54 protein-coding genes and 1 other RNA gene (2 of these 55 running past the window's edge) are annotated in these 56,218 nt (G+C 60.1%); 36 read left to right on the forward strand and 19 right to left on the reverse strand.

All coding sequences use genetic code 11. From position 1 onward, the window contains the following. From hemC to rsd, 6 genes are all read left to right on the forward strand, one after another. Nucleotides 1-480: the 3' portion of a hydroxymethylbilane synthase gene (gene hemC, locus F2S13_RS12175; RefSeq protein WP_166361012.1), read on the forward strand. 462 nt of this gene lie to the left of the window's left edge; only the last 480 of its 942 coding nucleotides appear in the window; its start codon lies beyond the left edge, outside the window; the stop codon is at nt 478-480. Continuing rightward, entirely contained in the window at nt 477-1,244 is a 768-nt protein-coding gene (locus tag F2S13_RS12180; RefSeq protein WP_166361014.1) for a uroporphyrinogen-III synthase, read from the forward strand. Before hemC ends, F2S13_RS12180 begins: the two co-directional genes overlap by 4 nt. Nucleotides 1,245-1,281: 37 nt before the next feature. Beyond that, nucleotides 1,282-2,409, forward strand: coding sequence for a uroporphyrinogen-III C-methyltransferase (locus tag F2S13_RS12185; RefSeq protein ID WP_166361016.1), 1,128 nt, complete (start codon nt 1,282-1,284; stop codon nt 2,407-2,409). Continuing rightward, nucleotides 2,406-3,644, forward strand: a complete 1,239-nt coding sequence (locus F2S13_RS12190; protein ID WP_166361018.1) for a heme biosynthesis protein HemY — start codon at nt 2,406-2,408, stop codon at nt 3,642-3,644. Before F2S13_RS12185 ends, F2S13_RS12190 begins: the two co-directional genes overlap by 4 nt. 204 nt (nt 3,645-3,848) lie before the next feature. Then, nucleotides 3,849-4,352, forward strand: a complete 504-nt coding sequence (locus tag F2S13_RS12195) for a disulfide bond formation protein B (RefSeq protein WP_166361020.1) — start codon at nt 3,849-3,851, stop codon at nt 4,350-4,352. Between the two features lie 229 nt (nt 4,353-4,581). Then, nucleotides 4,582-5,061 (forward strand): sigma D regulator, encoded by a 480-nt coding sequence (gene rsd / locus F2S13_RS12200; protein WP_166361022.1) that lies wholly within the window; start codon nt 4,582-4,584, stop codon nt 5,059-5,061. 51 nt (nt 5,062-5,112) lie between these two features. On the opposite strand, the gene F2S13_RS12205 is transcribed toward rsd, so the two are convergent. After that, the gene (locus F2S13_RS12205; protein WP_166361024.1) at nt 5,113-5,778 is read right to left on the reverse strand and encodes an FKBP-type peptidyl-prolyl cis-trans isomerase; all 666 of its coding nucleotides are present in this window, start codon (nt 5,776-5,778) and stop codon (nt 5,113-5,115) included. A 239-nt stretch (nt 5,779-6,017) separates the two neighbouring features. Here F2S13_RS12205 and F2S13_RS12210 point away from each other — a divergent pair, with 239 nt between their 5' ends. Continuing rightward, a complete protein-coding gene (locus F2S13_RS12210; RefSeq protein ID WP_166361026.1) occupies nt 6,018-7,208 on the forward strand; it encodes an AlgP family protein in 1,191 nt (396 codons plus the stop codon). Here F2S13_RS12210 and F2S13_RS12215 read toward each other — a convergent pair. Further along, a complete protein-coding gene (locus F2S13_RS12215) occupies nt 7,205-7,669 on the reverse strand; it encodes a TIGR02444 family protein (protein ID WP_166361028.1) in 465 nt (154 codons plus the stop codon). The genes F2S13_RS12210 and F2S13_RS12215 overlap by 4 nt on opposite strands. A 50-nt stretch (nt 7,670-7,719) precedes the next feature. Here F2S13_RS12215 and F2S13_RS12220 point away from each other — a divergent pair, with 50 nt between their 5' ends. From F2S13_RS12220 to F2S13_RS12240, 5 genes are all read left to right on the forward strand, one after another. Beyond that, nucleotides 7,720-9,630: an ATP-binding cassette domain-containing protein gene (locus F2S13_RS12220; RefSeq protein WP_166361030.1), complete on the forward strand. Its 1,911-nt coding sequence runs from the start codon at nt 7,720-7,722 to the stop codon at nt 9,628-9,630. Beyond that, nucleotides 9,630-10,217, forward strand: a complete 588-nt coding sequence (locus F2S13_RS12225) for a mechanosensitive ion channel family protein (RefSeq protein ID WP_166361032.1) — start codon at nt 9,630-9,632, stop codon at nt 10,215-10,217. Before F2S13_RS12220 ends, F2S13_RS12225 begins: the two co-directional genes overlap by 1 nt. A 99-nt stretch (nt 10,218-10,316) precedes the next feature. Further along, nucleotides 10,317-10,949: a LysE family transporter gene (locus tag F2S13_RS12230; protein ID WP_166361034.1), complete on the forward strand. Its 633-nt coding sequence runs from the start codon at nt 10,317-10,319 to the stop codon at nt 10,947-10,949. A gap of 190 nt (nt 10,950-11,139) precedes the next feature. Then, nucleotides 11,140-13,050, forward strand: a complete 1,911-nt coding sequence (locus F2S13_RS12235; protein WP_166361036.1) for a cytochrome c/FTR1 family iron permease — start codon at nt 11,140-11,142, stop codon at nt 13,048-13,050. A gap of 72 nt (nt 13,051-13,122) precedes the next feature. Further along, on the forward strand, nt 13,123-13,584 hold the full coding sequence (locus F2S13_RS12240) for a YaiI/YqxD family protein (protein WP_166361038.1): 462 nt from the start codon (nt 13,123-13,125) through the stop codon (nt 13,582-13,584). On the opposite strand, the gene elbB is transcribed toward F2S13_RS12240, so the two are convergent. After that, nucleotides 13,585-14,244 carry an isoprenoid biosynthesis glyoxalase ElbB gene (elbB, locus tag F2S13_RS12245; protein WP_166361040.1) on the reverse strand — a complete coding sequence of 220 codons (660 nt, stop codon included), beginning with the start codon at nt 14,242-14,244 and terminating at the stop codon, nt 13,585-13,587. It lies immediately after the preceding gene. A 115-nt stretch (nt 14,245-14,359) separates the two neighbouring features. Here elbB and F2S13_RS12250 point away from each other — a divergent pair, with 115 nt between their 5' ends. After that, entirely contained in the window at nt 14,360-15,598 is a 1,239-nt protein-coding gene (locus F2S13_RS12250; RefSeq protein WP_166361042.1) for a sterol desaturase family protein, read from the forward strand. Here F2S13_RS12250 and F2S13_RS12255 read toward each other — a convergent pair. Continuing rightward, the gene (locus F2S13_RS12255; protein WP_166361044.1) at nt 15,584-16,183 is read right to left on the reverse strand and encodes a DedA family protein; all 600 of its coding nucleotides are present in this window, start codon (nt 16,181-16,183) and stop codon (nt 15,584-15,586) included. The genes F2S13_RS12250 and F2S13_RS12255 overlap by 15 nt on opposite strands. 207 nt (nt 16,184-16,390) lie before the next feature. Between F2S13_RS12255 and hemB the strand changes: the two genes are divergently transcribed. Continuing rightward, nucleotides 16,391-17,401 (forward strand): porphobilinogen synthase, encoded by a 1,011-nt coding sequence (gene hemB, locus F2S13_RS12260; RefSeq protein ID WP_166361046.1) that lies wholly within the window; start codon nt 16,391-16,393, stop codon nt 17,399-17,401. Nucleotides 17,402-17,438: 37 nt separating this feature from the next. Next, nucleotides 17,439-19,652: a polyphosphate kinase 1 gene (ppk1, locus tag F2S13_RS12265; RefSeq protein ID WP_425500228.1), complete on the forward strand. Its 2,214-nt coding sequence runs from the start codon at nt 17,439-17,441 to the stop codon at nt 19,650-19,652. Here the strand turns inward: ppk1 and ppx are convergent. After that, nucleotides 19,639-21,141: an exopolyphosphatase gene (ppx, locus tag F2S13_RS12270; protein ID WP_166361050.1), complete on the reverse strand. Its 1,503-nt coding sequence runs from the start codon at nt 21,139-21,141 to the stop codon at nt 19,639-19,641. The genes ppk1 and ppx overlap by 14 nt on opposite strands. 276 nt (nt 21,142-21,417) lie before the next feature. Between ppx and trxA the strand changes: the two genes are divergently transcribed. From trxA to F2S13_RS12295, 5 genes are all read left to right on the forward strand, one after another. Beyond that, nucleotides 21,418-21,747 carry a thioredoxin TrxA gene (gene trxA / locus F2S13_RS12275; protein ID WP_003206727.1) on the forward strand — a complete coding sequence of 110 codons (330 nt, stop codon included), beginning with the start codon at nt 21,418-21,420 and terminating at the stop codon, nt 21,745-21,747. 232 nt (nt 21,748-21,979) lie between these two features. Next, a complete protein-coding gene (gene rho / locus F2S13_RS12280; RefSeq protein WP_027979976.1) occupies nt 21,980-23,239 on the forward strand; it encodes a transcription termination factor Rho in 1,260 nt (419 codons plus the stop codon). A gap of 121 nt (nt 23,240-23,360) precedes the next feature. Then, nucleotides 23,361-24,827, forward strand: a complete 1,467-nt coding sequence (gene ubiD / locus F2S13_RS12285; protein WP_166361052.1) for a 4-hydroxy-3-polyprenylbenzoate decarboxylase — start codon at nt 23,361-23,363, stop codon at nt 24,825-24,827. Next, entirely contained in the window at nt 24,827-25,795 is a 969-nt protein-coding gene (locus F2S13_RS12290) for a CDP-6-deoxy-delta-3,4-glucoseen reductase (protein WP_166361054.1), read from the forward strand. The genes ubiD and F2S13_RS12290 overlap by 1 nt, the downstream gene beginning before the upstream one ends. Further along, nucleotides 25,779-26,405: a gamma-glutamylcyclotransferase gene (locus F2S13_RS12295; RefSeq protein ID WP_246237883.1), complete on the forward strand. Its 627-nt coding sequence runs from the start codon at nt 25,779-25,781 to the stop codon at nt 26,403-26,405. The genes F2S13_RS12290 and F2S13_RS12295 overlap by 17 nt, the downstream gene beginning before the upstream one ends. 85 nt (nt 26,406-26,490) lie before the next feature. Here the strand turns inward: F2S13_RS12295 and F2S13_RS12300 are convergent, their stop codons facing one another. Both F2S13_RS12300 and F2S13_RS12305 read right to left on the reverse strand, forming a co-directional pair. Beyond that, nucleotides 26,491-27,009 (reverse strand): hypothetical protein, encoded by a 519-nt coding sequence (locus tag F2S13_RS12300; protein ID WP_166361058.1) that lies wholly within the window; start codon nt 27,007-27,009, stop codon nt 26,491-26,493. Between the two features lie 149 nt (nt 27,010-27,158). Continuing rightward, nucleotides 27,159-28,136, reverse strand: coding sequence for an NADPH:quinone oxidoreductase family protein (locus tag F2S13_RS12305; RefSeq protein WP_166361060.1), 978 nt, complete (start codon nt 28,134-28,136; stop codon nt 27,159-27,161). A 162-nt stretch (nt 28,137-28,298) separates the two neighbouring features. Here F2S13_RS12305 and F2S13_RS12310 point away from each other — a divergent pair, with 162 nt between their 5' ends. Then, nucleotides 28,299-28,703, forward strand: a complete 405-nt coding sequence (locus tag F2S13_RS12310) for a flagellar basal body-associated FliL family protein (protein ID WP_166361062.1) — start codon at nt 28,299-28,301, stop codon at nt 28,701-28,703. Here F2S13_RS12310 and F2S13_RS12315 read toward each other — a convergent pair whose 3' ends face one another. Beyond that, nucleotides 28,704-29,153, reverse strand: coding sequence for an EVE domain-containing protein (locus F2S13_RS12315; RefSeq protein WP_166361064.1), 450 nt, complete (start codon nt 29,151-29,153; stop codon nt 28,704-28,706). A gap of 197 nt (nt 29,154-29,350) precedes the next feature. Between F2S13_RS12315 and F2S13_RS12320 the strand changes: the two genes are divergently transcribed. Beyond that, nucleotides 29,351-29,488 carry a hypothetical protein gene (locus tag F2S13_RS12320; protein WP_166361066.1) on the forward strand — a complete coding sequence of 46 codons (138 nt, stop codon included), beginning with the start codon at nt 29,351-29,353 and terminating at the stop codon, nt 29,486-29,488. A gap of 19 nt (nt 29,489-29,507) precedes the next feature. On the opposite strand, the gene F2S13_RS12325 is transcribed toward F2S13_RS12320, so the two are convergent. The 4 genes from F2S13_RS12325 to F2S13_RS12340 all read right to left on the reverse strand — a co-directional run bounded on the left by F2S13_RS12325 (nt 29,508) and on the right by F2S13_RS12340 (nt 30,933). After that, nucleotides 29,508-30,128 (reverse strand): 5-formyltetrahydrofolate cyclo-ligase, encoded by a 621-nt coding sequence (locus F2S13_RS12325; RefSeq protein WP_166361068.1) that lies wholly within the window; start codon nt 30,126-30,128, stop codon nt 29,508-29,510. Between the two features lie 83 nt (nt 30,129-30,211). Then, a non-coding RNA gene (gene ssrS / locus F2S13_RS12330) (6S RNA) lies at nt 30,212-30,390 on the reverse strand. Between the two features lie 19 nt (nt 30,391-30,409). After that, a complete protein-coding gene (locus tag F2S13_RS12335) occupies nt 30,410-30,727 on the reverse strand; it encodes a cell division protein ZapA (RefSeq protein ID WP_166361070.1) in 318 nt (105 codons plus the stop codon). Then, the gene (locus F2S13_RS12340; RefSeq protein WP_166361072.1) at nt 30,724-30,933 is read right to left on the reverse strand and encodes a TIGR02449 family protein; all 210 of its coding nucleotides are present in this window, start codon (nt 30,931-30,933) and stop codon (nt 30,724-30,726) included. Before F2S13_RS12340 ends, F2S13_RS12335 begins: the two co-directional genes overlap by 4 nt. 184 nt (nt 30,934-31,117) lie before the next feature. Between F2S13_RS12340 and F2S13_RS12345 the strand changes: the two genes are divergently transcribed. From F2S13_RS12345 to gcvP, 9 genes are all read left to right on the forward strand, one after another. After that, on the forward strand, nt 31,118-31,678 hold the full coding sequence (locus tag F2S13_RS12345; protein WP_166361074.1) for a YecA/YgfB family protein: 561 nt from the start codon (nt 31,118-31,120) through the stop codon (nt 31,676-31,678). A gap of 20 nt (nt 31,679-31,698) precedes the next feature. Continuing rightward, nucleotides 31,699-33,033, forward strand: coding sequence for a Xaa-Pro aminopeptidase (gene pepP, locus F2S13_RS12350; protein WP_166361076.1), 1,335 nt, complete (start codon nt 31,699-31,701; stop codon nt 33,031-33,033). Next, nucleotides 33,030-34,223: a 2-octaprenyl-6-methoxyphenyl hydroxylase gene (ubiH, locus tag F2S13_RS12355; RefSeq protein WP_166361078.1), complete on the forward strand. Its 1,194-nt coding sequence runs from the start codon at nt 33,030-33,032 to the stop codon at nt 34,221-34,223. The genes pepP and ubiH overlap by 4 nt, the downstream gene beginning before the upstream one ends. A gap of 85 nt (nt 34,224-34,308) precedes the next feature. Then, nucleotides 34,309-35,526: a 2-octaprenyl-3-methyl-6-methoxy-1,4-benzoquinol hydroxylase gene (locus F2S13_RS12360; protein WP_166361530.1), complete on the forward strand. Its 1,218-nt coding sequence runs from the start codon at nt 34,309-34,311 to the stop codon at nt 35,524-35,526. Nucleotides 35,527-35,629: 103 nt separating this feature from the next. After that, nucleotides 35,630-36,631: an extracellular solute-binding protein gene (locus F2S13_RS12365; RefSeq protein ID WP_166361080.1), complete on the forward strand. Its 1,002-nt coding sequence runs from the start codon at nt 35,630-35,632 to the stop codon at nt 36,629-36,631. A gap of 78 nt (nt 36,632-36,709) precedes the next feature. Next, on the forward strand, nt 36,710-38,332 hold the full coding sequence (locus tag F2S13_RS12370) for an ABC transporter permease (RefSeq protein WP_166361082.1): 1,623 nt from the start codon (nt 36,710-36,712) through the stop codon (nt 38,330-38,332). Between the two features lie 169 nt (nt 38,333-38,501). Then, on the forward strand, nt 38,502-39,584 hold the full coding sequence (gene gcvT, locus F2S13_RS12375; RefSeq protein ID WP_166361084.1) for a glycine cleavage system aminomethyltransferase GcvT: 1,083 nt from the start codon (nt 38,502-38,504) through the stop codon (nt 39,582-39,584). A 43-nt stretch (nt 39,585-39,627) separates the two neighbouring features. Continuing rightward, on the forward strand, nt 39,628-40,011 hold the full coding sequence (gcvH, locus tag F2S13_RS12380) for a glycine cleavage system protein GcvH (protein WP_166361086.1): 384 nt from the start codon (nt 39,628-39,630) through the stop codon (nt 40,009-40,011). A gap of 82 nt (nt 40,012-40,093) precedes the next feature. Continuing rightward, the gene (gene gcvP / locus F2S13_RS12385; protein WP_166361088.1) at nt 40,094-42,967 is read left to right on the forward strand and encodes an aminomethyl-transferring glycine dehydrogenase; all 2,874 of its coding nucleotides are present in this window, start codon (nt 40,094-40,096) and stop codon (nt 42,965-42,967) included. A gap of 119 nt (nt 42,968-43,086) precedes the next feature. Here gcvP and F2S13_RS12390 read toward each other — a convergent pair whose 3' ends face one another. From F2S13_RS12390 to F2S13_RS12400, 3 genes are all read right to left on the reverse strand, one after another. Next, nucleotides 43,087-43,404: a DUF2388 domain-containing protein gene (locus F2S13_RS12390; RefSeq protein ID WP_166361090.1), complete on the reverse strand. Its 318-nt coding sequence runs from the start codon at nt 43,402-43,404 to the stop codon at nt 43,087-43,089. Nucleotides 43,405-43,460: 56 nt separating this feature from the next. After that, nucleotides 43,461-45,257, reverse strand: coding sequence for a type IV pilus assembly ATPase TfpB (gene tfpB, locus F2S13_RS12395; RefSeq protein ID WP_166361092.1), 1,797 nt, complete (start codon nt 45,255-45,257; stop codon nt 43,461-43,463). A gap of 138 nt (nt 45,258-45,395) precedes the next feature. Further along, nucleotides 45,396-45,707: a hypothetical protein gene (locus F2S13_RS12400; protein WP_166361094.1), complete on the reverse strand. Its 312-nt coding sequence runs from the start codon at nt 45,705-45,707 to the stop codon at nt 45,396-45,398. Between the two features lie 127 nt (nt 45,708-45,834). Between F2S13_RS12400 and F2S13_RS12405 the strand changes: the two genes are divergently transcribed. Next, on the forward strand, nt 45,835-46,305 hold the full coding sequence (locus F2S13_RS12405; protein ID WP_166361096.1) for an Lrp/AsnC family transcriptional regulator: 471 nt from the start codon (nt 45,835-45,837) through the stop codon (nt 46,303-46,305). A gap of 3 nt (nt 46,306-46,308) precedes the next feature. On the opposite strand, the gene F2S13_RS12410 is transcribed toward F2S13_RS12405, so the two are convergent. Beyond that, nucleotides 46,309-47,676, reverse strand: a complete 1,368-nt coding sequence (locus tag F2S13_RS12410; RefSeq protein ID WP_166361098.1) for a CYTH domain-containing protein — start codon at nt 47,674-47,676, stop codon at nt 46,309-46,311. Nucleotides 47,677-47,818: 142 nt separating this feature from the next. Between F2S13_RS12410 and argE the strand changes: the two genes are divergently transcribed. After that, nucleotides 47,819-48,976, forward strand: a complete 1,158-nt coding sequence (gene argE, locus F2S13_RS12415; RefSeq protein WP_166361100.1) for an acetylornithine deacetylase — start codon at nt 47,819-47,821, stop codon at nt 48,974-48,976. 117 nt (nt 48,977-49,093) lie between these two features. Beyond that, nucleotides 49,094-50,392: an amino-acid N-acetyltransferase gene (gene argA, locus F2S13_RS12420; RefSeq protein WP_166361102.1), complete on the forward strand. Its 1,299-nt coding sequence runs from the start codon at nt 49,094-49,096 to the stop codon at nt 50,390-50,392. Nucleotides 50,393-50,514: 122 nt separating this feature from the next. On the opposite strand, the gene gshA is transcribed toward argA, so the two are convergent. The 3 genes from gshA to F2S13_RS12435 form a co-directional block, all read right to left on the reverse strand. Beyond that, nucleotides 50,515-52,098, reverse strand: coding sequence for a glutamate--cysteine ligase (gshA, locus tag F2S13_RS12425; protein ID WP_166361104.1), 1,584 nt, complete (start codon nt 52,096-52,098; stop codon nt 50,515-50,517). Nucleotides 52,099-52,274: 176 nt separating this feature from the next. Next, nucleotides 52,275-52,658, reverse strand: a complete 384-nt coding sequence (locus F2S13_RS12430; protein WP_166361106.1) for a PaaI family thioesterase — start codon at nt 52,656-52,658, stop codon at nt 52,275-52,277. Further along, on the reverse strand, nt 52,658-54,976 hold the full coding sequence (locus F2S13_RS12435) for a Tex family protein (protein WP_166361108.1): 2,319 nt from the start codon (nt 54,974-54,976) through the stop codon (nt 52,658-52,660). The genes F2S13_RS12430 and F2S13_RS12435 overlap by 1 nt, the downstream gene beginning before the upstream one ends. A 240-nt stretch (nt 54,977-55,216) precedes the next feature. Here F2S13_RS12435 and ompR point away from each other — a divergent pair, with 240 nt between their 5' ends. After that, entirely contained in the window at nt 55,217-55,957 is a 741-nt protein-coding gene (ompR, locus tag F2S13_RS12440; RefSeq protein ID WP_166361110.1) for an osmolarity response regulator transcription factor OmpR, read from the forward strand. Between the two features lie 128 nt (nt 55,958-56,085). Further along, nucleotides 56,086-56,218: the start of an ATP-binding protein gene (locus F2S13_RS12445; RefSeq protein WP_166361112.1), read on the forward strand. The gene runs 1,181 nt beyond the window's last position; the window shows 133 of its 1,314 coding nt (coding positions 1-133); the start codon lies at nt 56,086-56,088; its stop codon lies beyond the right edge, outside the window.

Below are 56,218 nucleotides of genomic sequence, written 5' to 3' on the forward strand. Positions count from 1 at the left end.
CGCCTGGCCAAGCTGGATGCGGGCGAATACGACGCGATCATTCTTGCGGCCGCCGGTTTGATCCGCCTGGGCTTTGAAGACCGCATCACTTCGACTATAAGCGTCGAAGACAGTCTGCCTGCTGGTGGCCAGGGCGCGGTTGGCATCGAGTGCCGTACTGCCGATAGCGAAATCCATGCGTTGCTCGCACCTTTGCATCATCACGATACGGCTGTGCGGGTAACGGCCGAGCGAGCGCTGAACAAACACCTCAATGGTGGCTGTCAGGTTCCGATTGCCTGTTATGCCGTGCTCGAAGGTGATCAGGTCTGGTTGCGTGGCCTGGTCGGCGCGCCGAGCGGCGGCCTGCTGCTGAAGGCGCAAGCACGAGGCCCGCAGGCTGATGCCGAGGCGCTGGGTGTGCGGGTTGCCGAAGATTTGTTGGCCCAGGGCGCCGATGCGATCCTCAAGGCGGTCTACGGCGAGGCAGGTCACGAGTGAATGGCTGGCGCTTGTTGCTGACCCGGCCCGCGGACGAAAACACCGCGCTGACAGCAACCCTCGCCGAGGCTGGAATATTCAGCAGTGCTTTCCCACTGCTGGAGATCGAGGCGATGCCGGTGAGCGTGGCACAGCGCAGCCAGGTTCTCGGGCTGGATCAGTATTGCGCCGTCATTGTCGTCAGCAAACCGGCAGCTCGCCTGGGCCTGGATCTGATCCGTCGGTTCTGGCCACAACCACCGCTGCAGGGGTGGTTCAGTGTTGGCGCAGCCACTGCGCAGATTCTCGAGAGTCATGGCCTGAGCGTGACCTGTCCGGCCGTGGGTGACGACAGCGAAGCACTGCTGCAAATGCCGCAGTTGCGCGCGGCAATCAACAGGCCTGATGCACGGGTCTTGATCATGCGTGGAGAGGGTGGGCGAGAGTTGCTGTCCGAGCGGTTGACCGAGCTAGGTGCTAGTGTCGAATATCTGGAATTGTATCGCCGCTCGCTGCCGGAATATCCTGCCGGGGCGCTGTCGCACGAGATTCGTGAGCATCGCTTGAATGGCCTGGTGGTCAGCAGCGGGCAAGGATTTGAACACCTGCGGCAGTTGGCCGGCGAAGATTGGCCGCAACTGTCGCGGATGGCGTTGTTTGTACCGAGTCCGCGAGTCGCCGAGATGGCCAAGGCTACCGGTGCGCGGAATGTAGTGGATTGTCGTGGTGCCAGTGCCGCGGCGTTGCTGGCAGCGCTGCGGGAATACCCAGCACCGGCCCTGTAAGGCGTCGATCGAACGCCTCAATGCAAAGGATGGATACGTGAGCGAAACAGCCTTGCCCAAAGATGATCTTGAGTCGGCGCTCGAAGCGCCCGCAGAAACACCCGCCACGCCAGCGCCACGCCGCAGCGGCAACGGTCTGGCAGTAGTCGCCCTGTTGCTTGGCGCAGCGGGCGTTGCGGCAGGCGGTTGGGGAATCTGGCAGGTACGTCACCTTGAGGCCGGGCGCCAGGTGCAGTCCGGGCAGTTGGAGGCCTTGAGCGCACAAACGCAGATTCTCAAGCAAAGTGAACAGCAGCTCTCGGCACGGCTGGCGCAGTTGCCTGCAGCCGATGAGCTGGAAGACCGCAGGCGCCTGGTGGCACAGCTGCAGGGCGATCAACAGCGCATGAGCCAGCGCCTGGAAACAGTGCTCGGCGCCAGTCGCAAGGATTGGCGCCTGGCCGAGGCCGAGCATCTGCTGCGCCTTGCCAGCCTGCGACTGTCGGCGCTGCAGGACATCAGCAGTGCCCAGGCCCTGGTTCAGGGTGCCGATGAAATTCTCCGCGAACAGAACGACCCAGGCGCTTTCGCTGCGCGCGAACAACTGGCCAAAAGCCTGGCGGCCTTGCACAGCGTCCAGCAGCCGGATCGCACGGGCCTCTACCTGAAGTTGGTGGCCTTGCGCGACCAAGTTGTGCAACTCAGCGCTCTGGCACCCGAGTATCAGGACAAGGGCGAATCGTTGTTCGGTTTGACGGCCGATGGCGATGGTCCCAGTCGCTGGTCGCAATGGTGGGATCAAATCTCGCGCTACATTCGCATTGATTTCAATGCCGACAAGAATGTTCGGCCGCTACTGGCCGGCCAGGCGCTCAACCAGGTGCGACTGGCGCTCAGCCTGACTCTGGAGCAGGCGCAATGGGCTGCGCTCAATGGCGAGCCGAAGGTCTATACCCAGGCGCTGGATGAGGCGCGCAGTGTGCTGCTGAGCAATTTCAACCCGGACAACCCGCAAAGCAAAATGATGCTCGAGCAGATTGGCGAGCTGGCCAAACAACCGGTCTCGGTCGTTACGCCGGACCTGGCGGGTACCCTGAGTGCGGTCCAGGCATATCTTGAGCGCCGACACCTGCCTGCCGATGAGGCCAAGCCCGCCGCACAGGCCGGCGAGGAGACCAGCCCATGAAGCGCGTCTATGTGGCAGTCGTGATCGCGATTGCAGTGGCCGCGGTGCTGGGCATGGCGATTGCCCAGCATACCGGCTACGTGCTGATTGCCTACAAGAGCTTCCGGTACGAGTCGAGCCTCTGGGCGACATTGGCGCTGGTGGTGTTTATCTGGTTGCTGGTATTGGTCGTCAACGCATTGATCGGTTTGGTGACTACCTCCGGTGGTGTGGTCAACCCCTGGTCCCGGCGTAATCGCAGCCGTCGCGTACAGCTTGCGATCGAGCAGGGTCAACTGGATCTGGCCGAGGGACGCTGGGCCGGTGCGCAAAAACATTTGCACCGGGCTGCAGAGGCTGAGCGGCAACCACTGCTGTATTACCTCGGTGCGGCACGTGCGGCAAACGAGTTGGGGCGCTACGAAGACAGCGACACCTTGCTGGAGCGAGCGCTCGAGAGGCAGCCGGAGGCCGAACTGGCGATTGCCTTGAATCATGCCCAATTGCAGATGGACCGGGGAGATACGGATGGCTCGCTGGTTACCCTGCAAGCCATGCAAGAGCGCCACCCGCAAAATGCCCAGGTACTGCGCCAGTTGCAGAGGCTGTATCAGCAACGGGGCGACTGGCCGGCATTGATTCGCCTGTTGCCGGAGCTGCGCAAGGACAAGGTTCTGCCAGCGGCCGAACTCGCCGAGCTGGAGCGTCGTGCCTGGGGCGAGAATCTCAGCCTGGCGGGACAGCGGGAGCAGGATGGCGAAGCAGGGCGCCAGTCATTGGAGCGAGCCTGGCAGCAATTGACTTCGGCGCAACGCCAGGAGCCGCAATTGATAGCGGCATATGCCGAGCAGCTACGTCAGCTCGGGGCAGAGGCAGAAGCGGAAGAAGTGTTGCGCAATGCGCTTAAACGCGATTACGACAGCCACCTCGCTCGGCTCTATGGTCTGGTGCGTGGGCGTGATTCGGCGCGTCAGCTGCAAACAGCCGAGGGCTGGATCAAGCAGCATCCCGAAGATCCGAGCCTGTTGCTGACACTGGGTCGGTTGAGCCTGCAAAATCGCTTGTGGGGCAAGGCGCGGGACTACTTTGAAAGCAGCCTGCGCTTTCAACGCAACCCGGAAGCTTGTGCCGAGCTGGCTCGTCTGTTGGCGCAGCTGGGCGATACCGAACGCAGCAACCAACTTTTTCAGGAGGGGCTTGGCATGCTCGACAAGCGCCTATTGGCTTTGCCGCTGCCGCAAGCGAATCGTACCTGAAGGGCAGGCGGGCTTTTCCTGAATGGAAAAGTCCGCCTGGTCTTGTAGATGATTCGCCTTTTCATTTCACCGCATGCTTACAAATCATCTGCTTTCTGTCGGCTTTTCCCTACATAGTTGAAGACTTCTCCGGTTCACCTTGCCTTGTAAGGGGCCGAAGATTTCCTCTACCGTTACCTTCGTCTACCCCGATCTGGATTCGCCATGTTTCTGGCCCGTTCGCGCTCATTGTTCTTTCTGGCTTTCACGGCATCGCTGCTGGTCATGGGGGCGGTGTTGTACCTGGAATACGGTGTCGGCCTTGAACCCTGCCCGCTGTGCCTGGTGCAGCGTTTTTTTCTGGTTGCCTTCGGGGCCGCTTGCCTGGTGGCTTCTATCCATTCTCCGGGGCGGGTGGGGCAATATGTTTATTGGGGGCTGGCCACTTTATCCGCATGCCTGGGCGCGCTCGCGGCATCCCGTCAGGTCTGGTTGCAAAGCAGTTCTCAGGTGCCTGTTGAAATTTGCCAGCCCACTTTTGGCCACATGCTGCGTTCAATGCCACTCAGCCAGGTGATTGAATCCCTGCTGCTGGGTACTCCGGATTGCGTGCGAATCAAGTGGACCTTGCTGGAAATGAGCGTTGCCGAATGGAGCTTGCTGGCGTTCGCCGGGATGGCGGTTTTTACGCTCATCCAGCTTTTGTGCGTCCATCGTCAAGCGCGTTGAGCCGGGCAAATGTAGGTTTAATTGACCTGCGTCACGTCGGACAGGGTTTTAAACACTTGTATGAACTTTATCTTCTGCGTACCTTGAAGCTGTAGGCGCGGGGGCATAATCTCCTTTCAGCACTACAGAAAAAACAGGCTGCTCAATGCCGCTTGGCTGGTACGGGCCTTGTTCCTCGATTTCGCGGAGCGGGCGGACAGCGGCATTGCCCAAAAGGGAAGAGATGACCATGCTCGAAAGTTGTCAGAATGCTCAGGAACGCTGGGGTGGAGTTCATCTGCTGATTGACCGCTGGCTGCAGGAGCGACACGAATTGGTGGAGGCTTTCCATAGCCTCGACGCGATGCCGGAAATCGATGCCGGCAAGCGCAAGGAACTATTGAAGTTCTGCGCGATTCTGGTCGACTACGTTTCTGCAGGACATTTCGAAGTCTATGAACAGCTTACCAACGAAGCCAAGGCCTTTGGCGATGATCGTGGTTTGAAGCTGGCCGAACAGATCTACCCGCGCATCGATGTCATCACCGAGAAGGCCCTGGCCTTCAATGACCTCTGCGATCACAAGAGTGACTGCTCCAATGGCGAGAAAGTCGCGGCGGCACTCAAGGAACTTGGGGTGCTGTTGCATGAGCGCTTCGAGCTGGAAGACTGCCTGATCGAAGTCTTGCATACGGCGCACAAGGAAGAAGGCGCGGTCGAGAACGCCTGATTCGATAGCGATACGGTGTTCGACAACACCGTATCGACCCCTCCCAGGTGCTCAGTCACCGACCCCCAACAACTCAATTTCGAATGTCAGTGGCGTGTACGGTGCAATCAGGTCACCGGCACCTTCTGCGCCATAGGCTTGCGCCGAGGGAATTACCAGGCGCCATTTCGCACCGACCGGCATTTGCTGCAACGCCGATTGCCAGCCGCTGATGACACTGTCCAGACGAAACCATTGGGGCTCGTTGCTCTGATCGAATACGGTGCCGTCGGGTAGTTTTCCTGTGTAGCGAACCTGCACTTTTCCCACAGCCTTGGGTTTTGCTCCGGTTCCTGAGTTCAACTCAGTCAGCAAAATGCCGTCTGCCAATTCACGTACACCTGCGCGAGTTTTTTCGATGGCCAGAAAGCGTCGCTCGGCCAACATGGCTGCCTCGACTTCGCTATCGATTGCCGCCTGGTTGGCGTTCGCCTCGTGCTGGCGCAACACCTCTTCAATGCGGGCGTTGCTCAAGGCCAACGGCTTGTTCTGATAGGCCTGTTGCAATCCTTCGATCAGTGCTTGCAACTGCAGGTCGGGGACTTCCTGACGCAGGCGTTCACCCAGGCTCGCGCCCAGGCTGTAGGCGAGGTCGTGAGGGTTTGTGGTGTTGGTTTTTTCGTCTGCGTGAGCCAGTGGCAGCAACAGGAAAAACGATAACAACAGGTGACGCGGCATGGGCACGCTCCGTGTTCAGAGGGGCAGGATTATGCCAGTGTGAATGTGGTTGGCGGCGACTCAATTTCAACCATTGCCGACAGCAGTGAAAGCTGGATCTACAATGGTGTGCAGCCGCAGCGAAAACAACATTTGCCCAGGCATGCAACGCGGCTCATTCGATACTGTCAACATGCCCTAGCGGTGGTACCAGCAGAGGTCTAACATGAGCCGCAAACATATCAGCCAGGAGGTAAACCATGTCGGCCAATAAGAAGCCTGTAAACACTCCGTTGCATTTGCTCCAACAGCTCTCGGGTAGCTTGCTTGAGCATCTGGAAAGCGCCTGTTCGCAAGCGCTGGCTGATGCTGAAAAACTACTCGCCAAGCTCGAGAAGCAACGAGGAAAGGCTCAAGAAAAACTGCACAAATCGCGCACCAAATTGCAGGACGCCGCGGCGGCCGGCAAAGCCAAGGCGCAGACAAAAGCCAAGGGTGCAGTGAAAGAACTTGAGGACCTGCTCGACGCACTCAAAGATCGCCAGTCGGAGACTCGCGCCTACATTCTGCAACTCAAACGCGATGCCCAGGAAAGCCTGAAGCTCGCCCAAGGTGTTGGTCGCGTGAAGGAAGCGGCCATCAAGGCATTGACTGTGCGTAGTGCGAAACCTGCTGCCAAACCAGCTGCTGCGAGCACTGCCGCCAAGCCAGTGGCCAAGCCGGCCGCGAAACCTGCTGCAAGAACGGCGGCTGCAAAACCTGCAGCCAAACCAGCTGCGAAACCGGCTGCCAAGCCTGCTGCCAGCGCTGCAGCCAAGCCTGCGGCTAAACCTGCTGCAAGAGCAGCGGCTGCAAAACCTGCAGCCAAGCCAGCTGCGAAACCGGCAGCCAGGTCTGCTGCCAGTGCTGCCGCCAAGCCCGCTGCGAAACCAGCAGTCAAGGCTGCCGCCAAACCCGCGGCTAAGCCAGCCGCAAGCGCAGCTGCGAAACCTGCTGCCAAGCCAGCGGCGAAAACCGCAGCAGCTGCAAAACCTGCTGCCAAGCCAGCGGCGAGAACCGCAGCGGCTGCAAAACCTGCGACCAAGCCTGCTGCAAAACCCGCAGCCAAAGCTACACCCGCCAAGGCACCTGCCAGCAAACCTGCTGCCGCGAAACCTGCAGCCAAACCTGCAGCCAAACCTGCAGCGAGCGCAGCGGCAACCAAACCCGCAGCCAAACCTGCAGCCAGACCAGCTGCGAAACCTGCGGTGAAAAAACCCGCCGCTACCGCCGCCAAAGCTGCGTCGGCCAAACCGTCGATGCCGACAGCGCTTGCAACAGCAACGGGACCCGTAACTGCACCTGCACCCGCTGCGGCGTCGGTTGCTGCACCTGCTCCACAAACCACCACCCAACCCACCACGCCAGCGACACCTGGCAACAGCGGCCAGGCCAACGTAACGGCCTCCTAAGCCCTGCTCACCGCGACGCGCAGCACCTGCAGCGCGTCGTGGTGAAGGCTTTGTCCCTGCGGCAGCAACCCTTGCAGCCACTGCAAAACAAGATCGGTCTTTGCCTCGGGCCATTCGCGGCTCAAACCTTCGAGCCGAATCAGTAGTTGTCGCTCGGCCTCCAGCTCCAGTCCCTTGACCTGCTCGCGCATCCTGTTCAACTCGCTGTCTTGCAATGCTGCCTGGCGCCATTGCTGGCGCAATTGCCGCAGGGGTTGCACGACTTCGGTTTGCCATGGTCCGGCGGATTGTCGCAGTTGTTCCACACGCACGGCCGTCAGGGCCACGCCCCGTTGTCCCAGCCAGGCGCCGCACAGCAGCAGGCAGACATCGGCACCGTTTGCTTGCAGGTCGAGGCAGGCTTTTTCCACACCCGGGCGCGAATACAGCGCCACGGCAAAGCTCCACAGGTCGGTGTACATAGTCCTACTCGCGCCAGTTGCCGACGAAGCTGGTAGACTCCGCCGCCATTATGATTCGACTACAGAACCTCACTTTACAGCGTGGCCCGCAACGTCTGCTAGAAGACGCCGAGTTGACGCTGCACGCCGGCCAGAAAGCCGGTCTGATCGGTGCCAATGGCGCCGGTAAATCCAGCCTGTTCGCGATGCTGCGCGGGGAGTTGGTGCCTGACGCCGGTGACTGCTTGTTGCCTGCTGACTGGCGCATCGCCCACATGCGCCAGGAGGTCGACACGCTCGAGCGCATTGCGGTCGACTATGTGCTCGACGGCGATGTGCGCCTGCGCCAGGTCCAGCAAGCGCTGGCTGAAGCCGAGCAGGCCCATGACGGGACCGCCCTGGCGCGCCTGCATATCGAGCTCGACAGTGCCGATGGCTACACCGCCGATGCCCGAGCGCGCAAACTGCTGGCGGGCCTTGGCTTCAGCAACGAGCAGATGGACCGTCGGGTCGGGGATTTTTCGGGTGGCTGGCGGATGCGCCTGAACCTGGCCCAGGCACTGATGTGCCCATCGGACCTGTTGCTGCTCGACGAACCGACCAACCACCTGGACCTCGATGCCATCCTGTGGCTGGAAGAGTGGCTGAAAAGTTATCCGGGCACTTTGTTGCTGATTTCCCACGACCGCGACTTCCTTGATGCGGTGGTCGATCAGATTGCCCATGTCGAACAGTGCAAGCTGACGCTTTACCGTGGCGGCTATACAGCGTTCGAGCGTGCCCGTGCCGAACGTCTCGCGCAACAGCAGCAGGCCTACGAGAAACAGCAGGCCCAGCGTGCGCACATGGAAAAATACATTGCGCGGTTCAAGGCCCAGGCCACCAAGGCCCGTCAGGCGCAAAGCCGGATCAAGGCACTGGAGCGGATGGAGGAGTTGTCGGCGGCACATGTCGACTCTCCGTTCGACTTTGTTTTCCGCGAGTCGGTAAAAATCTCCAGCCCCTTGCTCGACCTGTCCGATGCACGCCTGGGTTATGGCGACACGACCATCCTGGAGAAGGTCAAACTGCAGCTGGCACCTGGCGCGCGTATTGGTTTGCTCGGCCCCAACGGCGCGGGCAAGTCGACCCTGATCAAAAACCTCGCTGGCGAGCTGGAGCCCCTGAGCGGCCGCCTGGTGCGTGGCGAGAACCTGGTGGTGGGGTACTTCGCCCAGCATCAGCTGGACTCCCTGGACAGCAAGGCAAGCCCCTTGCTGCACCTGCAGCGCCTGGCTCCGACCGAGCGTGAACAGACGCTGCGTGATTTCCTCGGTGGTTTCGATTTCCGCGGGGCGCGCATCGATGAGCCGGTGCTGAATTTCTCCGGTGGCGAGAAAGCTCGCCTAGCCCTGGCATTGATTGCCTGGGGGCGACCGAACCTGTTGCTGCTCGACGAACCGACCAACCATCTGGATTTGGAAATGCGTCTGGCGCTGACCATGGCGTTGCAGGAGTTCAGTGGGGCAGTGGTGGTGGTTTCTCACGATCGGCATTTGCTCAAAAGCACCACCGATGACTTTCTGTTGGTCGCCGATGGCCGCATCGAAACCTTCGATGGCGATCTGGAAGACTATGCACGCTGGCTGGTGGAGTACCGCCTGCGCAATGCGCCGGTCAGTACGACCCCGGTCAATGTCGACAAGACCGACAAGAAGGCCCAGCGCCAGGCCGCTGCTGCGTTGCGCCAGCAACTCGCACCGCACAAGCGTGAGGCCGACAAGCTCGAGCGCGACCTTGGCTCCTTGCACGAGCAACTGGCCAAGGTCGAGACGGCCTTGGGTGATAGCGCCATTTACGACGCGGCACGCAAGGACGAACTGCGTGATCTGCTGGCGCAACAGGCCAAGCTGAAATCCCGCGAAGCCGAGCTCGAAGAAGCCTGGATGGCGGCCCTCGAACTGCTGGAAAGCATGCAGGCGGAGTTGGAGGCGCTGTCCTGATGGACGCGCTGAAGCAGGCGTTGCCGGTCGAATGGATCGCACCGTTCTGGCTGGGCTTGCAGATACTGCTGATCCTGGTGGCCGCGTTTGTGGTGCAACGGTTCGTCGCACGCTGCCTGAACCGACTGGGCGAGCGCTATCCGTTGCCACCGGAGTTGCTCATGCCCCTGCGTGGTGGCCTGCGCTGGCTGATCATGGGCAGTGCGTTGATCGTCGTGCTGGAGCGCCTCGGTGTTTCGGCCACGGTGCTCTGGACCGCGCTGTCAGGCTTTGTCGCCGTTGCGGCCGTGGCGTTTTTCGCCATGTGGAGCGTGCTCTCGAACCTGTTGTGCGCGGTGTTGATCCTTACCGTAGGGCCGTTTCGCATCGGTGACGTGGTCGAACTGGTGGACACAACCGACAAGCCAGGCGTCAAGGGGCGAGTGGTGGCGATCAATTTGCTGTACACCACGCTGGTCGAGTTGCCTGAGGCCGGTGGCGCACTGGTCCAGGTGCCCAACAGTCAGTTTTTCCAGAAGTCGGTGCGGCGCTGGCGGGGTAGCGACGCAATGCCGCTTGCAGTTGAAGACAAGCACAAGGTGAGCTGAACCGGCGTTGGGCGTGGCACCGGTCTGAAAAAAATCGTGGTGATTTTTTTGCTGGCACACTAGCTTAGCGTTCTAAGTCGAGCTTGACCGAGGTGTGCAATGACGCTGGAAACGTGGCTGGCATTTTTTGCCGCTTGTTGGGTAATCAGTCTTTCTCCGGGGGCCGGCGCCATTGCGTCGATGTCCTGTGGCCTGCAGTACGGTTTCTGGCGTGGCTACTGGAATGCCCTTGGCCTGCAGCTGGGCCTGGTGCTGCAGATCGCGATCATTGCCGCTGGCGTTGGTGCGATCCTCGCCGCGTCGGCGACGGCGTTCCAGCTGATCAAATGGTTCGGCGTCGTCTATCTGGTCTATCTGGCGGTCAAGCAATGGCGTGCGCTGCCCAGCAACCTCAATGACGAATCGGCAGTGCGGCCGATCGGCAAGCCGTTGAGCCTGGTTTTCCGTGGTTTCCTGGTCAACGTCAGCAACCCCAAGGCGCTGGTGTTCATGCTTGCCGTATTGCCCCAGTTCATTAACCCGCATGCGCCGCTGCTGGCCCAATACCTGACCATTGGTGCGACCATGATCATGGTCGATCTGCTGGTCATGGCCGGTTATACCGGGCTGGCAGCTCGTGTCTTGCGCCTGCTGCGCACACCCAAGCAGCAGCGACGCATGAACCGCACCTTCGCCGGGTTGTTCCTGGGCGCTGCTACGCTGCTGGCGACGATCCGCCGGGCGCCGGTCTAATACCGATCTTGTTCCCACGCAGAGCGTGGGAACGAGAAGGCGACCCATTGAGGTCGCCTTTTTTATTGCCGGCGAGGCCGAGTTCGGCGCGATGTAACAAATTTTTTCCGAGAGTCAGACCGCAAACCTTGAGTGATCGGCACTGGAAGTGAACAATGCAATCCCACGCATTCTTATTCGAGATTGGTTCATGGTTCCCCCTTCCCGCTTTCTTGCCTGGCTCTTTGCGCCGGTGCTGGCCCTGTGCAGCCTGAATCTGCTGGCCGACACCGTCGATGGCGCAGCCCAGGCCCTGCATTTGCTCGACTACATAAGCGCCGATTACCCGGCAGCAGTCGATGCGGGCAAGGTCACGGATGACGCGCAATATCACCAACAGCTCGAATCCACGGCTGTGCTGCACGGCTTGATCGTTGCCTTGCCGACTCGTCCCGAGCGTCAGGAGCTTGAAACCGGTGTAGAGGGACTGCGCAACGCCATGAACGAGCGGCAGGAAGGCGCAGCGGTGGCCCGCCAGGCCCGCCAATTGGGTGCAAAACTGGCGGTGGCCTACGAGGTCAGCCAGGCACCGATCATCACGCCCGACCCGTCCCGTGGAGCGCCCCTGTATGCGCAACACTGCTCGGTCTGCCATGGCGATGCCGGGGCCGGCGACGGTCCTGCCGGCCTGGGCCTGACGCCGCCGCCGACGAACTTGCAGAACGCTGCCCGACTCGATCGGCTAAGCCTCTACGACCTCTACAACACGCTTGGGCTGGGTATCGATGGCACCGACATGCCATCCTTCTCCGACCAGCTGGACGAGCGTCAGCGCTGGGATATAGCGACATACATCGCCAGCTTCTCGGCGGACCCCGCCGCAGCCAAAAGCGAGAAAACCTTCAACCTGGCCGACCTGGCCCGTCAGACGCCAACTGAAATCCTCGCAGCGCAAGGTGCCGAGGCTGCAGCGACGTTCCGTGCCCAGCGGGCGCAGCCACCGCAGGTGCAACGTGGCCCGGCGCAACTGCTCGGCTATACCGTCTCGACCCTGGACAAGAGCCTGGCCGCCTACAAGGCCGGCGATCACGATCAGGCCTATGACTTGTCGGTGGCGGCCTATCTGGAAGGCTTCGAACTGGTCGAAAGCTCGCTGAACAATATCGATGCAGACGTACGCAAGGACACCGAAAAGGCGCTGATGGCCTACCGGCAATCGCTGCACGACGGCCTGTCGGTCGAACAAGTGACACAACAGCTGGAGGCGGCAAAGGCCAAGCTCGAGACGTCGGCCGGGTTGCTCGGTGGCAATGGCCTGAGCCAGTCACTGAGTTTCATTTCCGGCTTGCTGATCCTGTTGCGTGAAGGCCTGGAGGCCATATTGGTACTGGCAGCGGTCCTGGCATTCCTGCGCAATACCGGCCAGCAGTCGGCCGTGCGCAGCGTCAACATCGGTTGGGGCCTGGCGCTGGTTGCCGGCCTGGCGACCTGGGCGGTGGCGGCCTATGTCATCGATGTCAGTGGCGCCCAGCGTGAATTGCTGGAAGGCTGCACGGCGTTGTTCGCCAGTGTCATGGTGCTTTGGCTGGGGGTCTGGATGCACGACCGTCGTCATGCCGCCGCCTGGCAGGACTACATCAAAAGCAGCCTGGTCAGCGGCGGTGGCCGCTTCGGTTTTGCGCTATTGGCATTCTTTTCGGTCTACCGCGAACTGTTCGAAGTGGTCCTGTTCTATGAAACCCTGTGGCTGCAGGCCGGGCCCGCAGGCCACAATGCCGTGCTGGCCGGTGGCGCAACCGCCCTGGTCATGTTGATCGGCCTGGCCTGGGTGATTCTGCGTGGCTCGGCAAAACTGCCGCTGGCGCTGTTCTTCAGTATCAATGCCGGGCTGCTCTGCGCCTTGTCGGTGGTGTTTGCCGGTCACGGGGTCAAGGCACTGCAGGAGGCAGGCATCTTCGGTACCCATCCAGTAGCCTTCTTCGAGTTCGACTGGTTGGGCATTCATGCCGATGCCTACTCGCTGGCGGCACAAGCGGTAGCGCTGCTGGCGGTGGCGACGCTCTATGGGCGCAGTCGGCTGGCCGAGAAGCGGCGCCTGCAGGCGAGCGACGCCGGGATTTGAAGCCAGGCGGGCGAGCAGGGATACTGGTCGCCCGTTTTTGTTTTTGGCTTTTGTTTTAGGGGAAGTGCTCAAATGCGTGTCTGGATCGATGCCGATGCCTGTCCCAAGGCGGCCAAGGATCAGGTGGTCAAATTCGCCTTGAAGCGTCAGCTCGAGGTGGTGCTGGTGGCAGGGCAAGGCCAGATCAAGCCGGCGTTTGCCTGTGTCAAACTGATCGTGGTGCCCAGTGGCCCGGATGCCGCGGACGATTATCTGGTCGAGCATGCCGTGCCTGGCGAACTGGTGATCTGCAGCGATGTGCCACTGGCCGATCGTTTGGTGAAGAAGGGCGTGGCTGCGCTCGATCCGCGTGGGCGCGAGTTCGATCAGCGCAACATGGGCGAGCGCCTGGCCGTACGCAACCTGTTTACCGACTTGCGCGAACAAGGGCAGGTTGGAGGAGGGCAGGCGCCCTATGGCGACCGCGAGAAGCAGGCGTTCGCCAACTCGCTGGACCGGATCCTCACGCGCCTGGCACGCGAGTTTCCGGCCTGATTATTCCTGGGTCAGTTCCAGCACGCGGTCGACCAGCTTGTTGATCCCGGAAGCGGCTTCGCCAATTGATTTGGCCGTCATGTAGGCCGGGGTCGTGACCAGCTTGCGCGGGATGTCTTCGACGATGTCGTCGACTTTGCACTCTTGATGGGTACCGCCCATTTTGACGATTGCAGCACTGGTCTCGGCATCGTTGCCAATGGTGCAGACCACGCCAGGCCCATAGATCTTCGCGGCCAGCGCCGGTGAAATGCAGATCAAGCCAACCGGCTTGCCAGATTCGGCGAAGGCTTCGGCCAATGCCAGCACATCGGACTGGACAGTGCAGTGGATGCCTTCGATGGCGAAGTTCGAGAGATTCTTGGCCGATCCAAAGCCGCCGGGCACGATCAAGGCGTCGAAATCCTCGACTTTGGCATCGCGAATATCCTTGATATTGCCGCGCGCGATCCGTGCCGACTCCACCAGCACATTGCGTGATTCCGGCATCTCGGCACCGGTGGTGTGATCGATCACGTGCAACTGGGCGATATTGGGGGCGAAGCACTGGACCTTCGCACCGCGCTGATCCAGGCGCAACAAGGTGATCACGCTTTCATGGATCTCCGCGCCGTCATAGACACCACAGCCCGAAAGAATCACTGCAACTTTTTTGGTCATGCCTGCTACTCCTGTGTCATGGCGTTAATGTCGGCTAATTTGGCATTTGCTGCCATAGGGTTTCAATGCAGCAAGGCCTAATCTTGTCGGGTCCGCGCCCAAAAATGGTTGCACCATGAATTTCATCCTGTATGCCGTGCCGTTTTTTTTCGTGTTGATCGCGCTCGAGTTGCTTGCCGATCGCTGGCGTGGGGTCAGCACCTATCGCCTGGCCGACGCGATCAACAGCCTCAGTGCCGGTGTGTTGTCTACCACCAGTGGCCTGTTGACCAAAGGGGTCGGGCTGGTGACCTATGCGGTTGCCTGGGAGCACCTGGCGCTGTTCGATCTGCCGGGTGACAAGGCCTGGGTCTGGCTGTTGGCCTTTGTCGCCTATGACTTCTGCTACTACTGGCTGCATCGCCTGGGACATGAGCGCAATGTGCTGTGGGCGGCGCATTCGGTGCACCATCAAAGCGAGGACTACAACCTCTCCACGGCGTTGCGCCAGACCAGCACCGGCTTCATCTTTGCCTGGATTTTCTACTTGCCACTGGCGGTCCTGGGGGTTCCACCTCTGGTATTCATCAGTGTCGCGGCCTTGAACCTGCTTTATCAGTTCTGGGTGCACACCCGCCACATTCCGAAACTGGGCTGGTTCGAGTGGTTGTTCATCACGCCATCCAATCATCGCGTCCACCATGCTCAGAACCCTCTTTACATTGATCGCAATTACGGTGGGGTGTTCATTGTCTGGGATCGTTTGTTCGGCACCTTCCAGGAGGAGGACGACAATGAACCGGTCATTTTTGGCGTGACCACGCCACTGGCGAGCTGGAACCCGTTGTGGGCGAACCTGCAGTTCTACGCTCAGCTGTGGGCCGATGCACAGCGCACCGCGCGGCTGTGGGACAAAGTGCGGATCTGGTTCATGCCGACAGGCTGGCGTCCGGCGGATGTGGCGCAGCGCTACCCGACACCAAAGCACGACTTGAATCAGTTCCGTAAATACGAAGTGCCCCTGGATTGGCGCCAGCAACTTTACGTTGCGGTGCAGTTCACGCTCTATGTCGCGCTGGGCAGCTACCTGATGGCCGCAGCGGAGCAGCTGTCGACGGCGGCGTTGCTTTTGGGCTGGGCGTGGATGGCGTTTGGCTTGTTCGTGCTCGGCACGGCGCTGGAGAACCGCCCTTGGGCGCCAAGACTGGAACTGGTGCGCCTGGCGTTGAATATTCCGCTGATGGTGCTGGCCGGAATGGTCGAGTTGTGGCCGGCCACAGGGCTGGGCTGGGCAGGCGTACTCAGTTACAGCCTGCTCAGCGTGATCGGTTTGTACTGGAGCCGGAGTGTCTTGCCCCGACTAGTTGATCTCTGAATCGGTTCCGTTGGCCTTGCGGGCCGTGCGAGCGATTCGCGCAGCCTTGAGGCGACGCCACAACCACAGGCAGCCGCCCACCAGTAAAAGACCGCCCAGTACCCAGAGCTCGTACTTCTTGACGTTGCCCAGCACCCCCTCAAGGAGCGCGCCGAAGTGATAGGCGGCAGCGCCCAGGGCCGCGGCCCAGATGGCGGCGCCAAGACCGTTGAGCAAAAGGTAGCGTCTTGGCGGGTAGCCTGAGAGGCCAATGGCCACCGGCATCACCGTACGCAAGCCATAGACGAAACGAAAACTCAGTACCCAGATATCCGGATTGCGGCGTATGTGTTCCAGCGCCCGGTCACCCATCATCTGCCAGCGCGGTTTGCGCGCAAGCAATCTGCGCCCGTGCTTGCGCCCCATGAAATACCAGAGCTGATCGCCGGCATAGCTGCCGAAGAACGCGACAACAACCACCAGGTTGATGTCCATGTATCCGCGGAACGCAAGGAAACCGGCAAGAACCAGAATGGTTTCGCCTTCGAAAAAGGTACCAAGAAAAAGGGCTAAGTAGCCGAAATCCTGCAGGAATTGTTGAAGCATTTTCTGGATGCTGGCGAAATGAACGCGCAGCCTAACCCTTCGAGGGCAATCAGGAAAGTGTGGAAATGTGTCTCGACGTGAACAAGGCCTGCGCGGACAATGACTGCGGCCACAAGTCGCAGGGTTGCCCGCGGTTGTCATTCAACCGTCATAATGGCCGCTTATAACTGTCGCGCACGCCCGCCTGCGCGGGCTCAGGAGTCTGCCGTGAGCTTTACCCCCGCTAACCGTTTGTTTCCTGCCACCCGTCTTCGTCGCAACCGTCGTGATGATTTTTCCCGTCGTCTGGTTCGTGAAAATGTTCTGACGGTCGACGATCTGATCCTGCCGGTTTTTGTCCTGGACGGTGAAAACCGCCGCGAAACCATCGCATCCATGCCCGGCGTCGAGCGCTTGAGCATTGACCTGTTGCTGGAGGAAACCGCCAAGTGGGTGGGGTTGGGCATTCCGGCGCTGGCGCTGTTCCCGGTAACCCCGCCAGAGAAAAAGTCGCTGGACGGCAGCGAGGCCTGGAACCCTGAAGGGATTGCCCAGCGCGCCACCCGTGCCCTGCGGGATCGTTTCCCGGAGCTGGGTGTGATCACCGATGTGGCCCTTGACCCGTTCACCACCCACGGCCAGGACGGCATTCTTGACGAAGACGGTTATGTCCAGAATGACATTACCGTCGATGCCCTGGTGCGCCAGGCGCTGTCCCATGCCGAGGCCGGTGCCCAGGTGGTTGCTCCTTCGGACATGATGGACGGTCGTATCCAGGCGATTCGTGAAGCCCTGGAGCTCGCTGGTCACGTCAATGTGCGAATCATGGCCTACTCGGCCAAATATGCCAGTGCCTACTATGGCCCGTTCCGCGATGCGGTCGGCTCGGCCCTGAACCTGGGCAAGGCGAACAAGGCGTCCTATCAGATGGACCCGGCCAACAGCAACGAAGCCCTGCACGAAGTGGCTGCGGACCTCGCCGAAGGCGCCGATATGGTTATGGTCAAGCCAGGAATGCCATATCTGGATATCCTTTATCGGGTCAAGGATGAATTCAAGGTCCCGACTTTTGTCTATCAGGTCAGCGGTGAATACGCCATGCACATGGCCGCCATCCAGAATGGCTGGTTGAGTGAAGGCGTGATTCTGGAATCGCTCACCGCATTTAAACGGGCAGGCGCCGACGGCATTCTTACTTATTTCGCCGTGCGCGCCGCTCAACTGATGAGAGGGCAGTAACGCCCTTCAGGAACGCTAGATGAATAACGAAGCACTTATGGAAGTCGCCGTGAAGGATGCAGAACCCGTGCTCGAACAGCTGGTTGAATCACCCGTTGAGATCGAAGCCGAGCCGGTTGTGGCTCCTGCACAGGTCGTGGAGGCCCTGGCAGCATTGCCGGCGCCCGTAATTCCAGGCCTGGACGACAGCAGCCTGTACATCCACCGCGAGCTTTCGCAGCTGCAGTTCAATATCCGCGTGCTGGAACAGGCGCTGGATGAGTCCTATCCGTTACTGGAGCGGCTGAAGTTCCTGCTGATCTTCTCCAGCAACCTGGATGAGTTCTTCGAAATTCGTGTAGCGGGCCTGAAGAAGCAGATTACCTTCGCCCGTGAGCAGGCCGGTGCCGACGGCCTGCAGCCGCACCAGGCACTGGCGCGCATCAGCGAGCTGGTGCATGGTCATGTCGATCGCCAATACGCCATTCTCAACGACATTCTGTTGCCGGAACTGGAGAAGCATCAGGTCCGCTTCATCCGTCGCCGTCACTGGAATCTGAAGCTCAAGACCTGGGTCCGGCGCTATTTCCGCGACGAAATCGCACCGATCATCACGCCCATCGGCCTCGACCCGACCCACCCATTCCCTTTGCTGGTCAACAAGAGCCTGAACTTCATCGTCGAGCTGGAAGGGATTGATGCCTTCGGTCGCGATTCGGGCCTGGCGATCATTCCTGCTCCGCGTTTGTTGCCGCGTGTGATCAAGGTACCGGAAGAGGTCGGCGGTGCAGGCGATAACTATGTATTTTTGTCGTCGATGATCCATGCGCACGCCGACGACCTGTTCCAGGGCATGAAGGTCAAGGGTTGCTATCAGTTCCGCTTGACTCGAAACGCGGACCTTGCGGTCGACACCGAAGACGTCGAAGACCTGGCGCGCGCCTTGCGCGGTGAGCTGTTTTCACGCCGCTATGGTGATGCGGTGCGCCTGGAGGTGGCCGACACCTGCCCGAAGCACTTGTCCGACTACCTGCTCAAGCAGTTCAGCCTGAGCGAATCCGAGCTGTATCAGGTCAATGGCCCGGTCAACCTGACCCGTCTGTTCAGCATTACCGGCCTGGATAGTCATCCGGAGTTGCAGTACACGCCGTTCACGCCGGCAATCCCCAAGCTGTTGCAGAACAGCGAGAATATTTTCAGCGTGATCAGCAAGCAGGACATCCTGCTGCTGCACCCGTTCGAGTCCTTCACCCCGGTCGTCGACCTGTTGCGCCAGGCGGCCAAGGATCCGAACGTGCTGGCGGTGCGCCAGACGCTTTACCGCAGTGGCGCCAACTCGGAAATTGTCGATGCACTGGTCGATGCCGCGCGAAACGGCAAGGAAGTCACGGCGGTGATCGAGTTGCGTGCGCGATTCGACGAAGAGTCCAACCTGCAACTGGCCAGCCGCTTGCAGGCAGCCGGTGCGGTGGTGATCTATGGCGTGGTCGGTTTCAAGACCCACGCCAAGATGATGCTGATCCTGCGCCGTGAGGCCGGCGAGATCGTGCGTTACGCGCATTTGGGCACGGGTAACTATCATGCCGGCAATGCCCGCCTGTACACCGACTACAGCCTGCTGACTTCCGACGATGCCCTGTGCGAAGACGTCGGCAAGCTGTTCAGCCAGTTGATCGGCATGGGCAAGACCCTGCGCATGAAGAAGTTGTTGCATGCACCCTTCACCCTGAAGAAGGGCATGCTCGACATGATTGCGCGGGAAACCCAGTTTGCCCTCGACGGCAAGCCGGCGCACATCATCGCCAAGTTCAACTCCCTGACCGATCCGAAGATCATCCGCGCGCTGTACAAGGCCAGTCAGTCTGGTGTTCGCATCGATCTGGTGGTGCGTGGCATGTGCTGTCTGCGCCCGGGTATTGCCGGGGTATCGCACAATATCCAGGTGCGTTCGATCATCGGGCGCTTCCTGGAGCACACGCGGGTCTTCTACTTCCTCAATGGGGGTGAAGAGCAGATGTTCCTTTCCAGTGCGGACTGGATGGAGCGCAACCTCGACAAGCGTGTCGAGACTTGCTTCCCGGTCGAGGGCAAGAAGTTGATCCTGCGAGTGAAGAAGGAGTTGGAGGGGTATCTGACCGACAACACCCATTCCTGGATCCTGCAGCCGGACGGTCGTTATGTGCGCAGCACGCCGACCGGCAACCAGAACCCGCGCAGTGCCCAGGCCACTCTGCTCGAGCGCCTGAGCAACCCGGTCCTCAGCGTACGCTGAGGACGAAACCGACCCGGGTCAGCCACTCCGCTTCGAGCGCGAAGTCGGCCTGGGTCAGCGGGTTGTTTTCCAGCCAGCCTGCAGGGAATTCCACATCAAGGCTATCGCCATTGGCGTGCAGGGTGACCTGGGGCATTTGCTGGGTGCCGCGAATGTGATGGAACAGGATCGCAAAGCGCAGAAGTACGCAGAGGCGGATCAGTTTCACGCCTTCCTCGCCGAAATCGGCGAACCTGTCCTTGGGAATATTGCGACGGTGTCCGCGTACCAGAAGCGCGAGCATCAACTGGTCTTCGCGTGAAAAGCCGGCTAGATCGGAGTGCTCGATCAGGTAGGAGCCATGCTTGTGGTATTGATAGTGGGCGATATCCAGACCCACTTCATGCACTTTCGCCGCCCAGCCGAGCAGGTCGCGCCAGATACCGTCATCCAGGTCCCAGGCTGTAGCGACCTGATCGAAGGCGTGCAGGGCTTTGCGCTCGACCCGGTCTGCCTGTGCAATATCGACGTGATAACGCTCCATGAGCGAATTCAGGGTGCGTTCTCGTACATCCTCGTGGTGATGCCGACCCAGCAGGTCGTAAAGCACACCTTCGCGTAGAGCGCCTTCGCAGTGATCCATGCGCTGCAGTTCCAGGGCGTCGAAGATGGCTTCCATGATCGCCATGCCTGCCGGAAAAATGGCCCGGCGGTCAGGCTTGATGCCCTCGAAATCGATTTTCTCGACGTCGCCCATCTTGAACAGCCTGCGCTTGAGCCACGCCATGCCTTCGGCGTTGACCTCGCCATTGCCCTGGTTACCGGCCTTGAGCGCCAGGCCAATGGCCCGAATGGTCCCCGAAGAGCCGATCGCCTCATCCCAGGTCAGTCGGTGCAAGGCGTTTTCGATGCTCATGATTTCCAGGCGCGCCGCGGTGTAGGCCTGGGCGTAGCGGGCCGGGGTGATCTTGCCGTCGCGGAAATAGCGTTGGGTATAGCTCACGCAACCCATCTGCAGGCTTTCACGCAGCAGTGGTTCGAAGCGCTGGCCAATGATGAACTCGGTACTGCCGCCGCCGATGTCGGCTACCAGACGTTTGCCGGGAGTATCGGCCAGGGTGTGGGAGACGCCGAGGTAGATCAGGCGGGCTTCCTCACGGCCGGAAATGACTTCCACAGGGTGGCCGAGGATCTCCTCGGCGCGGCGGATGAACTCGCCACGGTTGCGGGCCTCGCGTAGGGCGTTGGTGCCGACGATACGCACCGCCCCCAGAGGCAGGCCGTTGATCAGCTGGGCGAAGCGCTTCAGGCAGTCGAGCCCGCGCTGCATGGATTCTTCGCTGAGCCTGCGCTCTTCGTCGATGCCGGCGGCCAGCTGAACCTTTTCTCCGAGCCGCTCAAGAATGCGGATTTCGCTGTGGATGGCCTTCGCAAGGACCATGTGGAAGCTGTTGGAGCCCAGGTCGATGGCAGCGATCAAGGAAAGATTCTTGGCTGTGGTTTGCGGCATGGTCAGGAAGTCTCGGTCGATAACCGTAACATCGTGCCACGATCCACCCCTGACGCCAACGCGAAGCGTTGCAAGTCATGATGTAGCGCAACTCCGATGCTCTGGTCGAAGGGTTGCGAACGGGAAGCGCCTGATGCGGGCAGCGCGCCGACAAACCGTTCGATATGTAAAACCATGCACAACTATAGTTACACTCAATCATCCTCGGCTTCCTGTCCGCAGTCAGGCCAGCTATGATGAGCGACGATTTTTTGCTTACGACCACGGAGATTTTCCATGAGCAGCGATCTTATCAAACACGTCAGCGATGCCAGCTTCGAGGCCGATGTACTGAAAGCCGAAGGCGCTGTGCTGGTCGACTACTGGGCTGAATGGTGTGGCCCATGCAAGATGATTGCCCCTGTTCTGGACGAAATTGCCGAAACTTACAAGGGTAAGCTGACCGTCGCCAAGCTGAACATCGACGAAAACCAGGAAACCCCGGCCAAGCACGGCGTACGTGGTATCCCGACGCTGATGCTGTTCAAGAACGGCAACGTAGAGGCCACCAAGGTCGGTGCGCTGTCGAAGTCGCAGCTGGCAGCCTTCCTGGACGCCAACATCTGAGATTGAAGAATAGCCCCGCATCTGGCGGGGCTTTTCATTGGCGGATGACTAGACGCCAGAAATTGCAAGTGATACATTCGGCCTCGCACTGGTTTCTCCTGTGCCCCCTGCAAGCCGTCGCCGACGCACTCCTACTCGAATAAGTACGCGATCCTGTCGCCTTCTCTGCGGCGCGGCCTCATTAAGCCAAAAGCTTAATTCCTCCCTCCAAACATGATTACGTCATTCCCATATGAACCTGACTGAACTCAAGCAAAAGCCGATTACCGATCTGCTCGAAATGGCCGAACAGATGGGCATAGAAAATATGGCCCGTTCGCGCAAGCAAGATGTGATTTTCTCCCTGTTGAAGAAGCATGCAAAAAGCGGTGAGGAAATCTCCGGTGATGGCGTGCTGGAGATTCTCCAGGACGGCTTCGGCTTCCTGCGTTCGGCGGATGCTTCCTACCTGGCCGGCCCGGACGATATCTACGTCTCCCCCAGCCAGATCCGTCGCTTCAACCTGCGTACCGGCGACACCATCGTCGGCAAGATTCGCCCGCCGAAAGAAGGCGAGCGGTATTTCGCCCTGTTGAAGGTCGACACGATCAACTTCGACCGTCCAGAAAACGCGAAGAACAAGATCCTGTTCGAAAACCTGACGCCGCTGTTCCCGACCGTGCGCATGAAGATGGAAGCCGGCAACGGTTCCACCGAAGACCTCACCGGTCGCGTTATCGACCTGTGCGCCCCGATCGGTAAAGGCCAGCGCGGTCTGATCGTTGCTCCGCCGAAAGCGGGCAAGACCATCATGCTGCAGAATATTGCGTCGAACATCACGCGTAACAACCCGGAAGTTCACCTGATCGTTCTGCTGATCGACGAGCGCCCGGAAGAAGTGACCGAAATGCAGCGCACCGTGCGCGGCGAAGTGGTCGCTTCCACCTTCGACGAACCACCGACCCGTCACGTACAGGTTGCCGAGATGGTGATCGAGAAGGCCAAGCGCCTGGTCGAACACAAGAAGGACGTGGTCATCCTGCTGGACTCCATCACCCGTCTGGCCCGTGCCTACAACACCGTGATCCCGAGCTCCGGCAAGGTACTGACCGGTGGTGTCGATGCTCACGCACTGGAAAAACCGAAGCGTTTCTTCGGCGCGGCGCGGAACATCGAAGAAGGTGGTTCGTTGACCATCATCGCCACCGCGCTGGTTGAAACCGGCTCGAAGATGGACGAAGTGATCTACGAAGAGTTCAAGGGCACCGGTAACATGGAGCTGCCTCTGGACCGCAAGATTGCCGAGAAGCGCGTCTTCCCGGCCATCAACATCAACCGCTCCGGCACCCGCCGTGAAGAGTTGCTGACTGCCGACGACGAACTGCAGCGCATGTGGATCCTGCGCAAGCTGCTGCACCCGATGGACGAAGTCGCTGCCATCGAGTTCCTGGTCGACAAGTTGAAGCAGACCAAGACCAACGATGAGTTCTTCCTGTCGATGAAACGCAAGTAAATCGAAGAAGGGCCGCAAAAGCCGGGGAAACCCGGCTTTTTGCTATCTGTACATTTCTGACCAGACGGGTTCGGCGCTACACTTTGCCCCCCCACCGATACGGCCAACACGAGGCTCACGCATGCAATATCGCGATTTGCGCGACTTTATCCGCGGCCTGGAAGAGCGCGGCGAACTCAAGCGCATCCAGATCCCGATATCCCCTGTCCTGGAAATGACCGAAGTCTGCGACCGCACCTTGCGTGCCAAAGGCCCGGCACTGCTTTTCGAAAAGCCGACGGGCCATGATATTCCGGTGTTGGGCAACCTGTTCGGCACGCCCGAGCGCGTGGCCCTGGGCATGGGTGCCGAAGCGGTCAGCGAATTGCGTGAGATCGGTAAGCTGCTGGCCTTCCTCAAAGAGCCCGAGCCACCCAAGGGCCTCAAGGATGCCTGGTCGAAACTGCCGATCTTCAAGAAGATCATTTCCATGGCGCCCAAGGTCGTCAAGGATGCACCGTGCCAGGAAGTGGTCATCGAAGGTGACGATGTCGATCTGGGCATGTTGCCGGTGCAGACCTGCTGGCCCGGCGATGTCGCGCCGCTCATTACCTGGGGTTTGACCGTCACCAAGGGTCCGAACAAGGATCGGCAGAACCTGGGGATCTATCGTCAACAGGTGATCGGCCGCAACAAGGTCATCATGCGCTGGTTGAGCCATCGTGGTGGCGCGCTGGATTTCCGTGAATGGTGCGAGAAACATCCGGGCAAGCCGTTCCCGGTGTCGGTGGCGCTTGGTGCCGACCCTGCGACCATTCTGGGGGCCGTGACGCCGGTGCCGGACAGCCTGTCCGAGTACGCCTTCGCCGGGCTGTTGCGTGGTCACCGTACCGAGCTGGTCAAATGTCGCGGCAACGACCTGCAGGTACCGTCCAGTGCCGAAATCGTCCTGGAAGGGGTCATCCACCCGGGTGAGATGGCGCCCGAAGGGCCCTATGGCGACCATACCGGTTACTACAACGAGGTCGACAGCTTCCCGGTCTTCACCGTTGAGCGCATTACGCATCGGATCAAGCCGATTTACCACAGCACCTACACCGGGCGTCCACCGGATGAGCCGGCGATTCTCGGCGTGGCGCTGAACGAAGTGTTCGTTCCGATCCTGCAGAAGCAGTTTCCGGAAATCACTGACTTCTACCTGCCACCTGAAGGCTGTTCCTACCGTATGGCGGTGGTGACCATGAAGAAGCAGTATCCGGGGCACGCCAAGCGTGTAATGCTCGGAGTGTGGTCGTTTCTGCGACAATTCATGTACACCAAGTTCGTTATCGTCACTGACGACGATATCAACGCACGGGACTGGAACGACGTTATCTGGGCAGTCACCACGCGCATGGACCCCAAGCGCGATACGGTGATGATCGACAACACGCCGATCGACTACCTGGACTTCGCCTCGCCAATCTCGGGGTTGGGCTCGAAAATGGGCCTGGATGCAACCAACAAGTGGCCGGGTGAAACCACCCGTGAGTGGGGTCGGGTCATCGTCAAGGACGAGGCTGTCACACGCCGGATCGATGAACTCTGGAACCAATTGGGAATAGATTGATGCGTGTAACCTTGCAGCCGTCCGGTGCCGTCCTGGAGATGTTGCCCGGCGAACGGATTCTGGAAGCGGCTCAGCGCCTGGGCTATGAGTGCCCGCAAAGTTGTCGCAATGGCAATTGCCATATCTGCTCCGCTTTGCTGGTCGATGGGCGGGTGCGCCAGGATGGTGAGGTTCGCGATCATGGCGAACTCTATACCTGTATCGCCGAGCCCCTGGAAGACTGCACTGTGCTCTGGGATGGTGTGTTGGCCCCGGGCGAATTGCCGGTGCGCAGCATGGCCTGCCAGTTGAGCGAGTGCGTCGAGCTTGGTGGTGACGTCTGGCGCGTGCGCTTGCGCGCGCCTGCCGGCAAGCCTCCCCGTTATCATGCCGGGCAGTACTTGATGCTCGAACGTGAGAATGGCGAGAAATCGGCCTTTTCCCTGGCCTCGGCGCCGCATTTGGGGCGCGAGCTGGAAATGCACGTGCTGGTACGCGAGGCCAGCGCGCAAAGCCTGATCGAGCAGCTGCAGCGTAATCGCATGGCCAGGGTGCAACTGCCCTTTGGTGATACTCATCTGGCTGAATTGCCGGATGGTCCGCTGGTATTGATTGCCGCAGGTACCGGCATGGCGCAGATGCACAGCTTGATCGAGCATTGCCGCGCCAAGGGCTTCAAGTATCCGGTGCATTTGTATTGGGGGGTCCGGCGTCCGGAAGATTTCTATCCGATCGAACACTGGGACCAGTGGGAGCAATTGCCCAATCTTCAACTGCACAAGGTGGTCAGCGATCTGTGGGGCTGGGAAGGGCGTTGCGGCATGCTGCACGAAGCGGTCTGCGAGGATTTCACGGATTTGTCCAACGTGCATGTCTATGCCAGCGGTTCGCCGGCAATGATTTATGCCACCCTCGATGCCTTGGTCACTGCGGGCATGGACGCGCATCAGATGCGTGCGGATGTCTTTGCTTATGCCCCAAGAAGTTAACTATCCGCCATCGCTGAACTTCGGGCCACAATTGACCCATGAGCAACTGGTCAATTCCGTTGAAACTACCATGCGTCTGCATAAGGGTGGGCCGGTCTGGCTGTTTGCTTATGCCTCGCTGATCTGGCGTCCGGAATGTTCGGCCGTTGAGCGCCGGCGCGCGCGGGTGCATGGCTACCATCGCGGGCTTTACCTGTGGTCTCACGAGCACCGTGGCACTCCGGAATGCCCTGGCCTGGTATTTGGTCTGGACCGTGGTGGTTCTTGCAGTGGCTTCGCGTACCGATTGCCGGAAGAAACCTTGCAAGAATCCCTGTTGGCGCTCTGGCAACGTGAAATGCCCTATCCCTCTTATCGCCCGCACTGGCTGAGCTGCCGCCTTGACGACGGCACCAAAGTCCAGGCACTGGGCTTCGTGCTGGAGCGGCATTTGCCCAGCTATGCCGGCAACCTGCCTGATCACCTGCTTAGCCATATCCTGGCCAGTGCCAGTGGCCGTTATGGCACGACACGCGACTATGTCGAGCAGACGATCAGCGCGTTGCGTAGTCATGCGATGCCGGATCGCAATCTTGAAGCGCGGTTCAAGCGTTGCCATTCAAAACATTGATTGTTGTCGAATCGCTATCTTCGTCGGATAAAAAACAAAGCCAAGGGCGTATTGGCTTTGTTTTATGATTTTCGGATGATTTTATTCAATCGTCGATGATGGATGAGTCATATAGGTCCCCGCTCGCCATGGGCAATGCCAGGATATCCTCCAGCGAGGATTCATAGCGCAGCATGCAGCCTTTTCTGCCATATCCGTTATCTAAAGTTATAGAGATTTTAGAGTTTTCGAGAGCTGCTACTTTGCTGACATTGGTAATGTTCAGGGCAATCCTGGCGCTCGCCAGGGCATAGCCTGCATTGAAAAGAATGAGGGTGAGGCTGTCTGGTCCGCTGCGACCATTTTTTTGATAGTAAATCCGGATTTTGTCCAGCACTTGTCCGCAAAATTCAAAGTTTGCGGAGAGGGAGTTCATATTCCTCCCTTCTGCGTTTATGGATATTTGCTTGGTAGGAGGTGTCAGGAGCGCCAGGTCATTCAGCGTAAACAGAAAATCGTCATGAAGCGCATCTTCTGCTCTGGGGAAAGTGAATTTTTTAGATCGTGGTGATCTTGGATTTGCTTCTCTGCCTGCTTGGCTACTGGTAATAATTATTTGTTGCATTTTTATCTTCCTTGATATGTGTTGGGGTTTGCACGACAAGGAAGGTATTGCGATTTATCGATGCAGAGGCGATAAATAATTATTTTTCTGCGAGCTCGACAGATAGCCCGAGCATTTCTGGGCGAATGCTCGGGCCGTGTTTTCTCGTATCAACGCACCTGCACCACAACCTTGCCGACGGCCTTGCGTTGCCCCAGGGAGTCGATCGCTGCGCCAGCGCGCTCAAGTGGATACGTCTGCGATACCAAAGGCTTCAATTTCCCTTCGCCATACCAGCTGAACAACTCCTTGAAGTTCGCCGCATTATCGGCCGGCTGACGTTGAGCGAACGAGCCCCAGAACACGCCGATCACCGCAGCGCCCTTGAGCAGCGCCAGATTCACCGGCAGTTCCGGAATGCGCCCACTGGCGAAACCGACCACCAGCAGGCGACCGTTCCAGGCGATGGAGCGGATAGCCTGGTCGAACAGGTCGCCGCCGACCGGGTCGTAGATTACATCCGCGCCGTTACCGTCCGTCAGGCGCTTGATTTCGTCCTTGAGGCTGGATTCGCTGTAGTTGATCAACTCGTCGGCACCCGCGGCCTTGGCCACGGCGAGTTTGTCGGCGCTGCTGGCGGCGGCGATCACCCGCGCACCCATGGCCTTGCCGATTTCCACGGCGGCCAGGCCAACGCCACCGGAGGCGCCGAGTACCAGCAGGGTTTCACCCGGTTGCAGTTGGCCGCGCTGCTTGAGCGCATGCATGGAGGTGCCATAGGTCATGCTAAAGGCTGCGGCCGTGGTGAAATCCATTTGTGGCGGGATCGGCAGGGCGTTGTAGCTCGGTACGGCAACCTGCTCGGCGAAGCTGCCCCAGCCGGTCAAGGCCATCACCCGGTCGCCCACTTTCAGATGGCTGACCTTTTCGCCCACCGCGCTGACCACGCCTGCGGCTTCACCGCCGGGAGAAAAAGGGAAGGGCGGCTTGAACTGGTATTTGCCTTCGATGATCAAGGTGTCCGGGAAGTTGACCCCGGCGGCATGTACATCCAGCACAATCTCGTTCTTCTTGGCTTGAGGGCTGGCGACTTCATCTAGTACCAAGGTCTCGGCCGGACCAAACGCTTTGCACAACACTGCTTTCATCGGGCTATTCCTTTGAAGGTGATGGCCGATAAGTGTAGGTAGGCAAGAATTCGGGTCAATGAGCATGTCCGGGCCTGATGCCCTGATATAAGCTCTGGCGTCGCGTTTGCGCCGTGGATCGTGGGCTGGTCAGGCCGGCGCCAACTGTATGAGGATAGAATTGTGAAATCGTGGATCTTGATGTTGCTGGCCCTGTCGTTGCCAATGGCAGTGGTTGCCGAGGAAGAGGGAGACGGGGCGGCAAAAGTCTCTTATGTGACCCTGAACCCGCCGCTTGTAGGGAATTACGCCCTGGATGGCAGTGCGAAGTTGCGCGTCTATAAAGCCGATGTGTCACTGCGAGTGACCGGCGACGAGGCGATGAAAACCGTCCAGCTCCACGAGCCTTTGATCCGCAATCAGCTGGTAGCGCTGTTTTCCCAGCAGACCGTGGAGTCCATGGGCAATGTCGAGTCCAAGGAAAAGCTGCGCCAGGAAGCGCTGAAGCAGACCCAGCAGGCGCTCAACCAGGAAGAAGGCAAGCCCATCGTCGAAGACCTGCTCTTCAATAACCTGATCGTGCAGTGATCAACGTAATGCCAGAACCGCCGCCCATTGTTCGGCGGTGACCGGCATCACGGAAAGCCGGCTGCCTTTCTGTACCAGCGCCAACTCCGCCAAGGCTGTCTGTTGTTTCAGGTAGCCGAGGCCTAGCACTTTTTTGAAGGTCTCGGCGTGGGTTACGTTCACCGCGGTCCAGGGATTTTTTTCGGTGCTGGCCTTGGCGTCGAAGTAAACGCTTTCCGGGTCCAGGGCAGTCGGGTCCGGGTAGGGCGGGCTGTGGATCAGGGCGATCCCGGCAATGCCGGGTTCCGGGCAGCTGGAGTGATAGAAGAAAAACGCGTCGCCAGGCGCCATGGTTCGAATGAAATTACGCGCCTGATAGTTGCGCACGCCATCCCAGCGGGCCTCTCCCAAGCGTTCCAGATCCTTGATCGAGAGTTCGTCGGGCTCGGATTTCATCAGCCAATAGGCCATCTGAATTGTTCCTTTTTTGAGCATGAAACAACCTGTTTCATGTTTGAAATGGAAACCGACAGTCGGTGCTCGGCAACGTTTGCGTGTCGCTTCGCGTTGTCGGAGAATGCGCGCATTTTAAGCTTGACGCTGCTGCACGGCCTATAAGAAAAACCGTTGCTGACATCGTGCTTTGTTTGCCTGAAGGGGGGCAATCGATGAATCGCAAACCGGACTTGTTGTGGATTTTGACCATTTTGTTTGGTCTTGGTGTAGTCACCACCGGCTACGCACAGACGTTGTGGGAGCGTAAGGCCGACGCTCCAATCGAGATGACCGCACCCCAGCAGCGCTGAACGTCCTCGGCGATGCCACTCAGTCCAGTGGCATCGCTGGTGCAAGATACCAGCCCTTGTCCGATACCGTGCCTTGCAGCGGTACGTCCCAACTGGCCTGGGCAAGCCTTTCGACTTTCTGGCATTCGTGTGCCAATCCCAGCAGGACAGGTTTCTTCCAGGCCTTGCGGCGGCTTTGATAAGCCAGGCTGCGGTCATAGAAACCGCCACCCATGCCCAGGCGTCCGCCAACTTCATCGAAACCGACCAATGGCAGCAGGATCAGGTCCAGTGCCCAGATGTGCCGTTGCCGTGCGATCGATACATGAGGCTCGAGAATACGAAAGCGATTGGGCCGAAGTTTCTCGCCATGAGCGACGCGCTGGAAGACCATCCTGGTTCTTGGCCAGGCATTGAGCACCGGCAAATAGGTAGCCTTGCCCCGCCGCTGGGCTTCGCGCAGCAGCAGGCGTGGATCGATTTCACAATCATTGGGCAGATACAGTGCGATATGTCGCGCCTTGCGAAACAAGGGGTGCTGTGCCAGCTGGCGGTAGAGACCGTGAGCGGCCCGGCGTTGTTCGGCAGGGGTAAGGGCGCGACGCGCATCGCGAAGCAGGCGACGCAATTGTGGACGAGTGAGCGGCACGGTCTGGGTCATGGCGCGATCGATCCTTGGGCGAGTACCACGCACTGGGTGGCCTCGCAAACACCCGTGCGCAGAAGGCATGGGCAAATAAAATCAGACTCCCCGACGAACCGCTGTCGGTGTAGCCCTTGAACCCGAAAGTTCAAGGTGGAGATTGCAGGAGGCGTTAAGGCTTTCCGTCAAGCGGACATGCACACCGGCCCCAACGTGCAACCCCCGTGGTTGTGCGTATCGGCTCAGGGACATGACCGACTGGCAAGCACTCCAGGGAGCGGCGCAAGTATACCTGAAACTCAGCTCGATTTTGTACGGTCGTCGGTCGAAAGCGCCAGATCGACGCGTTCGAGCAAGTCGCGCACCTGTTCACGGGTCGAACTGCTGGCCTGGACGTCGGGCTGATCGTGCTTGTGCAGCAGGTCGTGGGTAATGTTCAAGGCAGCCATCACGGCGATGCGGTCGGCACCGATGACTTTGCCGCTGCTACGGATTTCACGCATCTTGCCGTCGAGATAACGGGCGGCACTCACCAGGTTGCTGCGTTCTTCCGGTGGGCAGATGATCGAATATTCTTTATCGAGGATCTGTACGGTGACGCTATTGCTTGAACTCATGAGTCTTGCTCCAGGGCCTTGAGGCGCGAAATCATCGATTCGACCTTACGCCGGGCGATTTCGTTTTTTTCTATGAGGTGTGCGCGCTCCTCGCGCCAGGACTTTTCCTGAGCTATTAGGAGTCCGTTTTGCCGTTTTAGTTGCTCGACTCGATCAATCAGCAGTTCGAGTCGGCCCATCAGCGCTTGCAGCTCGGTCTCTTGCATTGGTTCCCACTCGATTCGATCTGACAGGAGGTTGCTGGCCCGATCCCGCGGTGGCCCTCTAGACCTGCGATTCTTGCACCCATAAGTTGCCGAGTTGGCCGCGTCGATAGTCTTGGCGCGCCTGCCGGTGCTAGGATACAAGGTCTTCATTCTAGTCATTGCGCCGCTTGGCGCCTAGTTGCCCATGCCTATTCAAAACTCGCCGTACACCGCTTTTGCCGCATTGCTTTCCAGCAGTGGCCACCCTGTCACCCCTGCCGAACTGCACGGGCTGTTGCTCGGCCGCAGCTGCGCCGGCGCAGGCTTCGATGTCGACGGCTGGCTGGCTGACGCCGCAGAATTGCTCGAAAACGAGCCAAAGGACAACGTTCGCAATGCTTTGATCGGCCTGCAAGAGATGGTCAAGGGCGAGCTTACCGGTGACGACATGGCTGTGGTCCTGTTGTTGCCGTCCGATGACGCGCCGCTCACCGAGCGTGCTGCAGCCTTGGGCCAATGGTGCCAGGGGTTCCTCACAGGCTTTGGCTTGAATACCCCCGACAAAAGCGCCCTGAGCAGCGAAGCCAACGAAGTGCTGCAGGATCTGGCCGCCATTTCCCAGGTACAGGATGCCCTGGAAGAGTCCGATGATGGCGAAAGCGACTATATGGAAGTCATGGAATACCTGCGCGTGGCGCCACTGTTGCTCTTCACCGAGCTGAACAAGGGTGTTGAAACCGCGCCGGCGAAACCTTCCCTGCATTGATCAATGGACTCCCTCTGCCCATGACCCACATCCCGAAGTCGGAATACGCCCGTCGACGCAAGGCACTGATGGCACAGATGGAGCCCAACAGCATCGCCATCCTGCCTGCCGCCGCGGTGTTCATTCGCAACCGCGACGTCGAACACGTCTATCGCCAGGACAGTGACTTTCAGTACCTGAGCGGCTTTCCCGAGCCGGAGGCGGTGATCGCCCTGATTCCCGGCCGCGAGCACGGCGAATACGTGTTGTTCTGCCGCGAGCGCAATCCGGAGCGCGAGCTGTGGGACGGTCTTCGCGCCGGCCAGGAAGGTGCGATCCGCGATTTTGGCGCCGACGATGCCTTTCCGATCGCTGATATCGACGACATCCTGCCGGGCCTGATCGAAGGCCGTGACCGGGTCTATTCAGCGATGGGCAGCAATGCCGAATTCGACCGGCACCTGATGGACTGGATCAACGTGATCCGCTCCAAGGCGCGCATGGGGGCGCAGCCGCCCAACGAGTTCGTTGCACTCAGTCACCTGCTGCATGACATGCGCCTGTACAAATCTGCAGCCGAAGTGAAGGTGATGCGCGAAGCGGCAGCGATCTCGGCGCGTGCCCATGTGCGTGCCATGCAGGCCAGTCGTGCCGGTTTGCACGAATTCAGCCTCGAAGCGGAGCTGGATTACGAATTTCGCAAAAGCGGAGCGAAGATGCCGGCCTACGGCTCGATCGTGGCGGCGGGCCGCAACGCCTGCATTCTCCACTACCAGGAGAACGACGCGTTGCTCAAGGACGGCGACCTGGTTTTGATCGATGCCGGTTGCGAGATCGACTGCTACGCCAGCGACATCACCCGTACTTTTCCGGTCAACGGCAAGTTTTCGCCCGAACAGAAGGCGATTTACGAGCTTGTGCTCAAAGCCCAGGAGGCGGCTTTCGCGGCCATCGCCCCCGGCAAGCACTGGAACCAGGCTCACGAGGCGACCGTGCAAGTCATCACCGAAGGGCTGGTGAACCTGGGGTTGCTGCAGGGCGACGTGCAGGAACTGATCGCCAGCGAAGCCTACCGGGCGTTTTACATGCACCGTGCCGGGCACTGGCTGGGCATGGATGTGCACGATGTGGGCGACTACAAGGTCGGTGGCGAATGGCGGGTTCTTGAACCGGGCATGTCCCTGACCGTTGAACCGGGCATTTACATCGCACCGGATAACCAGAACGTCGCGAAAAAGTGGCGTGGCATTGGTGTACGCATCGAGGATGACGTAGTGGTAACCAAACAAGGGTGCGAAATCCTGACTCATGGCGTACCGAAAACGGTCGCCGAAATCGAAGCCTTGATGGCTGCCGCGCGAACCCAAGCGGCATGAACCGGGTCAATCTGGCAATCATCGGTGGCGGCCTGGTTGGCGCGAGCCTGGCCCTGGCCCTGCAAAGCGGCGCCAAGGCGCGCGGCTGGAAGATCACCCTGATCGAGCCCTTCGCTCCCGGCGACACTTTTCAGCCCAGTTACGATGCCCGATCTTCGGCATTGTCGTTTGGTACCCGGCAAATCTACGAGCGTCTGGGGTTGTGGCAGCAGATCAGCCGCCGCGCCGAACCCATCCGCCAGATCCAGGTGTCCGATCGTGGGCGCTTTGGCGCAACCCGCCTGACCGCGATTGAAGAAGGCGTTCCAGCGCTCGGCTATGTGGTGGAAAACGCCTGGCTTGGCCAATGCCTGTGGCAGGGCCTGGATCATGATGTGGTCAGTTGGCGATGCCCGGCTGAAGTCACGCAGATGCAGGCGCTGGAGGACGGTTACCGTCTGTCGCTCAATGACGACACGATCCTGGATTGCGATCTGGCCGTGCTGGCCGATGGGGGCCGCTCCGGCCTGCGCGAACAATTGGGTATTCACGTCCGGCAACGGCCCTACCACCAGAGTGCGCTGATCGCCAACATCACACCGAGCGAAACGCATTGCGGCCAAGCCTTCGAACGCTTCACCGAAGACGGCCCGATGGCCCTGCTGCCGCTGCCGGAGAATCGTTGCGCACTGGTCTGGACCCGAATCGGGATGGACGCCAAACGCCTCGCCGAGATCGACGAGCGCAGTTTCCTCAGTGAGTTGCAGGGCGTATTCGGTTTTCGGCTTGGTGCCTTGCGCCAGGTTGGTGCCCGGCATCTGTACCCGCTGGCACTGATTGAGGCGCAGGAACAGGTGAGGTCGCATCTGGTGGTGCTGGGCAACGCCGCGCACAGCTTGCACCCGATCGCCGGGCAAGGGTTCAACCTGTCCCTGCGTGACGTGCAGTCGCTGGCCGATGCCTTGCTGGCCGGGCCGCCGACACCGGGTGACTTTGCCACGCTGCAGGCCTACCGCGAGCGTCAACGGCTGGACCAGAATCTGACGGTGGGCTTCTCCGACCAGGTGACCCGGCTATTCGGATCATCGCAACCACTGCTTGCTACCGGTCGCAACCTGGGCTTGCTCGGCCTCGATCTGCTGCCACCGGCCAAGCGCTGGTTCGCCCGCCAGGCCATGGGCCTGGGCACCCGCCCGGACCAACAGGGTTGAACATGGTAACCACGGACAAACCGCGGCTCGACAACACCATTAACCTGCGGCTCAAGCCGCAAGCGAGACAGGCTTAAGCATGGACATGCGCGCAGATTTGTTGATCGTCGGTGCCGGAATGGTTGGCAGCGCCCTGGCGCTGGCACTGCAGCACAGTGGCCTGGAGATTCTCGTGCTCGACGGTAGCCCGCTGAGCGTCAAGGCCTTCGATCCGCAGGCCCCTTTCGAGCCTCGGGTCAGCGCCTTGTCGGCGGCCAGCCAGCGTATTCTCGAGCGCCTGGGGGCCTGGGAAGGCATGCAGGAGCGTCGTGTCAGCCCTTATGCAGACATGCGCGTCTGGGATGGCAGCGGCACCGGGCAGATCCACTTCTCGGCCGCCAGCGTGCATGCCGATGTGCTGGGGCATATCGTCGAAAACCGGGTCGTCCAGGATGGATTGCTGGAACGTCTCCACGACAGTGAAATCGGCTTGCTGGCCAACGCCCGGCTGGAGCAGATGCGTCGTTCCGGCGACGAGTGGCTGCTGACCCTGGCCGATGGCCGGACCTTGCGCGCGCCGCTGGTGATTGCTGCCGACGGTGCCAATTCGGCCGTGCGCCGCCTGACGGGGTGCGAGACCCGTGAGTGGGACTATTTGCATCATGCCCTGGTGACCAGCGTACGCTGTGAGGGGCCTCACCAGCGTACGGCCTGGCAGCGGTTCACCGATGACGGCCCGCTGGCCTTTCTGCCGTTGCTACGCGATGGCCACCAAGACTGGTGCTCGATCGTCTGGTCGACGACCCCGGGCGAGGCTGAACGCTTGATGGCCCTGGGCAACGAAGCATTTTGCCGTGAGCTGGAAAGGGCCTTCGAAGGGCGACTGGGCGCAGTACTCGAGGCCGACCCTCGGGTTTGCGTGCCACTGCGTCAGCGGCATGCCAAGCGCTATGTGGCCGAAGGCCTGGCCTTGATCGGCGATGCGGCGCACACCATCCACCCGCTGGCCGGGCAGGGGGTCAACCTGGGCTTTCTCGATGCCGCGGTGCTGGCAGAAGAGCTGCAGCATGCGCTCGAGCGCGGTGAGCGTCTGGCCGATGTGCGGGTGTTGAGCCGTTACGAGCGTCGCCGCATGCCCCACAACCTCGCCCTGATGGCTGCAATGGAGGGCTTCGAACGGCTGTTTCAGGCCGATCCACTACCCGTGCGCTGGTTGCGCAACAGTGGCCTGAAATGGGTCGAGCAACTGCCTGAAGCCAAGGCCGTATTCGTGCGCCAGGCCTTGGGTTTGAGTGGCGATCTGCCGGAGTTGGCCAAGCCCTGACGGGCTGTGCAACATCTGGTAACTCCTCGATTTCGAGTTCGGTTGAGATGGCAAATGTGAACCACTACCATTTCGCCTTTCATTCGATATCGAGGACTGCCCGATGTTCCCACGCAAGCAACTCCTGGCCGCACTGGCTCTCACGGTGTTCGGCACTGGCGTCCAGGCGGCTGACGAGGTAGTGGTCTATTCCTCGCGCATCGACGAACTGATCAAGCCGGTGTTCGACGCCTACACCGCCCAGACCGGGGTCAAGATCAAGTTCATCACCGACAAGGAAGCGCCGCTGATGCAGCGCATCAAGGCCGAGGGCGAGAACGCGACTGCGGACCTGCTGCTTACCGTGGATGCCGGCAACCTCTGGCAGGCCGAGCAAATGGGCATCCTGCAACCGATCAAGTCCACCGTGATCGACGCCAATATCCCGCAGCAATACCGTGCCTCTTCACACGATTGGACGGGCCTCAGCCTGCGCGCTCGAACAATTGCCTACTCCACAGATCGGGTCAAACCCGAAGAGTTGAGCACTTACGAAGCCCTGGCTGACAAAAAATGGGAAGGCCGCCTGTGCCTGCGCACGGCGAAGAAGGTCTACAACCAGTCGCTGACCGCCACCCTGATCGAAACCCATGGTGAGGCAAAGACCGAAGAGATTCTCAAGGGCTGGGTCAGCAACCTGTCCACCGACGTGTTCTCCGATGATGTCGCAGTGCTGGAAGCGATCAACGCCGGGCAGTGCGACGTGGGTATCGTCAATACCTACTACTATGGCCGCCTGCACAAGCAGAAGCCGGATCTGCCGGTCAAACTGTTCTGGCCAAACCAGGCTGACCGTGGCGTACACGTCAATCTTTCCGGCATCGGCATGACTAAATATGCTCCACATCCTGAAGCAGCCAAGGCATTGGTGGAGTGGATGACCGGTGCCGAGGCCCAGAAGATGTTTGCCGGGATCAACCAGGAATTTCCAGCCAACCCGAAAGTGGAACCTTCCGCTGAAGTGGCCGGCTGGGGTAGCTTCAAGGCCGATTCCTTGCCTGTGGAAGTGGCTGGCAAGCGCCAGGCCGAGGCGATTCGCCTGATGGATCGGGCTGGCTGGAACTGAGTCGCTGGGTATACTGCGCCCCGGATTTTTACCGCGGCGCACGCTTTTGAATGCCCTTCGATATCAGAGAAATCCCAATTGGCCCACCCCGCCCAACGCCGCTGGTACCCGCTGGTCTTCATCATAGCCGCGCTCATACTGCTCCCACTCAGCGTCCTGGTGTTGTCCTGGCAAACGGTGGACCAACAGATCTGGGCGCACCTCTGGGACACCCAGATGACTCGCCTGCTGGGCAATACGCTGACGTTGATCCTCGGCGTGGGTATCGGCGTCACCCTGCTCGGCGTCAGCCTGGCCTGGCTCACCAGCCTGTGCGAATTCCCGGGTAGGCGCTGGCTCGACTGGGCACTCATGCTGCCTTTTGCGATTCCCGCTTACGTGCTGGCCTTTGTCTTTGTCGGCCTGCTGGACTTCGCCGGCCCCGTCCAGATGTCGTTGCGCGAGTGGTTCGGGCCCATGCGCTTGCCCCGCGTGCGCTCCACGGGTGGGGTGATCACTGTTCTGGTGCTGGTGTTCTACCCTTACGTCTATTTGCTTGCCCGAACGGCGTTCCTGGCCCAGGGCAAGGGTTTGATGGAGGCGGCGCGTGTGCTTGGCCAGACGCCTCTGCAAGCGTTCTGGCGGGTCGCCTTGCCAATGGCGCGGCCGGCCATTTTCGCAGGCGTTGCCCTGGCATTGATGGAAACCCTGGCTGATTTCGGTGCCGTGGCGGTATTCAATTTCGACACCTTCACGACGGCCATCTACAAGACCTGGTATGGCTTTTTCAGCCTCTCAAGTGCGGCGCAACTGGCCAGCCTGTTGCTGTTGGCCGTCATGCTGGTGCTGTATGGCGAGCGACGAGCCCGCGGCGCGGTGCGATCGACCAATGAGCGGCCACGCGGTAAGGCGCTGTACCACCTGCGGGGTATCAAGGCACTGGCTGCCAGCGGTTGGTGCCTGCTGGTGTTCGCTTGTGCCTTCGTGATTCCGGTCCTGCAATTGCTGGTGTGGTTCTGGCAGCGCGGCCGATTCGATCTTGATGAGCGCTATGCCGGACTGATCCTGCATACCCTGTATCTTGGGGCGATGGCGGCATTGATCACTGTCAGCGTCGCGTTGCTGTTGGCTTTTGCTCGCCGCCTGGCGCCGACCCGAGCCATCAGGGCAGGAGTAAGCCTCGCCAATCTCGGTTACGCCTTGCCCGGGTCGGTGCTGGCAGTTTCGATCATGCTTGCCTTCAGCTACCTGGATCGCGAGTTGGTGATTCCTCTCTCCAGCTGGCTCGGCGGGGCAGGCAAACCGTTGCTGCTGGGTAGTCTAGCGGCCTTGTTGATGGCCTATCTGGTGCGGTTCATAGCCGTTGCCTATGGCCCGCTGGAAAACAGTCTGGCGCGGATCAGGCCCTCTTTTCCCGAAGCGGGCCGCAGCCTGGGTGTCAGCGGCCCGCGCCTGTTCTTCAAGGTTTACCTGCCTTTGCTGGTACCCGGCGCGCTGAGCGCAGCCTTGCTGGTATTCGTCGATGTACTCAAGGAAATGCCCGCCACCTTGCTGATGCGTCCCTTTGGCTGGGACACCCTGGCGGTGAAGATTTTCGAAATGACCAGCGAGGGCGAGTGGTCGCGGGCCTCGTTGCCGGCCCTGACGCTGGTGCTGGTCGGTTTGTTGCCGGTCATCGGTTTGATCCGACGTTCGGCCCGGCATAACGGTCAAAATCGCTGACACTTCAGCACATAGGTGTCAGCCTTCCGGCTTGCGGCTACAATGCGCGGCATTCGATGCGGCCGGTTATTGCGATCGGCTGGCTGGGACGCTTGCAAGCCTCTGTTTCAGACGCTTGCAGCTCAGGTTGCAACGACCGCATCTTCGCCACGCCCGGAAGGAGAAACCCATGGGACAGCGTACGCCTCTTTATGACCTGCACCTCGCGCTCGGCGCGAAGATGGTCGACTTTGGCGGTTGGGACATGCCCCTGCATTACGGCTCGCAAGTCGAAGAGCACCATCAAGTGCGTCGCGACTGCGGCGTTTTCGATGTGTCGCACATGACGATAATCGATGTTGCGGGCAACCAGGCCAAGGCCTGGCTCAGGCATTTGCTGGCCAATGATGTCGACCGACTGCAAGCCCCTGGAAAGGCGTTGTACAGTGCGATGCTCAACGAATCGGGGGGCGTGGTCGACGACATGCTCGTCTACCTCACCGAAGACGGTTACCGCCTCGTCGTCAATGCCTCGACCCGCGACAAGGACCTGGCCTGGATGCAGGCGCATCTGGCGGGTTTTGATGTGCAAGTGCAGGAAAGGCCCGAGCTGGCGATGCTGGCCATACAAGGCCCGCTGGCCCGGCAGAAGGTTGCCGAACTGGTAAGCCAATCGCGTGCCGCGCTGATTCAGCAACTCAAACCCTTCGAAGGCCAGACGGACGGTGACTGGTTTATCGCCCGCACCGGCTATACCGGAGAAGATGGCCTGGAAATCATCCTGCCTGCCGAACGGGCGCCTGCATTTTTCAACGATCTGGTTGGCGCGGGTATTGCTCCCAGCGGTCTTGGCGCGCGAGATACCTTGCGCCTGGAAGCGGGCATGAACCTGTATGGCCAGGATATCGATGAAGATCATTCGCCCCTCGTCTCGAACATGGCCTGGACCCTGGCCATGGCCCCCCTGGAGCGCGATTTTATCGGCCGTACCGCCCTGCAAGCCGAGCAGGCGGGTGGCGTGAAGCTCAAACTGGTCGGCCTGGTGCTGGAAGAGCGGGGGGTTCTGCGCGCTCACCAGGTGGTCCGCATCGCCGAGATTGGCGAAGGAGAGATTACTAGTGGTAGTTTCTCACCTACATTAAGCAAGTCGATTGCGCTGGCGCGGGTGCCGATGGCAACCGCTGACCGAGCCGAAGTGGAAATACGCGGCAAGTGGTACCCGGTTCGCGTGGTAAAACCCACGTTCGTTCGTCATGGCAAAATCCTGATCTGAATTATTCTGGCGGCCTACCGCTGACCCTGTTGAGGACAAAAATATGAGCGATATCCCTGCCGACCTGCGTTTTGCCGAGAGCCATGAGTGGGCTCGTCTGGAAGCTGATGGCACCGTGACCGTCGGTATTTCCGACCACGCTCAGGAAGCCCTGGGTGATGTGGTGTTCGTCGAATTGACTGAAGTAGGCAAGGTCTTTGCCGCTGGTGATCAGTCGGGCGTAGTCGAGTCGGTGAAGGCTGCCTCGGACATCTACGCGCCGATTGCCGGTGAAGTGATTGCGGTCAATGAAGAGCTGAGCGGTAGTCCGGAACTGCTGAACTCCGATCCTTATGGTGCCTGGATCTTCAAATTGAAGCCAAGCAATGCCGCTGACCTGGACAAATTGCTCGACGCTGCCGGCTACAAAAACGCCATCGGCGAATAGTTTTAACGCACAAACGGCAATCCCTTTCTAGACTCAATAAGCCTCGACCTGTCGAGGCTTGGTCTTAAAAGAGAGAGCCGTCATGTCCCAGTTGCCGTCCCTGAGTCAACTGCAAGACCCGAATGCCTTCCTGCGCCGCCACCTTGGCCCCGATGCCAATGAGCAGCAAGCCATGCTCCAGTCCCTCGGCCTGAGCAGTCGGGTCGAGCTGATCGAGCAAACGGTGCCCCCGGGAATCCGCCTAAACCGGGCGTTGTATTTGCCGCCGGCACTGGATGAAGAAGCGGCGCTGGCCAAACTCAAGGGCTATGCCGAGCAGAATCAAGTCTGGACCAGCCTGATCGGCATGGGCTATCACGGCACCCTCACGCCGACCGTCATCTTGCGCAATGTGCTGGAAAATCCTGGCTGGTACACCGCCTATACCCCTTATCAACCGGAAATCGCCCAGGGTCGACTGGAGGCATTGCTGAACTTCCAGCAGTTGACCATCGACCTGACCGGGCTTGAGCTGGCCAATGCTTCGCTGCTCGATGAGGCGACGGCGGCTGCCGAGGCCATGGCCCTGGCCAAGCGCGTGGCCAAATCAAAAAGCAATTTGTTCTTCGTCGATGAAAACTGCCACCCGCAGACACTTTCCGTGGTGCAGACCCGGGCCGAAGGGTTCGGCTTCGAGCTGGTCATCGATTCTGTGGATAACTTGAGCAAGCACAAGGTATTCGGCGCCTTGCTGCAGTACCCCGATACCCATGGCGAGATCCATGACTTGCGGCCGCTGATAGAACAGCTGCACAACCAACAGGCATTGGCCTGTGTTTCGGCGGACTTGCTGAGCTTGCTGGTGCTGACGCCGCCCGGTGAGTTGGGGGCGGACGTGGTGTTCGGAACATCCCAGCGCTTTGGTGTGCCGATGGGTTACGGCGGCCCCCATGCCGCGTATTTTGCCTGCCGAGATGAGTTCAAGCGGGCGATACCCGGGCGCATCATCGGTGTTTCCAAGGATGCTCGTGGCAACGTTGCCCTGCGCATGGCCCTGCAGACCCGTGAGCAGCATATTCGCCGCGAAAAGGCCAACTCGAACATCTGCACCGCCCAGGTACTGCTGGCCAACATTGCCAGCTTCTATGCGGTGTATCACGGTCCCGAGGGACTGAAGCGGATTGCCCAACGGGTCCACCGCCTGGCCTGCATCCTCGCCGCCGGCCTGGAAAGCAAAGGGGTAAAGCGGCTCAACCGACAGTTCTTCGATACCTTGACCCTGGACGTCGGCGGCAGCCAGACCGCCATTATCGAAAGTGCCCAGGCAGCGCAAATCAACCTGCGCATTCTCGGCCGGGGAGAATTGGGCGTCAGTCTCGATGAGACCTGCAGCGAAGAAACTGTGGCGCGTCTGTTCGATGTTTTCCTGGGAGCCGATCACGGACTGCAAGTGGCCGAGCTGGACGCTCAGGATCTGCCCGGGGGGATACCTGCCGGGCTGTTGCGAACCTCCGCCTTTCTGACTCACCCAGTGTTCAACCTGCATCACAGTGAAACCGAGATGCTGCGTTACCTCAAACAATTGGAAAACAAGGATCTGGCGCTCAATCAGTCCATGATTCCGTTGGGCTCCTGCACCATGAAGCTCAACGCCAGCAGCGAGATGATTCCGATCACCTGGCCCGGGTTTGCCCAACTGCATCCGTTTGCTCCGACCGATCAGGCTCAGGGCTACAAGGCGATGATCGACGAGTTGCAGGACTGGTTCTGTGCAATTACCGGTTTCGACGCCATTTGCATGCAACCCAACTCCGGTGCCCAGGGTGAATACGCGGGGCTTCTGGCCATTCGCAAATACCATGAGAGCCGTCAGCAGGGGCAGCGCAATCTCTGCCTGATCCCGGCGTCTGCTCACGGTACCAATCCTGCGTCGGCGCAGATGGCCGGCATGCAGGTGGTCATCGTCGAATGCGATGATGCCGGCAACGTCGACCTTGACGATCTCAAAGCCAAGGCCGAAGCGGCAGGAGACAAACTGTCATGCCTGATGGCGACGTATCCTTCGACCCATGGTGTCTATGAAGAAGGCATCAGCGAAATGTGCGAAGTGATCCATGCCCATGGCGGCCAGGTGTACATGGACGGCGCCAACCTCAATGCCCAGGTCGGCCTGACCCGGCCAGCGGACATTGGCGCTGATGTTTCGCACATGAACCTGCACAAGACGTTCTGTATTCCCCATGGAGGAGGTGGTCCGGGCATGGGCCCGATTGGCGTCCGTGCTCACCTGGCGCCGTTCGTTGCCAATCACCCGGTCATTTCGCTGGAGGGGCCGGACCCAAAAAACGGCGCCGTCAGTGCCGCGCCCTGGGGCAGTGCGAGCATCCTGCCGATCAGCTGGATGTACATCGCCATGATGGGGCCGGAGTTGGCTGATGCCAGCGAGGTGGCCATCCTGTCCGCGAATTACGTGGCGCAACAGTTGGCGGGGGCTTTCCCGGTGCTCTATCGCGGGCGCAACGAGCGCGTGGCGCATGAGTGCATTCTCGACTTGCGTCCACTCAAGGCGCAGACCGGCATCAGCGAGGAGGACGTTGCCAAGCGCCTGATGGACTATGGTTTCCATGCCCCGACGATGTCGTTCCCGGTACCTGGAACATTGATGGTCGAGCCGACTGAAAGCGAGTCCAAGGCCGAATTGGACCGTTTTATCGAGGCCATGTTGAGCATTCGGGCGGAAATCGCTGAGGTTCAGAATGGCAACTGGTCTGCGGAAGACAACCCGCTCAAGCGCTCACCCCATACCCTGGCCGATATCATCGGCGTCTGGGAGCGGCCTTACAGTATCGCCCAGGCCGTCACCCCCAGCACTCACACGCGGCTGCACAAGTATTGGCCAGCGGTGAATCGGGTCGACAATGTCTATGGGGATCGAAATCTGTTTTGCGCGTGTGTGCCGTTGGATGAGTATCGGTGAGTCAGTGCGGGCTTCATCGCGGGCAAGCCCGCTCCCACAGAAGTTCTATGTATATCGTACCTGTGGGAGCTGGCTTGCCAGCGATGAGGCCCGTCCGGCCGATAAAGATCTAAGCCGGATTACTCCTGGGCTACCGCATTCTTGGCCAGAATCGCATTGGCCAATTCCATGTCACTGGCCTGCAGCCCCGGATTATCAGCGCGAACCTTGGTCATGGCCGCTTCCAGGTACGGCCCGCGAATCGTGCCCTCGCTGGCCACGAAGCTGCTCGCATCATCCTGCGCAGCTACCATCAGCTTGTCATCCTTGACGGTCAGGTAGGTCGATGCGGTGGTGGCGCCGGTGGAGAGAAGATCTTTCCAGAAATCGTCGGCCATGGCAGAACCCAGGGGCAAGGAAATCAGCGCAAGGGTCGCGACAACTGATTTGAAACGCATTTGGAGCTCCAACTACAGGTATTTGGACGCTTTGATCCGGAAACCCGAGCGGGAGTTCAATCAGCGCACCAGGACTTTGTTTCATTTGCTGGCGTAACGCGCAGCACTTCTTCAAGCGTGGTCAGGCCGGCCGCGACTTTCTGTGCCCCGGCTAGCCTCAGGCTGCGCATGCCTTCCTTGAAGGCCTGGCGCTTGAGCGCGAGCAGGTCGGTGTCGGCGTTGATGAAGCCCTTGAGGCTGTCACTCAATTGCAGGATTTCATAGACCCCGGCCCGGCCCCGATAACCCGTATCACGGCACTCCAGGCAGCCGACTGCCCGCTGCGCGGCAATGGGTGGTTCGACTTGCCAGGGCTGGGTCAGCGCTTGCCAGTCCTCGCTGGCCACGTCCTGTGCTGTCTTGCAATGCGGGCAAAGGGTACGCACCAGGCGTTGCGCCATGACCCCGAGTACGGTCGCCTTGATCAGGTAGTGCGGTACGCCAAGTTCGAGCAGGCGGGTGACGGCACTGGGTGCATCGTTGGTGTGCAGGGTCGAGAGTACCAGGTGCCCGGTCAGGGCGGCCTGGATCGCCATCTCGGCAGTTTCCAGGTCACGAATCTCGCCGACCATGATGATGTCCGGGTCCTGGCGCATCAGCGCACGCAAGCCGCTGGCGAACGTCAGGTCGATGTTGTGCTGGACCTGCATTTGATTGAAGGCCGGTTCGATCATCTCGATGGGGTCTTCGATGGTGCACAGGTTGACCTGCGGGGTCGCCAGCTTTTTCAGGGTGGTATAGAGCGTGGTGGTTTTGCCCGAACCGGTGGGGCCGGTGACCAGGATGATGCCATTGGGCTGTGCTGTCATGTCCTGCCAGCGGCGCAGGTCGTCGCTGGAGAATCCGAGTGAATCGAAGTCCTGAAGCAGCACTTGCGGGTCGAAGATCCGCATGACCATTTTTTCGCCGAACGCCGTAGGTAGCGTCGACAGGCGCAATTCGACCTCGCTGCCATTGGGGGCTTTGGTCTTGACTCGACCATCCTGGGGTTTGCGTTTCTCAGCAACATTCATCCGCCCGAGGCTTTTCAGGCGACTGACGATCGCCAGGACCACTTGTGGGGGGAACTGGTAGACATTGTGCAGCACGCCGTCGATGCGAAAGCGCACGTTACCTTGCTCGCGGCGTGGTTCGATGTGGATATCGCTGGCACGCTGCTGGAAAGCGTACTGGAACAGCCAGTCGACGATGTTGACGATGTGCGCGTCATTGGCGTCGGGCTCCTGATCGCTGGCGCCCAGATTGAGCAGCTGTTCGAAGTTGCCCATGTTGTTGGTTTTTTGATCAGTGCTGCTGGCGCCGCTGACTGACTTGGCCAGGCGAAAGAACTCGATGGTGAAACGCTGTATCTCGGCCGGGTTGGCGATGACGCGTTTGATCGGCAGCTTCAGCACATGCGCCAGATCCACTTCCCAACTGCTGACATAGGGCTGTGCGCTGGCCACCGTTACCGCCTCGCGGTCAACGGCCACGGCCAGGATTTTGTGACGCTGGGCGAAGGCATAGGACATCAACGGCGTGACTGCCGCGACATCGATGCTCAGTGGGTCGATGCGCAAATAGGGCTGGCCGGCCTGCCGGGCAAGCCAGCGGGTCAGGCATTCCAGGTCCAGGGGCTTGCCGGGCCGGCTGAGGTCATCGAGTTGCTGGCTGGCGATGAATTCCAGCGGGTGCAGTTGATTGTTGTGTACATGACGACGATTGGTCAGCGCCTGTTCGGCAGCGTCCTGGCCGATGAGTCCCTGGACAACCAGCTCGCGCAGCAGATCATTGAGATCCAGCCAGCGGTCCCGGGAAGTGGATACGACAGACATGCGGGCTCCTTCGAACAACTATCACAACGAGCGAGCCGGGCAAGGCGTGCCGGACCCGAAAGAGCAAGAGTAGACCCGAGGTTGCCCCATGAGTTGCCGCGGGGCAGGGCAAAAGTTACAGCGGGTTTCGCTATCGGTTCAGCCAACCGCGTGCATGGGTTCGCGCTCTGCAAGTTCGAGTGTCACTTCACAGACATTGATGAGGTTGCGCATTTTTTGCGCGATGACCTCCGCCCGGTGCCAGCTCAGGTCGCCGAGTTCGATGTCGATCAACAACTGACCGTCCTCTTGCAGCACGATGATTTTGTGCGGAGTCAGGTATTGCATGGCGAACAGGTTGAGCACGCAACAGAGGCTGCTCGCTTCGGCTTCAGCCACAAGGCGGTAACGGACTTGGCTATGGGGATTGCCGTGAGCCCAGGCATCGGCGCGCAGAGGAGTGACGGTCATGGGATAGCTCCAGATTCAATGGAGAAAATTTTTGCATGCCGGTCGGGGTATTTCTTATCTATGATTGAGTCTTGTAGGACTTATTTGAATTGATCAAGTCGTAAACCAAGAAACTTCAGGAATTATTATGCGCACTGAGCTGGACGCCTACGACCGACGCATTCTCGCATTGCTGCAGGAAGATGCTTCGCTTTCCAGTGCGCAGATTGCCGAGCAGGTGGGGTTATCCCAGTCGCCCTGTTGGCGGCGCATTCAACGCTTGAAAGAGGAGGGGGTGATTCGCGGTCAGGTCACCTTGCTCGACCGCAAGAAGATCGGCCTGAACACGCAGATTTTCGCCGAGGTGAAACTCAACGCCCACGGCCGCTCCAACTTCACCGAATTCACTGAAGCGATTCGAGGTTTTCCTGAAGTGCTGGAGTGCTATGTGTTGATGGGGGCGGTGGACTTTCTGTTGCGGATTGTCACCCCGGACATCGAGGCCTACGAACGGTTTTTCTTCGAGAAGCTGTCGATGGTCCCGGGGATTCAGGAGGTCAACTCGATAGTGGCCTTGTCCGAGATCAAGTCCACCACGAGTCTGCCGGTACTGGGTTGAGCCTTACTTGCGCAGCAAGTGCTTCCAGCCACGGCTCTGGAACACAATCATGGCCTGATGGGTACGATCCTGCAGAACAGTTTCGCCAAGCGGCAGGTTGGCCAGTTGCTGCAGCTTGTTCAGTTCGCCGTAGAGGCGGTCCATGTCTGGCAACTCCAGCACCTGGCGGGCATGGTGCAGCCAGGACTGGATGCGTTCGATGCGCGGCAGCTGTTCGGCCAGGTCTTCGGGCTGCTGCTGGTAGCGCGGCAGTTGCAGCGCGGCAGCTTCCTCGGCAAGGAAGTGCCCCAGCCAGTTGCTCAGCTGCGCGGCGCCCTGGCGATTGCCACGGGTGTTGCGGTCAGCGGTCCAGGAGCGCGCCAGTAACCAGCGAGAGGTATTGAGCGAGAACTGGCCCCAACGGGTATCGAGCAGCTCTTCGGCGAATTGCTCAGGCGCCGCCTTGCGCACGTCTTCGTCGTCGTGGCCGGCCAGGACCAGCGGACGCCAGTCTTCGAGCAAGGCGTCGAGGTTGGCGCGCAGATCATGAGTAGTGGTGCGCGGAGCCACCTGACCGAGGCTGCCGACCAGGCCGCGCAGTTCGATCAGGCATTCGAGCCAGTCTTCCAGCAGGCGCCAGTGACCGTTGAAACGGTACTGTTCGGCCAGCCGCTGGCTGCTCGCCAGCAGGTGCCAGGCCAGGGCGGCAAAGGCATCGTCGACTGGCATTTGCGCGGTTATTTCGGGAGCTGGCAGGCTCAGCGAATAGCTGCCGGCATCGAACAGGCGATAACCGCGCTCGGCCTTGCTGATGTCACAAGGCATCAGTGGCAGGGTTTCGGCAAGCTCTGCAGCCAGTTCCAGCAGGGCGGCAGGGTCGCCTTCGCGCAGTTCCAGCTCCAGCTCGCAGATTTCTTCGGACTGCTTGCCGACCAGGACATTGCCCAGGTCCAGCGCAGCTTCGATGACCACCTTGGCCTTGCCGCGCCCCCAGGCGATTTCGGCGTATTCACGGACGAAGTCGGTGGTGAACATCGGTTTGATGGTTTTCTTGTCCAGTTCAGCCAGCTCTGTCGGCCAGCATTCGCCATCGAGCTTTTTCAGATCGAGCTTGGCCTTGGGCAAGTGCCACTCGTGCTCGGTGCGCTCGGACAGGCCGGCAACGCTCTGGCCACGGGTCTTGAGGGTCTGGATGATGACCTCGCCATCGCGGCGCAGGCGCAGTGCGACCTTGGCCGCCGCCAGATCGCGCTCGGGCGTGTCAAAATATTGATTGAACAATTCACGGCGTTCCCAGCCACTTTTGTTGCGCTTCTTCAGCAGCGGGTGTTCGCGCAGGGCAGCCAGGGTTTCACGGCTGACGCGCAATTTGATTTCGGTTTCTTTCTGCATGGCTGGAGAATCCAAGCTCTGATGACGGGGAGCGTCTGAGAGGTATGACTATTAGGTCGTGCAGTGTACAGGACTCACGCCCCAGCGGTTTATTCTCGGTGCCCGATGGCTCTATGATGAGTTTCGTATCAGGAGAACGTCCATGCCGTTGCCGTCAATGAAAGACCAGTTCGCTGCCCTGATCGCGGCACCCTCGGTCAGTTGCACCCAACCGAGCCTGGATCAATCGAACCGCCAGGTGATTGACCTGTTGGCTACCTGGCTGGGAGACCTTGGCTTCGCCTGCGACATCCAGCAAGTTTCACCCGGCAAATTCAACCTGCTGGCAACGTTCGGCAGTGGCCCCGGTGGCCTGGTGCTGGCTGGCCACAGCGACACCGTGCCCTTCGACGCAGCCTTGTGGCAGACCGATCCGCTCAAGCTAACGGAAGTCGATGGTCGATGGGTTGGGCTGGGCAGTTGCGACATGAAGGGCTTCTTCGCTTTGGTCATCGAAGCGGTGCAACCGTTGCTGGCCCAAACGTTCAAGCAGCCGTTGCTGATCCTGGCCACCTGCGATGAGGAAAGCTCCATGTCCGGTGCCAAGGCCTTGGCCGCGGCCGGACGGCCGCTGGGGCGTGCAGCCGTGATCGGCGAGCCGACCGGGTTGAAGCCGATCCGCTTGCACAAGGGCGTGATGATGGAGCGCATCGACATTCTCGGTCGCAGCGGCCACTCCTCGGATCCGAGCCTTGGCCACAGTGCGCTGGAGGCCATGTACGGCGCCATTGGTCAACTGATGGAGTTGCGCGGTCAGTGGCAACAGCAATACCGCAACCCGCAGTTCAGCGTACCGCACCCCACGTTGAACTTTGGCTGTATCCACGGGGGTGACAACCCCAACCGGATTTGCGGCCAATGCTCGCTGGAATTCGACCTGCGTCCCTTGCCGGGCATGGACCCGCAGGTGCTGCGTGCGGCAATCCGGCAAAAGCTCGAACCGCTGGCCGAACTGCATCAGGTGCAAATCGATTATGCGCCTCTGTTCGCTGAAGTCCCGCCTTTCGAACAAGCTGCGGACGCCGAGCTGGTCCGAGTGGCCGAACGTCTGACCGGCCATCGCGCCGAAGCGGTGGCGTTTGGTACCGAAGCGCCTTATCTTCAGCGTCTGGGTTGCGAAACCCTGGTCCTGGGCCCTGGCGACATTGCCTGTGCCCACCAGCCAGGTGAATACCTGGAAATGTCACGCTTGCAGCCTACGGTGCGTCTACTGCGTGAACTGATCGAATATTACTGTCTGACACAGGTTGAGGCTCGCTGAGCCTGACCGTTCAATACAAGGAGATGCCCGCGTGACGCCAAGCCTGTTCCGACGATAACCCTTAACGAGCGCTGTGTGTTTTCACGTTTTGTCCATTTTTTACAGGCTCCCAAGGTTATGCCCGAATACGTCAATTGGCTCCGTCACGCTTCGCCTTATATCAACGCCCACCGTGATTGCACCTTCGTCGTCATGCTGCCGGGGGATGGGGTCGAGCACCCCAACTTCGGCAACATCGTCCATGACCTGGTGCTGCTGCACAGCCTGGGCGTGCGCCTGGTGCTGGTCCATGGATCGCGGCCTCAGATCGAAAGCCGCCTGGCGGCTCGAGGCCTGACCCCGCACTACCATCGCGGCCTGCGCATTACCGACGCCGCGACCCTGGAGTGCGTGATCGACGCGGTCGGTCACCTGCGCATCGCCATCGAAGCGCGCCTGTCCATGGACATGGCGTCCTCGCCAATGCAGGGTTCACGCTTGCGGGTCGCTGCCGGCAACCTGGTCACTGCACGACCGATCGGGGTGCTCGAGGGCATCGACTATCACCACACCGGTGAAGTGCGCCGGGTCGATTGCAAGGGCATCAATCGCCTGCTCGACGAGCGCTCGATCGTGTTGTTGTCACCCTTGGGTTATTCGCCAACCGGGGAAGTTTTCAACATTGCCTGCGAAGACGTGGCCACTCGTGCCGCCATCGAACTGGGGGCCGACAAGTTGCTGCTGTTCGGCGCCGATCCCGGGTTGCTGGACGAAAACGGCAAGCTGGTGCGTGAGCTGCGGCCGCAGCAAGTGCCCGCGCATATTCTGCGGTTGGGCAGCGACTATCAGGGCGAACTGCTCGATGCGGCAGCCGAAGCCGTTCGCGGTGGGGTGGCTCGCAGCCACATCGTCAGCTACGCCGAAGACGGTGCGCTGCTCACCGAGCTGTTCACTCGTGATGGTGGCGGTACGCTGGTGGCCCAGGAACAGTTCGAGAAGGTGCGTGAGGCCGGTATCGAGGATGTCGGTGGCCTGCTGGACTTGATCAGCCCGCTGGAAGAGCAGGGCATTCTGGTGCGTCGTTCGCGAGAAGTGCTCGAACGTGAGATCGAGCAATTCAGTGTGGTCGAGCGTGAAGGGATGATCATCGCCTGCGCGGCGTTGTACCCGATAGCCGACTCACAGGCCGGCGAGCTTGCGTGCCTGGCGGTCAATCCGGAGTATCGCCATGGCGGGCGCGGGGACGAGCTGCTCGAGCGTATTGAAACACGAGCGCGGGAGATGGGTCTCAATACTCTGTTCGTGCTGACTACCCGTACTGCTCACTGGTTCCGTGAGCGGGGCTTTATCCCCAGTGGTGTGGAGCGCCTGCCGGCGGCGCGGGCATCGTTGTACAACTATCAGCGTAATTCGAAGATCTTCGAGAAGGCACTCTGAGCACTACCATCGGCCTCTCGTTCCCACGCTCTGCGTGGGAACGCCTCTGCTGACGCTCCGCGTCGTGACGCTGGAGCGTCAGTCACTGCATTCCTTTGCTGCGCGTGGGAACGAGAGCACGGCTAGTTACTAATCGCCAGAATGCTCGCCTGATAAGCCCCGACAAACACATCGAAATCACCGACTTCGTTCTGCTCCAGCTCAGCCTGCTGAGCCAGGGAAGTGCGCGCCAGCTCCTCGAATTTCGCCTGCTCTTCGACGCTCAGCGCCTCGCTGCGGAAGTACTCGGCATGGGCCTCGCTCTGGCGCATGGAGAACTGGGTGAAGCTTTCCTTGCGCTCGGCCATGCTCGCCAGCACCTGCGCCGATGGCGTGAGCGATGGGTCGCTGACCTTGGCCTGCTGAGCCGCCAGCGCCTTGCTGTGCTCTTCGCCACCATGGCTGCGATCCAGCAGTTCGGCCAGCGGTGCGATTTTTTCCAGCAGTTCGCTGGCCCATTGCTTGAGCTCGATAGGGTGACCGTGGCGCTGCAGTTGCAGGCCAGGGCGGCGACCTTCCTTGACCACGCTGAGGAAGTTCGAGGTGCAGTTACCGCACTCCAGGCTCCCCAGCAGAGGACTTTGCTCCAGGGCGCAGTACAACAGGAAGGCGTCCAGGAAACGGGCTTCGGTCAGGTCGATACCCAGCGGCAGGAAGGGGTTGATGTCGAGGCAGCGGACTTCGACGTACTGCACGCCCCGCGCCATCAGTGCCTGGATTGGGCGCTCGCCGCTGTAGGTCACGCGTTTGGGGCGGATGTTGGAGTAGTACTCGTTCTCGATCTGCAGGATGTTGGTATTGAGCTGGACCCACTCACCGTCCTTGTGCGTGCCGATTTCGACATAGGCCGGGTACGGCGTGGCCACGGCCCGGCGCAGGCTGTCGGTATAGCTGTTCAGATCGTTGTAGCAAGGGGTCAACCCGGACTGGGCACTGCTCTGATAACCCAGGTCACTCATGCGCAGGCTGGTGGCATACGGCAGGTACAGGGTCTCGGCATCCAGTTGTTCCAGCTGGTGCGGACGCCCGCGCAAGAAGCCCGCATCCAGCGTCGGCGAGGCACCGAACAGGTACATCAATAGCCAGCTGTAGCGGCGGAAGTTGCGAATCAGGGCGATGTAGGCCGCGGACTGGTAGTCGCGGTCGCTGCTATCGACCCCATCGATTTGCTTGAGCAATGGCCAGAGCTTTTCCGGCAGGGAAAAGTTGTAATGAATACCGGCAATGCACTGCATGGTGCGGCCGTAACGTAGCGCCAGGCCTTTGCGGTAGACGTACTTGAGCTGGCCGATATTCGAAGTGCCGTAATAGGCGATCGGAATGTCTTCCTCGGCCGGCAGGGCACAGGGCATCGACGGGCTCCACAAGTACTCGTTGCCCAGCTTGCTGTAGGCAAAACGATGGATCTTGTCGAGACTTTGCAATGTTTGTGCAGGATCTGGCAAAGCCGGGGTAATGAACTCCAGCAGCGACTCCGAATAGTCGGTAGTGATCTGTTCGTTGGTCAGCGCCGAGCCCAGGGCTTCAGGGTGCGGAGTTTGCGCCAACCGGCCTTCACCGGTAACGCGCAGGCATTCACGCTCAATGCCGTGCAGGCATTGCTCGAGCAGAGAGAGGTTGTCACGCTCGCCCAGCAGGGTCAGGCGGCGGTTGAGAAGTTCGCTCAAGATGGATTCCTTCACGCGTCAGTCGCCCCAATATGGGGGTAGATTTGACGGTCTACAAGGGTGAAGAAAATAACTGGCGTTGTCGCCTGGTTTCAGTCGTTCTTACCGAGTCATTTCGTTGGGTATTTCGGCATCGCACTGGCAATGCCGAAATTACCGCAGATCGGTTTTTCCAGCTATAGAGCGGCGAAGGTTGCCTGGGCTTTTGCGATCAATTTGTCGCCCTGAAGCACTTCAGCGTCGACAACCAGTGTGCGCCGCCCGTTATGCAGGACCTTGGCGACGCACAGCACCTCACCTTCGCTGACCGCTCGCAGGTAATTGATCTTGCATTCGAGCGTGACGCTTTGCTGGTCGAAACCATGGGCGCTGGAGCAGGCCAGGCCCATGGCAGTATCAACCAGGCTGAACATTGCCCCACCGTGCAGCTTGCCGGCCCGGTTGCGCAGTTGCGGAGCCAGCGTCAGGGTGACTTCTGCAACGCCTTTGTCCAGGCGTTGCAGGCGACAGCCCAATAGCTCGCTGAAGGCGCTCGGGACGAACTCCGGCGGGATGTCCATCAGCGCTTTTTCAACTGCTTGGCGTTGGCGAACAGCGACGCCATGGCGTTATTGGTCGGGGCGGGCGTCTCCTTGGCACGTGCCGGTGCGTTTTGCTGACGTGGCGCCGCGCCAGGGCGCGCACCACGGGCGCCGTCGACTTTCTCGCCCGGAGTATCGCTCATGCGCATCGACAGGCCCACGCGCTTGCGCGGGATATCGACTTCCATGACCTTGACCTTGACCACGTCGCCGGCTTTTACCGCTTCGCGTGGATCCTTGATGAACTTCTCCGACAGCGCGGAGATGTGCACCAGACCGTCCTGATGGACGCCGATATCGACGAAAGCGCCGAAATTGGTCACGTTGGTCACCACACCCTCGAGGATCATCCCCAATTGCAGGTCCTTCAAGTCCTCGACGCCTTCCTGGAATTCGGCGGTCTTGAATTCCGGACGCGGGTCGCGGCCAGGTTTGTCCAGCTCTTGCAGAATGTCGGTGACGGTCGGCAGGCCGAAGGTTTCGTCGGTGAATTTTTTCGGGTCCAGGCGCTTGAGAAAGCCACTGTCGCCAATCAACGAGCGAATATCGCGCTCGGTTTCGGCGGCGATGCGCTGTACCAGCGGGTAGGCTTCAGGGTGCACGGCGGAGGCGTCCAGCGGATTGTCGCCGTTCATCACGCGCAAGAAGCCCGCAGCTTGCTCGAAGGTCTTTTCGCCCAGGCGGCTGACCTTCTTCAAGGCTGCACGGGTCTTGAAGGCGCCATTGGCGTCACGATGCGCAACGATATTCTGGGCCAGGGTGGCGTTCAGCCCCGAAATCCGTGCCAGCAGGGCCACCGATGCGGTGTTCACGTCAACACCGACAGCGTTCACGCAATCCTCGACCACGGCGTCAAGGCCGCGCGCCAGCTTCAGCTGGGAGACGTCGTGCTGGTACTGGCCGACGCCGATGGACTTCGGATCGATCTTCACCAATTCGGCCAATGGATCCTGCAAGCGCCGCGCGATCGATACCGCGCCGCGAATCGAAACGTCCAGATCCGGGAACTCCTTGGCCGCCAGTTCCGACGCCGAGTACACCGATGCGCCAGCTTCGGAAACCATGACCTTGGTCATTTTCAGGGCTGGGTATTTTTTGATCAGTTCGGCTGCCAGCTTGTCGGTTTCGCGGCTGGCGGTACCGTTGCCGATGGCAATCAGGTCGACCGAGTGCTTGGCGCACAGGGCCGCCAGCACGGCGATGGTCTGATCCCACTGGTTCTTCGGTACATGTGGGTAGACGGTGGCGGTATCGAGCAGCTTGCCGGTGGCATCGACCACAGCCACTTTGCAGCCGGTGCGCAGGCCCGGGTCCAGGCCCAGTGTGGCACGCGGGCCGGCCGGTGCAGCCAGCAGCAGGTCGTGCAGGTTGTGGGCGAATACATTGATCGCCTCGGTCTCGGCGTTGTCGCGCAGCTCACCGAACAGGTCGGTTTCCAGGTGGGTGTAAAGCTTGACCTTCCAGGTCCAGCGCACCACTTCACCCAACCACTTGTCGGCCGGACGGTTCTGGTTTTTCAGGCCGAAGTGCTCGCCGATCATCATTTCGCACGGGTGCAGCGTGCCGGGCAGTTCTTCACCGACCTTCAGAGAGGCGCTGAGAATGCCTTCGTTGCGGCCGCGGAAAATAGCCAGGGCGCGGTGCGACGGCATGCTCTTGAGCGGTTCGTCGTGTTCGAAGTAGTCACGGAACTTGGCGCCTTCCTCTTCCTTGCCGGCGATGACGCGGGCGCTGAGCGTGGCTTCCTGCTTGAGGAAACCGCGCAGCTTGTCGAGCAGGTTCGCATCTTCGGCAAAGCGCTCCATGAGGATGTACTTGGCACCCTCCAGGGCCGCCTTGACGTCGGCAACGCCTTTTTCGGCATCGACGAAGCGTGCCGCTTCTGTTTCCGGAGTCATCTGTGGATCGCCCAGCAGGCCGTCGGCCAGTTCGCCCAAGCCGGCTTCCAGGGCAATCTGGCCCTTGGTGCGACGCTTTTGCTTGTACGGCAAGTACAAGTCTTCGAGGCGGGTCTTGGTATCGGCAAGTTTGATTTCGCGGGCCAGTTCCGGGGTCAGCTTGCCCTGTTCCTCGATGCTGGCCAGGATGCTGGCGCGCCGTTCGTCGAGTTCGCGCAGGTAGCGCAGGCGCTCTTCGAGATGCCGCAGTTGGGTGTCATCAAGGCTGCCGGTCACTTCCTTCCGGTAGCGAGCAATAAAGGGCACTGTGGAGCCTTCATCAAGGAGGGCCACGGCCGCTTCGACCTGTTGGGGGCGGACACCGAGTTCCTCGGCGATGCGGCTGTTGATGCTGTCCATAAGACCACCTGGCAAATAGTGAATGCAGAGCCGCCGGCCTGGGCTGGCGAACAATCCCCATCAGGCGCTGCCTGACGTAAAAGCGCCGCATTATACCCAGCGTTTCCGGCTTGCGGTGATGGCATGGTGCCTATCCCGGTTCAGCTAAACTGGCACAGCAGGAAAAATCTGCTAACAATGCACACGGCACGTCAGTCGGCAGCTAAGCCATAATGTGCGCCGTGATTAAAGGAGCAAGCCATGAGCAGCACTGCACAAACAGCCGAAGGCGAAAAAATTCTCATCGTCGATGACGACCCAGGCTTGAGCAGCCTGCTTGAGCGTTTTTTCGTCAGCAAGGGCTACCGTGCGCGAGCAGTTCCCAATGCCGAGCAGATGGACCGCCTGCTGGCCCGGGAAGTTTTTCACCTGGTGGTTCTTGACCTGATGCTGCCGGGCGAGGATGGGCTTACGGCCTGTCGCCGGCTGCGCGCAGCGAACAACCAGATACCGATCATCATGCTGACGGCCAAGGGCGACGAGTTGAGCCGGATCAAGGGCCTGGAACTGGGCGCCGACGATTATCTGGCCAAACCGTTCAACCCCGACGAGCTGATGGCTCGGGTCAAGGCGGTGTTGCGTCGTCAGTCCGCGCCGGTACCCGGTGCGCCAGGCAGCGAAGACGAGACTGTCACCTTTGGCGACTACGAGTTGTCCCTGGCAACCCGCGAGCTCAAGCGCGGCGATGAAGTTCACATGCTCACCACGGGCGAGTTCGCCGTGCTCAAGGCGCTGGTGATGCATGCCCGCGAGCCTCTGACTCGCGACAAGCTGATGAACCTGGCCCGTGGCCGCGAATGGGATGCCCTGGAGCGCTCCATCGACGTGCAGATCTCTCGACTGCGCCGCATGATCGAGCCAGACCCGTCCAAGCCACGTTATATCCAGACTGTCTGGGGCGTGGGTTATGTGTTCGTGCCGGATGGCAACGCCGGCAAGTGATAGTCGGTTTGTAGGAGCGAGTTCCCCCGGAGCAGGGCAGCCGTTTGGTTGGTCCTGCTTTGTTGTCACTCGATATCCGCAATGTTTGCGAGCCTGTCTCGTTCCTGCAAAGTGTGTAGCTGCTGTCTATGAAAACCCCGTTGTGGTTCCCGCAAAGCTTCTTCGCCCGCACGCTCTGGCTGGTCCTGATCGTCGTGCTGTTTTCCAAGGCGTTGACCCTGGTTTATCTACTGATGAACGAGGACGTGCTTGTCGACCGAC

The sequence above is a fragment of the Pseudomonas akapageensis genome (assembly GCF_011355085.1).
GTDB lineage: Bacteria > Pseudomonadota > Gammaproteobacteria > Pseudomonadales > Pseudomonadaceae > Aquipseudomonas > Aquipseudomonas akapageensis.

Excerpts from the sequence above, each read along its gene's own strand:
- F2S13_RS12210 (WP_166361026.1), top strand. The coding sequence starts at position 6,018 with ATGTCGGCCAATAAGAAGCCTGTAAACACTCCGTTGCATTTGCTCCAA.
- F2S13_RS12215 (WP_166361028.1), bottom strand. The coding sequence starts at position 7,669 with ATGTACACCGACCTGTGGAGCTTTGCCGTGGCGCTGTATTCGCGCCCG.
- trxA (WP_003206727.1), top strand. The coding sequence starts at position 21,418 with ATGAGCAGCGATCTTATCAAACACGTCAGCGATGCCAGCTTCGAGGCC.
- ppk1 (WP_425500228.1), top strand. The coding sequence starts at position 17,439 with ATGGAAGTCGCCGTGAAGGATGCAGAACCCGTGCTCGAACAGCTGGTT.
- argA (WP_166361102.1), top strand. The coding sequence starts at position 49,094 with ATGCCCGAATACGTCAATTGGCTCCGTCACGCTTCGCCTTATATCAAC.
- F2S13_RS12360 (WP_166361530.1), top strand. The coding sequence starts at position 34,309 with ATGCGCGCAGATTTGTTGATCGTCGGTGCCGGAATGGTTGGCAGCGCC.
- argE (WP_166361100.1), top strand. The coding sequence starts at position 47,819 with ATGCCGTTGCCGTCAATGAAAGACCAGTTCGCTGCCCTGATCGCGGCA.
- F2S13_RS12340 (WP_166361072.1), bottom strand. The coding sequence starts at position 30,933 with ATGCAAGAGACCGAGCTGCAAGCGCTGATGGGCCGACTCGAACTGCTG.
- F2S13_RS12390 (WP_166361090.1), bottom strand. The coding sequence starts at position 43,404 with ATGCGTTTCAAATCAGTTGTCGCGACCCTTGCGCTGATTTCCTTGCCC.
- F2S13_RS12320 (WP_166361066.1), top strand. The coding sequence starts at position 29,351 with ATGAATCGCAAACCGGACTTGTTGTGGATTTTGACCATTTTGTTTGGT.
- ompR (WP_166361110.1), top strand. The coding sequence starts at position 55,217 with ATGAGCAGCACTGCACAAACAGCCGAAGGCGAAAAAATTCTCATCGTC.
- F2S13_RS12305 (WP_166361060.1), bottom strand. The coding sequence starts at position 28,136 with ATGAAAGCAGTGTTGTGCAAAGCGTTTGGTCCGGCCGAGACCTTGGTA.
- rho (WP_027979976.1), top strand. The coding sequence starts at position 21,980 with ATGAACCTGACTGAACTCAAGCAAAAGCCGATTACCGATCTGCTCGAA.
- gcvT (WP_166361084.1), top strand. The coding sequence starts at position 38,502 with ATGGGACAGCGTACGCCTCTTTATGACCTGCACCTCGCGCTCGGCGCG.
- F2S13_RS12430 (WP_166361106.1), bottom strand. The coding sequence starts at position 52,658 with ATGGACATCCCGCCGGAGTTCGTCCCGAGCGCCTTCAGCGAGCTATTG.
- F2S13_RS12410 (WP_166361098.1), bottom strand. The coding sequence starts at position 47,676 with ATGCAGAAAGAAACCGAAATCAAATTGCGCGTCAGCCGTGAAACCCTG.
- F2S13_RS12235 (WP_166361036.1), top strand. The coding sequence starts at position 11,140 with ATGGTTCCCCCTTCCCGCTTTCTTGCCTGGCTCTTTGCGCCGGTGCTG.
- F2S13_RS12400 (WP_166361094.1), bottom strand. The coding sequence starts at position 45,707 with ATGACCGTCACTCCTCTGCGCGCCGATGCCTGGGCTCACGGCAATCCC.
- F2S13_RS12405 (WP_166361096.1), top strand. The coding sequence starts at position 45,835 with ATGCGCACTGAGCTGGACGCCTACGACCGACGCATTCTCGCATTGCTG.
- gcvP (WP_166361088.1), top strand. The coding sequence starts at position 40,094 with ATGTCCCAGTTGCCGTCCCTGAGTCAACTGCAAGACCCGAATGCCTTC.
- F2S13_RS12290 (WP_166361054.1), top strand. The coding sequence starts at position 24,827 with ATGCGTGTAACCTTGCAGCCGTCCGGTGCCGTCCTGGAGATGTTGCCC.
- F2S13_RS12240 (WP_166361038.1), top strand. The coding sequence starts at position 13,123 with ATGCGTGTCTGGATCGATGCCGATGCCTGTCCCAAGGCGGCCAAGGAT.
- F2S13_RS12220 (WP_166361030.1), top strand. The coding sequence starts at position 7,720 with ATGATTCGACTACAGAACCTCACTTTACAGCGTGGCCCGCAACGTCTG.
- F2S13_RS12365 (WP_166361080.1), top strand. The coding sequence starts at position 35,630 with ATGTTCCCACGCAAGCAACTCCTGGCCGCACTGGCTCTCACGGTGTTC.
- F2S13_RS12250 (WP_166361042.1), top strand. The coding sequence starts at position 14,360 with ATGAATTTCATCCTGTATGCCGTGCCGTTTTTTTTCGTGTTGATCGCG.
- gcvH (WP_166361086.1), top strand. The coding sequence starts at position 39,628 with ATGAGCGATATCCCTGCCGACCTGCGTTTTGCCGAGAGCCATGAGTGG.
- tfpB (WP_166361092.1), bottom strand. The coding sequence starts at position 45,257 with ATGTCTGTCGTATCCACTTCCCGGGACCGCTGGCTGGATCTCAATGAT.
- F2S13_RS12435 (WP_166361108.1), bottom strand. The coding sequence starts at position 54,976 with ATGGACAGCATCAACAGCCGCATCGCCGAGGAACTCGGTGTCCGCCCC.
- elbB (WP_166361040.1), bottom strand. The coding sequence starts at position 14,244 with ATGACCAAAAAAGTTGCAGTGATTCTTTCGGGCTGTGGTGTCTATGAC.
- ppx (WP_166361050.1), bottom strand. The coding sequence starts at position 21,141 with ATGCCGCAAACCACAGCCAAGAATCTTTCCTTGATCGCTGCCATCGAC.
- ubiD (WP_166361052.1), top strand. The coding sequence starts at position 23,361 with ATGCAATATCGCGATTTGCGCGACTTTATCCGCGGCCTGGAAGAGCGC.
- ubiH (WP_166361078.1), top strand. The coding sequence starts at position 33,030 with ATGAACCGGGTCAATCTGGCAATCATCGGTGGCGGCCTGGTTGGCGCG.
- F2S13_RS12335 (WP_166361070.1), bottom strand. The coding sequence starts at position 30,727 with ATGAGTTCAAGCAATAGCGTCACCGTACAGATCCTCGATAAAGAATAT.
- F2S13_RS12225 (WP_166361032.1), top strand. The coding sequence starts at position 9,630 with ATGGACGCGCTGAAGCAGGCGTTGCCGGTCGAATGGATCGCACCGTTC.
- F2S13_RS12195 (WP_166361020.1), top strand. The coding sequence starts at position 3,849 with ATGTTTCTGGCCCGTTCGCGCTCATTGTTCTTTCTGGCTTTCACGGCA.
- rsd (WP_166361022.1), top strand. The coding sequence starts at position 4,582 with ATGCTCGAAAGTTGTCAGAATGCTCAGGAACGCTGGGGTGGAGTTCAT.
- F2S13_RS12205 (WP_166361024.1), bottom strand. The coding sequence starts at position 5,778 with ATGCCGCGTCACCTGTTGTTATCGTTTTTCCTGTTGCTGCCACTGGCT.
- F2S13_RS12255 (WP_166361044.1), bottom strand. The coding sequence starts at position 16,183 with ATGCTTCAACAATTCCTGCAGGATTTCGGCTACTTAGCCCTTTTTCTT.
- F2S13_RS12230 (WP_166361034.1), top strand. The coding sequence starts at position 10,317 with ATGACGCTGGAAACGTGGCTGGCATTTTTTGCCGCTTGTTGGGTAATC.
- F2S13_RS12325 (WP_166361068.1), bottom strand. The coding sequence starts at position 30,128 with ATGACCCAGACCGTGCCGCTCACTCGTCCACAATTGCGTCGCCTGCTT.
- F2S13_RS12315 (WP_166361064.1), bottom strand. The coding sequence starts at position 29,153 with ATGGCCTATTGGCTGATGAAATCCGAGCCCGACGAACTCTCGATCAAG.
- F2S13_RS12190 (WP_166361018.1), top strand. The coding sequence starts at position 2,406 with ATGAAGCGCGTCTATGTGGCAGTCGTGATCGCGATTGCAGTGGCCGCG.
- F2S13_RS12345 (WP_166361074.1), top strand. The coding sequence starts at position 31,118 with ATGCCTATTCAAAACTCGCCGTACACCGCTTTTGCCGCATTGCTTTCC.
- pepP (WP_166361076.1), top strand. The coding sequence starts at position 31,699 with ATGACCCACATCCCGAAGTCGGAATACGCCCGTCGACGCAAGGCACTG.
- F2S13_RS12295 (WP_246237883.1), top strand. The coding sequence starts at position 25,779 with ATGCCCCAAGAAGTTAACTATCCGCCATCGCTGAACTTCGGGCCACAA.
- F2S13_RS12300 (WP_166361058.1), bottom strand. The coding sequence starts at position 27,009 with ATGCAACAAATAATTATTACCAGTAGCCAAGCAGGCAGAGAAGCAAAT.